Source organism: Ruegeria sp. BF10, assembly GCF_056538725.1.
The window spans coordinates 278,242-333,917 of the sequence record NZ_JBQFTR010000003.1 but is presented as its reverse complement, the minus strand read 5'-3'; the positions used below and the strand labels follow the sequence as shown (position 1 = coordinate 333,917).

Genomic DNA, 55,676 nt, shown 5'->3' with positions numbered 1-55,676 from the left:
ACGCATAGCCCTTGGTCACCGATTTCAGGCGGTCGTAGAAATCAAAAACGACCTCGTTCAGCGGCAGGTCATAGACGACCATGGCGCGGCTGCCCGCATAGGTCAGGTCCAGCTGGATACCGCGGCGGTCCTGGCAGAGTTTCAGCACGTCGCCAAGGAATTCATCCGGCACCAGGATGGTCGCCTTGATGCGCGGTTCCTCGATATGGTCGACCTTCGACGGGTCGGGCATGTCGGCGGGGTTGTGCAGCTCGATCATCTCGCCGTCTTTCATGTAGACGTGATAAATCACCGACGGCGCGGTGGTGATGAGCTCGATATCATATTCACGTTCGATACGGTCGCGGATGACCTCGAGGTGCAGCAGGCCCAGGAAGCCGCAGCGGAAGCCAAAGCCCAGCGCGGCCGAGGTTTCCATTTCGAACGAGAAAGAGGCATCGTTGAGCGCCAGTTTGTCGATCGCATCGCGCAGGTCTTCGAATTCGGCGCTGTCCACCGGGAACAGGCCGCAGAACACCACCGGCTGCGCGGGCTTGAAGCCCGGAAGCGCCTCTTCGGTGCCGTTGCGGTCATTGGTGATGGTGTCACCGACGCGGGTGTCGCGGACCTGTTTGATCGATGCGGTCAGGAACCCGATTTCGCCGGGGCCAAGGCTGTCGACCATCTCCATCTCGGGGCGGAAAACGCCGACGCGGTCGACATGGTGCAGGGTGCCGTTCGACATGAACTTGACCCGCATCCCCTTTTTCAGCGTGCCGTCCATGATGCGGACCAGAACGATGACGCCCAGATAGGCATCGTACCACGAATCCACCAACATCGCCTTGAGAGGCGCGTCCAGCTTGCCCTGCGGGGCGGGCAGTTGCTGCACGATGGCTTCGAGCGTTTCGTGGATGCCCTGCCCCGTCTTGGCGCTGACCTGAATGGCGTCGGTGGCGTCGATGCCGATCACGTCCTCGATCTGTTCGGCCACGCGGTCGCAGTCAGAGGCCGGCAGGTCGATCTTGTTCAGCACCGGCACGATCTCGTGATCGGCGTCGATGGCCTGATACACGTTTGCCAGCGTCTGCGCCTCGACCCCCTGGGTGGAGTCCACGACCAGCAGCGAACCCTCGACCGCGCGCATCGAGCGGCTGACCTCATAGGCAAAGTCCACATGGCCGGGGGTGTCGATCAGGTTCAGCACGTACTGCTCGCCATTGTCGGCGGTATAGTCGATGCGGACCGTGTTGGCCTTGATGGTGATGCCACGCTCGCGCTCGATATCCATGCTGTCGAGCAGCTGTTCCTTCATGTCGCGATCCTTGACCGTTCCGGTCTCTTGGATGAGCCGGTCAGCAAGGGTGGATTTGCCATGGTCGATATGCGCGACGATGGAGAAATTGCGGATATGAGCGAGGTCTGTCATGGGTTGGGATATGTCGGGAGTTTTGTCCCTCGTCAAGCGTTGAAGCGTTGCAAAAAAGGTCCCACCCGCGCCTTTCTGTTCAGTGGCATTTACCGGAATTCAATGAATAGTTAAGATGATCGCATCATCTGGCCGTTTCAAAAACAGAAAGCAGGAAAGACTTGGCCGACTATTCGATCTTTGTTTTGGGTGAAGGTCAATTGTCCGTCTCTGTGGCGCAGGGTCTGGACGGGATCAATCAGGGCACGGGGATACATCTTATTGGTGAGACGATTACCATCAATTCGCGCGCCCCGACCGAAGTTTTCATCACGGATGCGGGATCGGACACCAATTTTTCCGACAATGATGGCAATCAGCGGTTAAACGGCGATCAGACAATCGATGGCACACTTTTCTCCAGCGGCACGCGTGTTGAAGCCGAATATGGCATTACGCTGACAGATGGAACAACCACGTGGCAGGCGGTTGCGTTCAACGTGAACAACTCATCACCGGCATATGGTACCGTCGAGGGCATCGCATTCATCGGGGGACCCGGACAGTTTCCGCCGGCCGGAGTGCCTCTGACGGTGGTCAGTACACAGGAAGGTCCCAACTTCGCGTCAAACGCATATGTCAGCCCCATTTGTTACTGTCGCGGGACACTGATCGAAACCAGATCCGGATACCGGCCCATCGAAATGCTGAAGCCGGGTGATGAGATATGGACCCATGACAATGGCTATTTACCCGTCATCTGGACAGGTGAACAGGCTGTCATCACAGCCGGTCGTTTCAGAATGGTCGAAATTCCCGAGGGAACGCTTTCGAATTTCGCGCCTTTGAAAGTGTCACAGCAACACAGAATGCTGGTCACGCACCCTTTGGCTGAAATCCTTTGCGCAGAGAACGAAGTGTTTGTTCCAGCCGTCAGCCTTGTTGATGCGGGCATTGCAACACTGTGCCAGGAAAACAGTGCAACTTACCATCACCTGCTGCTTGAGACACACAACGCCATCAACGCCAACGGAGCAATTTCCGAGAGCTTGCTGCTGGCACCGTCCACCAGCAGCCAGAACCCGGATGATCTGTTCTTTCGCGGCCTCGTCGATCAGGTTTCATGTGCCGTTGAAACCGCGAGGCTGACGCTGAAGAGAAAAGAGGCAACATTCCTGATCAACAGTATCTTGTCCGTTGATCCGAATTCCACTTTGATTCATACTCCGCCGCAGACCGAGAGGGGCATCAGACCCGTCCGGGCAGGCAAAAACGAGGCTCGAGTATGAAACAGTTTCTCCTTATCGCATTCTGTGCGGCATCGCTGACGGCGGTGGCCCAAGTCGCGGATGCGGCGCAGATCAAGCGGGCGTGTCTGGCGTCGGACCGGTCGGCGGCGACGCGGGATCGGTGCTCTTGCATCCAGCGCGTGGCGGATCAGGCGCTGACCCGCAGCGATCAGAAGACCGTGGCCAAATGGTTCACCGACCCCCATCAGGCGCAGGAGTTGAAGATGTCGCAGACCGCGCGCGACGATGCGCTGTGGGACCGGTATCAGAACTTTGGCCAGATGGCACAGGCGATCTGTAGCTAAGTCCTTCTGAAACCTTGACCTGATCCACGCTGCGCCCCAGAAAGGCGCAGCGAAAGGTGTATCTTATGGTGATGAAAGGGCTGACCCTGCGGGGCCTTGAGGTGTTCGAGGCTTTGGCGCGGACGGGATCGGTGGCACAGGCCGCCGAGATCACCGGGCTCAGCCAGCCGTCCGTTTCCCAGCAATTGCGCAATCTGGAAAAGGCGTTGGGCACCGAACTGGTCGATCACGGGCGGCGACCGATGCGCCTGACGCAGGCCGGGCGCAGCTTTCTGGCGCGGGCCGAGGCGGTTCTGGCCGAGCTGCAAATGGCACAAAGCGAATTGTCGGTCATGGATCTGGGGCATCTGACCACGCTGTCAATCGGGCTGATCGACGACTTCGACAATGATCTGACCCCGCGACTGGCCACGCTGCTGGCCGACAGCCTGACCCGTTCGAATTTCAAACTGATCACCTTGTCGAGCCTCGATCTGTTCGGGGCCCTGGCCGAACAACGCCTGCACATGGCCGTAACCGCCCATAGCGGAGAAGTGCTGGAGGGGGTGGTCGAGTACCCTCTGGTCCGGGATCCGTTCATTCTGGTTGCACCACAGGGGTCGGGCGGAGTGGAAGCGGTACAGAACAGCCTGCCGTATCTGCGCTATGCCCGCGAGCAACTGATCAGCCGGCAGATCGAGGCGCATATGGCGCGCAGCGCGCTAGAGTTCGAGGAACGGTTCGAGATCGGCTCGCACATGGCGCTGATGGCCATGGTTGCACGGGGCCTGGGTTGGGCGATCACGACGCCGCTGGGCTTCATGCGCGCCGCGCGGTTCCATGAAGGGCTGGAGGCCCACCCTGCCCCGTTCGGGGATTTCTCGCGCAGCATATCATTGCTGGCGCGTACGGACTGGTCCGATCAGGTACCGCAGGAGGTGGCGGGCATGACACGGCGTCTGATGCAGAACCAGATCGTGGACCCGGCTTTGGCCAAACTGCCCTGGCTGAGCGGATCGCTGCGGGTGATGGGCGGTTAACTGTCCAGATGGGCGGCAAGCCCCTCGACCGCCGCTTCGATCAGGTCCAGAGCGCCATCGAAATCCCGTGTGTAATATGGGTCAGGCACATGATCCGCGCCGGTTTCAGGGGCGAAATCGGTCAGCAGGCGCACCGGGGTGTCACTGCCGGCGGGGCGCAGATCCTCGATATCCGCGATGTTGTTGGCGTCCATGCCCAGGATCAGGTCAAAGCGGTCAAAATCGGCAGCCGTGAACTGACGGGCGCGCAGGTCGCCCAGGTCAATTCCCCTGACCTTCGCAGCTGCCTGCATCGGGCCATAGGGCGGATTGCCCGCATGCCAGCCCATGGTTCCGGCACTATCGGTTACGTGGTGCGGCGCGCGGGCGCGAAAAACGCCCTCTGCCGCAGGTGAGCGGCAAATATTGCCCAGGCAGACAAAGAGGATACGGTGTGACATGCACCAAGCTGTACCGCGCGGAGGAGAAATGGAAAAGATCGTGATTCTGACCGGGGCCGGAATATCCGCCGAAAGCGGGTTGAGCACCTTTCGCGATGAGGGTGGGTTATGGGCCCAGCACCGGATCGAGGATGTCGCCACGCCGGAAGGATTCGCCCGCGACCCTGCACTGGTTCAGGGGTTTTACAATGCGCGGCGGGTTCAGGCCTCCAAGGTGCAACCCAATGCCGCTCATGAAGCACTGGCCCGGCTGCAACGGGACTGGCCCGGAGACGTCGTGATTGTCACCCAGAACGTGGACAGCCTGCACGAGGCAGGCGGCGCAAAAGGTGTCATCCACATGCACGGAACTTTGGCGGGCGCGTTGTGTTCAGCCTGCGGCCATCGCTGGACCGCCCCGCCCGAAATGGCGGTTGGGGAATCCTGCCCCGCCTGCGCGCGGCCCACTGCCCGGCCCGATGTGGTCTGGTTTGGCGAGATGCCTTATTTCATGGACGAGATTTATGACCACCTGAGAAGCGCGTCACTTTTTGCCGCCATTGGCACGTCGGGTCAGGTTTATCCAGCGGCAGCGTTCGTGCACGAGGCACAAGCGGCGGGCGCACGGACGATCGAGATCAATCTGGAACCGTCGCCGGGCACATCCGGGTTTGACGAACGTTTGGTTGGCAAAGCGACTCAAACAGTTTCCCGATGGGTCGGGCACCTGCTTGCGCCGCACACTTAAGGTACAGACAACACGCGCTTAATTCGGTTAGACTGCCCCCGAAACGACTGGAGGACGAGAAATGGCTGATCAGGACCCCCGGACCGGTGAAATTCTGGATGAAGGCAGCATGGCCGGGCGCGACATGCTGGGGGAGCAGCTTTCCAACCTGTGGTGGACCTTTCTGCTGCGCGGAGTGTTGGCCGGGCTTGTCGGCATTGCCGCACTGTTCTGGCCGTCGGGCAGCATCGCGTTGCTGCTGCGGCTGGTTGGTGTGCTGCTGATCCTCGATGGCGGCCTGACACTTTTGGGCGTTGGGCGGCGCGGGGTGATGGGTGGCGCTGCAATCGGTGCGCTTCTGATTGGGCTGGTCCTGCTGATCTGGCCGGAAGGCACGGTCAAACTGGCCTTTTTCCTGATGGGCGCCTGGGTGCTGATCATCGGGATCGGGTCGCTGGCGGCATCTGGGCAAATGCACGAAAGAGACCCGCAACGCGGCTCCATGCGCGTCTCGGGTTTCGTCGCGCTTGTCGTCGGGCTCGTATTGATGATCTGGCCAGCGGTCGCGCTTGTTGCACTGGGATGGGGTATCGCCTTTTCGGCACTCGCCATTGCCGCGGTCATGTTCTGGCTGGCGTCCCGATTCCGCCAGGCCGGTGACCGTGTTGGCCTGAAAACCATCAACAAATAGCACCAGCGGCAGCCACAAGGACAACAGGCCGGGCAATGCCCGGCCTGACGCATGGATGACGGCCGCAGCGCGGCCCGAAGACAGGCGTTGCCCTAGTTCGAATGTGATCCGTGCCCGCCCATGTCCTGACGCTCCAGATCGACCGGGATTTCGACTTCAACCTCGCCGGCCTTTTCGAAGATCAGCGTCACCGGAACCGTGGCACCCTGCTCGAACGGTGCCGTCAGCCCCATGAACATCACGTGGTCGCCACCGCGTTTCAGCATGTGGGTTTCACCTGCCGGAATGGCAAAGCCTTCCTCGACATGCACCATCTTGGCCACGCCATTTTCGTCGACTTTGTGGGTGTGCAGTTCAACCCGGGCAGCGGCATCCGAAGACGCGCCGACCAGACGGTCGTCCGCATCGCCCAGATTCTGGATCATCATGAACGCGGCTCCTGCCTTGGCGGTCTTTCCCGACGACCGGGCATAGGCGTCATCAACTTTGATGGTGCCTTCGGCAAAAGCGGGCAGGGCCAGGGTCACAGCGGCCAGGGTTGCAAACAGAGTAGTTTTGAGGGACATCGTGCCTCTCCTGTATTGTAGGTTTGAAAAAGGTTGGTTTTCAAACACGTACAGGCGGCGCACGCGCCGGGGAGCCGGGGACCGGCAAGGCGATTTGATTGACCAGATGCCGCAACGGCGAAGGCTGCGCCTGTTTCGGCGCCATAGGCATCGATGGGTGGGCGACGGCAACCGCGCCCATCAGGGACAGCGCATAGTCTGGACAGTAATGCGGTGGTGCGGTGGGCTGTCCGTCTTCGTCCATATAGACAACGACCGGGCCGGTGCCTGTGCACAACACCATCTGACCCACGGCCCTGTCCATGCCGCGGGACACCGCAAGGCCCTGCCCGGTCAGAACCAAAAGCAGGGACAGAACATAAGGCAGGAATCGTGTTATGGCTGGTCTCATCCTGACCCGGGTATAGGTCAGTCGGCAGAGTAGCTTCAAGCGCCAAAGGGTCGCGCTTGAAGCTGGTTTCAGTAATCAATTCCCGGTCGTTTCACCTTGCTTGTATTGAAGCTGGTGTGGGAACGATTCACCCTGCGCTGCATCCGCGTACAAGCCGAAATTGCTTTGCGAAAAACCGCGGCCAGAAACAGGAAAAGGTAGAAACTTTTTAACGTCATAGTGAGGCCCCCGCCTGATGAATAACAGTGACGTTAGGTCAGATTCGTGAGTCCGTATGTGAAGCAATTCACCAATGGCGAAAAATAATTTCGAAATTGAAAACAATGCAAGGCGGCAGCGGGCGTCTCAAAACGAAAAAGCCCTGCACCTCAGAGGTGCAGGGCCTGAAAACCGTAAGCGAAAAGGCTTAGGCCGTGGCTTGCGCCTTGGCAATTTCCTTCTTCACTTTCAGCGCGTTCGCCGACAGTTCTTCGTCCTTGGCTTTGGCCAGGAATGCGTCCAGGCCACCGCGGTGGTCAACCGAACGCAGAGCGGCTGCCGAGATGCGCAGCTTCACGCCGCGGCCCAGGGTCTCGGACTGCAAGGTAACGTCATTCAGGTTCGGCAGGAAACGACGACGAGTTCTGTTTTTGGCATGGCTGACATTGTTGCCAGTCATCGGGCCTTTTCCGGTCAGTTCGCAACGGCGCGACATGGTTTCTTCCTTTGTTTCTGGAGGCCGGGCACAAAGCCCTCGGCCAAATCACAAGGGGCACAACCCGAAGTCGCGCCCGAAAACTGGTTGGATGCGTGTAGTGGGAATCGCAGGAAGGGTCAAGACGGACCGGACGAATTCTTTCATTTTGCGCCCGCCTTTCAAACCTTGCCCCTTTCACCCCGTCAGCTCAGCGTGCCAAGCAGTTCCTCGGCCGCGCGGACCGGGTTCAGACGCCCGGCCGAGACTTCGGCGTTCAGGCGTTCCATCTCGGCCTTGGCCTGCGGCGTGTCGAGCCGGGCCAGAAGGGCATGGCGGACCTCCTGATCGAACCAGTATCGCGCCTGCGCCGCGCGGTTGGCCTCCCAGATACCGTTGTCGCGGCGCCATTGGATCAGGGATTGCATCTCGTCCCAGGCTTGCTCCAGCCCCTGTTCTTCGACCGCTGAAACGGTCATTGCCTTGGGGAAACCTTCGGGATCCTGCGGGCGTTTGCGCAGCAATCGCAGCGCGCCGGCATAATCTGCGCATGTCCGGGTCGCCGTGGCCTTCAGGTCACCATCCGCCTTGTTGATCAGGATGATGTCGGCCATCTCCATGATGCCACGTTTCACACCCTGCAATTCATCCCCGCCCGCCGGGGCCAACAGCAACAGGAACAGGTCCGACAATTCGGACACCACCGTTTCGGACTGCCCGACGCCCACGGTTTCAATCAGCACCACGTCATATCCCGCGGCCTCGCACAGGGCGATGGCCTCGCGGGTCCGCCGGGCAACGCCGCCGAGATGGCTCTGGCTGGGGGAGGGGCGGATAAAGGCGTTCTTCTCGCGGCTCAGGCGTTCCATCCGGGTTTTGTCACCCAGAATCGACCCCCCTGACCGAGCCGAACTTGGATCAACCGCCAGAACCGCGACACGCAGCCCCTGCCCCGTCAGCATCATGCCAAAGCTTTCGATGAAGGTGGACTTGCCCACCCCGGGCGTACCCGACAAACCGATCCGCAGCGCCTGACGCCCCGATCCTGCGAGCTGGGCCAACAGCTCGCTGGCCTGTGCGCGATGATCGGCGCGGTTGCTTTCCACCAGAGTGATCGCACGTGCCAGCGCCCGGCGCTCGCCCTTCAAAATCCTGTCGCTGAGGTTGTCTGTCTGCATTCTTGTCCCGATCCTAGAGGCAGGAATAGTTGCCGCGCTCCGGGGGCGTTTGTCCAGACCGGAGGTCTCTGGAAATGCGATCAAGGCAATAGCTGCGTCAATTCGTGCGCCGCGTGACACTTCCGGTTATGGTCTTGGCACCATGGGTTGCACCAAGGTGCTCGCACCCTGCGAGAACTGGACGCCACCTGCATGATGGCGGATAAGAGCCGGATGACGATACGCCTGCCCATCGACGACGCCATACCCGAACTGCTGGACACTTTACGTGCGCAGGGTCGCGCGGTACTTCAGGCACCACCCGGTGCAGGCAAGACCACGCGGGTTCCTCTGGCAATGCTCGAGGCAGGTCTGTGCGACAGCAGGATCGTGATGCTGGAGCCCCGGCGGCTGGCGGCCCGGGCCGCAGCCGAACGGATGGCCGAGACCTTGGGAGAGCGCACAGGCCAGACCGTGGGTTACCGTGTGCGCGGCGAGGCGAAAGTGTCGAAAGACACCCGGATCGAAGTGGTGACCGAGGGCATCCTGACCCGGATGCTGCAATCCGACCCCGATCTGCCCGGCATCAGTGCGGTGATTTTCGATGAATTCCATGAACGGTCTCTGAACGCCGATCTGGGGCTGGCCTTGTGCCTCGAGGTAACGGGCGCATTGCGGGACGATCTGATCCTGCTGGCCATGTCAGCCACGCTGGATGCAGATCCCGTCGGCGCGTTGATGGCGGCCCCTCTGGTCACATCGGACGGGCGCAGCTTTCCGGTTGAGACGCGCTGGCTGGATCGGCCATTGGGACCGCAAGCGCGGCGGTTGGATGGGTTGGTCGATCTGGTGGTTCAGGCCGAGCGTGACACGCGCAAGTCAGGTGGTGGGATTCTGGTTTTCCTGCCGGGAGAGGGCGAAATCCGACGCGCTGAAAGCCTTTTGAACGGTCTGCTGCCCGACAGTTGCGTTGTGCGCCCGTTGTTCGGAGCCATGCCCTTTGCGGCCCAGCGTGCCGCGATTGCCCCGGTGGAACATGGGCGCAAAGTCGTGCTGGCGACGTCGATTGCCGAAACGTCGCTGACGATCCCCGATATCAAGGTTGTTGTGGACATGGGGCAGGCCCGACGAGCACGGTTCGATCCGGGATCGGGCATGTCACGGCTGGTGACCGAACGGGTGACCCGAGCCGAGGCCACACAGCGTGCGGGCCGGGCCGGACGTGTGGCCGAAGGGGTGTGTTACCGGCTCTGGTCGAAGGGGGAAGACGGTGCGCTGGCGGCCTACCCGCCTGCCGAGATCGAAGCGGCTGACCTGACCGGGCTGGCGCTGGAGCTGTCACTGTGGGGCGCCGACCCGGCCGATCTTGCCTTCCTGACTCCACCTCCCGAAGGGACGATGGCCGAGGCGCGGGCTTTGCTGACGATGCTGGGCGCACTCGACACCAATGGGCGGATCACCGATCATGGGCGCGCCCTGGCGGCGCTGCCCTTGAATCCCCGGCTGGGGCACATGCTTGTGCGGGCCGGTCCGAACGCGGCCCCCTTGGCGGCGTTGATGGCAGAGCGTGACCCCCTTCGCGGTGCTCCGGTGGATATCACCCTGCGGCAAGAGGCGCTGCGCGATCCCCGGGCCTTTCAGCGCAACAGGGTCTGGCAGGTCAACATGGGCGCCGTGGATCGGATCAATGCCGAGACCAGACGGCTGCGGAAACAGGCCAAGGGCGACTCGGCCGATCTGAGCCCCGCCGCCATGGCTGCGCTGGCCTATCCTGACCGCATCGGACAGCGGCGCAAGGGTGACGCGCCGCGCTATGTGCTGTCAGGGGGAAAAGGCGTTGTTCTGGACAGTGCGGATCCACTGGCCAACGCTCCGTTTCTGGTCGTCATCGACACGGATGGCAACCCGCGCGAGGCGAAGGTCCGGATGGCCACGCAGATTTCGGAACGCGATATCCGCGATCTGTTCGCGGATCAGATCAATTTGGTCGAAACTTGCGCCTGGTCGAAACGCGAGCGGCGGGTCGTGTCGCGGCGGCAAGAGCGGTTCGGCGCGATCACGCTGGATGACCGCATCTGGAAGGACGTTCCAGACGACGCCGTGGCGCGCGCGATGCTGGACGGGGTCCGCGAACTGGGCTTGCGGCTGGAGGGTGCCGCCGCGCGCCTGGCCGCCCGTGTCGAACTGGTGCGTGCCGATGGCGTTGATTTGCCCGATTTCTCTGTCGAGGGCCTGATGGCCGAGATGGACGACTGGTTGCTGCCCATGCTGTCAGGGGTCAAAAGCGCCGAAGACTGGAAGAAATTCGACCTTTTGCCCGCCCTGCGCGCGCGGTTGGACTGGGCACAGATGCAGGACCTGGACCGGCGCGCTCCGGGGTCATTTGAAACGCCCCTGGGGCGCAAGGTGCCAATTGATTACAGCGCTGCCGTGCCTGAAATCTCGGTCCGCTTGCAGGAAGTGTTTGGCGTGACCCGACACCCGGCAATCGGCGGCCAGCCTTTGAAGATCACCCTGCTGTCACCGGCGCAGCGCCCGATCCAGATAACGCGCGACCTGCCCGGTTTCTGGGCTGGCTCTTACGCGGATGTACGCAAGGACATGAGGGCGCAATATCCCAAACATCCCTGGCCCGAAGACCCGACCCGGGCTGATCCCACGCTGAGGGCGAAGCGCAGACGGGAATAGAACCGTCAGAAAAACCCGAGCTTTGCCCAAAATCCACGAAACAACCCGGCAAACCCTCAAAAACCGGCCAAAATTGGAAGGTCTATTTGAAACCCACCATTTCCGGTGTTAAGTCATGTCGGCTTTGAAGGCATAGAGTAGACAGACAAAAAACTGATGAATGCATGGCTGCAAAATATCTGGGAAGAGGTCGGACGACCGCTGTTCCTGCGCCCCCGACGGGTGCAGTTTGCGGCGTTGTGCACCCGCGTTCATGACGGGCAGGACCAGGTCCTACTGATCACCAGCCGTGACACCAAACGCTGGATCATCCCGAAAGGCTGGCCCATCGATGGTTTGAGTGGCGCGGAAACAGCCCTTCAGGAGGCCTGGGAAGAGGCCGGGGTACGCGCGGATGCGGTTCACGATGAACCCATCGGTCAATTCACTTACGACAAGATCCTCAAAGACGGATCAGCGCAACCGGTATTGACCAATGTCTACAGGATTTCGGTACGTGCGCTGGCCGATGACTTTCCCGAGGCCGATCAGCGCGAGCGCAGCTGGTTTTCACCGGCTGAAGCGGCCACGCTGGTGCAGGAGCCCGAGCTTCAGGCCTTGTTGCGCAAACTGTAAGGAATTCGCAACATTTTGATGGCACCCAGCTTGCCTGAGCAGCCGGATACCGTTAGTGGCGCACGATCCCTCAATATTTGACCAAGTTCATGTCTGACACGAATCCGAAACCACGCTGGCAAACGTTGGACAGCGACCTGCACCGAATTTCGCGGGTCGAGACCGCCAACATCCATGTCGCGCGCCACCTGCTGGCACCGGGGGTCGCGCTGGCCTTCATGGCGCTGGCCGGGCTGACGGCGGTGGTCCTGTTCGGTCGGGCGGATGGCAGCCATATCGTGGTCGCGGCGGCCGCGTTCGGGGCCTATATGGCGATCAATGTCGGTGCCAATGACGTGGCCAACAACATGGGCCCCGCGGTCGGCGCGAATGTGCTTACCATGGGCGGCGCCATCGTGATTGCCGCCATTGCCGAAAGCGCAGGCGCTTTGCTTGCGGGGGGTGATGTGGTCTCGACCATCTCCAAGGAGATCATCGATCCGGCCTCGGTGCAAAACAACGAGGTGTTCATCTGGGCCATGATGGCGGCGCTGATATCGTCAGCCATGTGGGTCAACCTGGCAACCTGGATCGGTGCCCCTGTGTCCACCACGCATTCAGTCGTGGGTGGGGTCATGGGTGCAGGCATTGCCGCAGCGGGCCTGAGCGCGGTGAGCTGGGGCACAATGAGCGCAATTGCAGCCAGCTGGGTGATTTCGCCGATACTCGGGGGTGCGGTTGCGGCGGCTTTTCTGGCGCTGATCAGGTCGAAGATCCAGCATCAGGACGACAAGATTGCCGCCTCGCGCAAATGGGTGCCCATCCTTTTGGCGGTGATGGCAGGGGCCTTTGCCACGTATATGTCCGTCAAAGGGCTGAAGCGGATCGTGACAATCGACCTCAAGATGGCTTTGCTGATCGGGTTGGGTGTGGGGCTGCTGACCTGGTCCGTGACCGTCCCGTGGGTCAAACGCAAATCAGAAGGAATGGAGAACCGGACCCGGTCGCTGAAAACGCTGTTTGGCCTGCCGCTTGTGATCTCGGCCACGTTCCTGAGTTTCGCCCACGGCGCAAATGACGTGGCCAATGCGGTCGGCCCGTTGGCCGCGATTGTTCACGCGGCTGAATTCGAAGAGTTCGCCGCAACGGTTTCCATCCCGCTTTGGGTGATGATCATCGGAGCGTTCGGGATTTCCTTCGGTCTGTTCCTGTTCGGCCCCAGGCTGATCCGGATGGTGGGCCGCCAGATCACCAAGCTGAACCCGATACGCGCCTTTTGCGTCGCCCTGTCGGCGGCGATCACCGTGATTCTGGCCAGTTGGCTGGGCCTGCCGGTCAGTTCGACCCATATCGCCGTTGGTGCAGTCTTTGGCGTCGGCTTCTACCGCGAGTGGGATGCTGAGCGCCGGCGCAAACAGGGAAAGCTTCAGCGCACAGCGCAACACCTTGCCCCGGAAGAATACCGCCGTCGCAAGCTGGTACGAAGGTCGCATTTCATGACCATCGTGGCCGCATGGATTGTCACCGTGCCCGCCGCCGCAACCATGTCGGCCATCATTTACTGGGTGCTGACCGCATTCGCCTGAGCGATGACGTCAGAGCCTGATCTGTTCCGGCGACAACGGGTGATCGGGTGCATGTTTGATCAGGTCGGACACCTGCGTGCAGATGGGCGTTGGCACTCCGGTTTCGTGACCCATCCGGATGATATGCCCTTGCAGACTGTCAATTTCCGTTTGGCGTTCGGCCATGAGGTCATAGGCCATGGACGTTCGCGCATGCGGGTCGATCGTCAGCATCCGGGCCGCGATCCGGGTGAACAGCGGTGTCGGCAGCCGCAGAATATGCGGGGTCATCCATGCCGGAAGCGGTGTGGTCGAGGCCACGGGATGACCCGCCGCCTTGAGGACAGTCAGCGCCTCGGACATCTGATCCGCCATGAGATTGCGCCAGTCGCGGCTCATCAGTTGATCTACCAGCGCGAGGCCCGACAAGGCATTGAGCGCATTGTTCAGGTTGATCACCAGCTTACCCCATTGCACGGCCTCGATCTGGTCGCTGGACGCAACGGGAAGGTCCGCGCTGCTCAGCTGCGCGGCCAGATCGCCGGCGCCGCTTTGGATGACGATCTCTCCGGACGTGGCCCGGTGATAGGTGGCGGGGCCGTTTGGCACCACGTTGAACGGAACCATTCCGGCGCGTATGTCGCGCCCGGGAAGGGCATTGCGCAACGTCTCGGCGGCCTCGATCCCGTTCTGCCAGGACAGGACAGGCACATCCCGGGGTGCAAAGGCACTTATCTGCTCGGCCATATCCGACGTTGCGCCAGATTTGACCGTTACAATGACGAGTTCGGCCTGTCCCAGGCAGGCCGGATCTTCGCTGAGCACGAGCGATTCCGGCGGGACCGTGTAATCAAGGCCGTCAAAATCCGTGACCCTGAGCCGGCGCTCACGGATCAGGTCCAGCACATGTGCGCGTCCCAACAGGGTCACGGAGTGCCCCGACCGGGCCATCAAGGCTCCGCAGAAGCAGCCAATGCTGCCTGCGCCTGCAAGGACAAGTTTCATGATACCCCCTCCGGTACACCCGAAAAGGATCACCGCAAACGGCCCGTGACACAAGCCCGCTTGCCCCCGACGTCGCACGCTAGCGGGCCAGCCGGGGTTTGGTGCGCTCAAGCTCTTTGGAAATAGGGATAAATTCCTGATCGTCACCCGGAGGCAGTTGAAACGCACCTTTGGCCCAATCGGCGCTTTTCCACTCACGGGTTGCCGTTTCGATCTTTTCCTTCGAAGACGAAACGAAATTCCACCAGATGTAGCGGTCTTCATTCAGGGTCGCTCCGCCCAGCAGCATCAGCCGCGCGCCCAGTGCGCCCGCCGTGACAGACAGCTTGTCCCCGGGCCGGAACACCATCATGCGGCCCTCGTCAAACCTGTCGCCCGCGATTTCGACCGAACCTTGCGTGACATAGACACCGCGGTCTTCGTGGTCGTCAGGCAGAGGGAAGGACGCGCCGGGTTCCAATTGCACATCGAGATAGAAGGTTTCGGACAACATCGTGACCGGGCTGGTCTCACCATAGGCCGACCCCAGGATCAACCGGGCGCTGACGCCCGCATCCTGAAGATGCGGCAGCGCGGCCTGTTTGTGATGTTCGAAATCCGGGGCCATGTCCTCATGCGCTTCGGGCAAGGCGATCCAGGTCTGAATGCCGAACAGGCTGTGTTTCCTGCTTCGGGTCTCGTCGCTGGTGCGTTCTGAATGGGTCACACCACAGCCTGCGACCATCCAGTTGACCTCGCCGGGATAGATCATCTGATGTGTGCCAAGGCTGTCGCGGTGCTCGAACTCGCCCTGATACAGGTAAGTGACCGTGCCCAGACCGATATGCGGGTGGGGGCGCACGTCGATGCCGCCTTCGGTGATGAATTCAGCGGGCCCCATTTGATCGAAAAAGATGAACGGGCCCACCAACTGTCGTTTTATCGAAGGCAGCGCGCGGCGCACCTCGAACCCTCCGAGGTCACGGGCACGCGGGATGATCAACGTGTCTAGCGCCGGATTTTCCGAGATGCAGTCCGGATTGTGTGTCGGGTTCCAACTCATTTCAGCTCTCCCTTCGTTGCAGGTGGCCAGGCCGTCTGCGTTCACTCAGGTAAGAAATAGCCGCGCAAAGCCGCCTATAAAGTGCACGATTGCACAGATGGAGTGCGGCGCCGTTCCGATCTAGCGCGGCCAGAGCCGGGGGAAAAAGGGTCCGTCAATCCGATCCCCCTCGCCATAGCCTGCTGCCTCGAACTGCGCGCGCTCGTCCTTGGCCCAGTCGCCGCGATATCGGATGACACCATCAGGTGCCGTCATGCGAAGGGTGAAGCGCCGCACCGTTTCCGACGGCGTGATCGAGGACAGCCCGCCATGCAGCGTTCGCATGTCGAAGAAAATGCAATCCCCAAGCTCCAGATCCCATTGCAGCAAGTCATACGCGCCGGGGTCGGCATTGACATCAGGTGGCGGGTGATAGGTCTGCCCGGCAACTTCGGTGGGTTGATGGCTGGGATGACCATCGGCAAACCGCACCCGCATGAACAGCTTGTCCCACAGGTGTGAGCCTTTCACGAATGCGATGCCGTTTTCCTTGGTCACGGGTTCCAGCGGCAACCAAAGGACACACATCGTGCCTTCGAAGTCGAAGTAAGACAGATCCTGATGGAAGGGCGGGCGCGAGGTCGAGCCGGCCTCGCGCAGGAACCAGTTGTCCATGACAAGGTTGATGGATGGCGCCCCCAGCAACCCGGCAGCAAGCGGTGCGCAGGGGGAATTGTGAACGAATTCCTTGAATTGCGGGATCTTGTTCCAGGCCCAGTAGTCTTCGAAATAGCCCGGGGCGTTCGGATCCCTGGTGTGACGGGTGAAGTTTTCGGTTGGAGTGTCAAGGTCGGCGTCGATACCTGCGCGCAGCAATGACAACCAGTCAGATGAAAACTTCGACCGCAGAACAACAGCCCCATCGCGTTGGAAGGCGGCAATGTCTTCCTGTGTAACCAGATCTGCTGTCGTCATGGAAGGATCATCCCGATGTGTTTTGGTGGCCCCGAGCATCGCACCGCACAGCACGAGAGGTCAAAGAGATTCGTTTCGACGCACGGAATCAAACACAGAACCGTGAGGGTGCAGGTTTCCAACCGCGCACGGCCTCGGATTTTGAAAGAAACATGCTATGTTTCGGAAGGAAGCCGCAGACTGACAAGATTGGATCGCGTATTGGAGGTTTCTCGATGACAGATGCGTTGCTGTCCCGTCGTTCCCTGATCACCCAAGGTGCTGCCATTGTCGCAACCGGGGCCGCAGGACTTTTGGTGCCTGCCCGCGCAGCCGGGCTTGCGCCGACGCCTTCGATGCGGGGTGGATCAAACAACTATCGCCCCGGCGCGCCAATCGTGGACCGGATCGGTGGCGGCGGGTTCTGGATGACCGGCACCGTACGACGGGCGGGCGACGGCGCACCCCTGCCCGGCCAGCGCATTCAGATCTGGGCCCATACCACGGAAGGCCACGAACGTGACCCGCAAAGCCATGGGGCGACTTTGACGAATGAAAAGGGTGAATTCCGGCTGGAAATGCCGCAGATCGTTCCCGCATTCGGTCAACCGCACGGGCATCTGGCCTATGACAGCGACGCGTTCGAAACCGTGTTCCTGCGGCCTGTGATGTCCAGTTCCAAGGACAAGACGCTGGCTGCGCATTTCGTGTTGCAACCGCTCTGATCCCGGTGATCCCAACCGGTGTCATCTCGGCGACACTGATCGCCGCCCTTGCCGTTCCGCTGATCGCTGCGGCAGGCAGCCCCTACCTTGCATGGCGCGATCCTGCCTATATCCTCGGCGGGTTTGCCGGGATTCTGAGCCTGGATCTGCTGTTGCTGCAACCGCTTCTGGCCGGGAGATACCTTCCGGGATTGTCGGTAATGATGAGCCGCCACCTTCACCGCTGGATCGGCCTGTCCCTGGTGCTGGCGATCGTGGTCCATGTCGCGGGATTGTGGCTTACCAGCCCGCCGGATGTGGTGGATGCATTGTTGTTCGCCTCTCCGACACCGTTCTCGGCCTGGGGCGTCATTGCCATGTGGACAGCTTTCGGGGCGGCCCTGATGGGTGTCTTCCGCCAGCACCTGCGCCTGCGATTTCGTCTTTGGCGGCTGAGCCACACCGTGCTGGCCGGGGTGACGATTGTCGGCAGCGTTGTTCACGCCATGCTGATCGAGGGCACGATGGAGATCATGACCAAAACGGCGCTTTGCACACTGGTCCTGCTGGCGAGCGCAAGCGCACTCGCCAAGCTGAAGGTGTGGGAGATCCGTCGGCGCCCTTAAACGCCCAGGCACCAGCGCATGACCGCCTTCTGCGCGTGCAGGCGGTTTTCGGCCTCATCGAAAATGACCGAGTTCGGTCCGTCCATAACCTCGGAGGTCGCTTCTTCCTCGCGGTGGGCCGGCAGGCAATGCATGAACAGCGCATCCGGTTTGGCATGCGACATGAGTTCAGCGTTGACCTGATAGGGACGCAGCATGTTGTGGCGGCGTTCCTTGGCCGACTGGGAATCATGCATCGAAACCCAGGTGTCTGCGACGACGAGGTCGGCGCCTTCCACCGCTTTGTGCGGATCTCTTTCGATCACGATTTTCGACCCTTTCTGGCGGGCAAACCCTATGAACTCTTCTTCCGGGTCAAGCTGAGCGGGACCGGTGAAGGTCAGATCGAAGCCGAATTGACCGGCGGCGTGCAGGAAGGAGGCGCAGACATTGTTGCCGTCGCCGGTCCAGACCACCTTTTTGCCGGCGATGGGGCCGCGGTGTTCCTCGAATGTCAGAACATCAGCCATGATCTGGCAAGGATGGGTGCGGTCGGTCAGGCCGTTGATCACCGGCACGTCCGAATATTCGGCCATTTCAGTCAGGATGGTTTCATCAAAGGTGCGGATCATGATCATGTCGACATAGCGCGACAGCACGCGGGCGGTGTCGGCGATGGTTTCTCCGTGACCCAACTGCATGTCCTTGCCGGACAGCACCATGGTTTGCCCGCCCATCTGGCGCACGCCCACATCGAAAGACACGCGCGTCCGCGTCGACGGCTTTTCGAAGATCAGCGCGACCATGCGGCCCGCCAGCGGCTGTTCGTCGTCGGGCGCGGCCTTGGGGCGGCCCAACCGGGCCTGTTTCATCGCTCCGGCCTGGTCGATCATGGACCGCAGCGCGGCGGCGTCGGTTTTGTGGATGTCGAGAAAATGATTCATGTCGGTTCGTTTCCTGGCTGTCGGTTGCCGGGGGCGCTGCCCCCGCACCCCCGGAGTATTTGGGAAAAGATGAAGATCAGGCGGTTTGGAGTTGGGTCTCGATCTGCTGGGCGGCCTTGTCGAGACGGATCATGGCCTGAGCGATATCGTCCTCGGTCAGGGTCAGCGGCGGCAGCAGACGGATCACGTTGTCGGCGGCGGGAACGGTGATAACTTCGTTGTCATACCCTGCGTTGACCACGTCGATATTTGTCAGCTTGCATTTCAGGCCCAGCATCAGGCCCGATCCGCGGACCTCTTCGAACACGTCGGGATGATCGGCGACGAGGCCTTCGAGTTTCTGGCGCAAGAGGCCCGCCTTGCGGTTGACGCCTTCGAGAAAGGCCGGGGTTGCGACCTGGTCGATCACCGCGCAGCCCACCGCGCAGCCCAGCGGGTTGCCACCATATGTCGAGCCGTGGGTGCCTGCGGTCATACCGGATGCCGCGTCCTCGGTCGCCAGCACCGCCCCCAGCGGGAAGCCCCCGCCGATGCCCTTGGCGACCATCATGATATCAGGGGTGATCCCTGCCCACTCATGCGCGAACAGCTTGCCGGTGCGGCCAACGCCGCATTGGACTTCATCAAGGATCAGAAGCAGCCCGTTGTCGTCGCAGATCTGACGCAGGGCCTTGAGTTCGGCGTCGGGGACCGGGCGGATGCCGCCCTCGCCTTGGATGGGCTCGATCAGGATCGCGGCGGTCTCATCGGTGATGGCGTTGGTGACGCCATCGAGGTCTCCGAATGCCAGGTGGACAAAGCCGGGCAGCAGCGGGCCGAAGCCCTTGGTCATTTTCTCGGACCCGGCAGCAGCGATACCGGCTGATGACCGGCCGTGGAAGGAACCGTCGAAGGTGATGATCTCAACCCGCTCGGGCTGACCTTTGTCATAGAAATACTTGCGGGCCATTTTCACGGCCAGTTCGCAGGATTCCGTGCCGGAGTTCGTGAAGAAAACCGTATCGGCAAAACTGTGTTCCACCAGCTTGTCAGCCAACGCCTGTTGCTGAGGAATGTTGTACAGGTTCGAAACATGCCACAGCGCATGGGCCTGGTCAGTCAGCGCGGCCACCAAGGCCGGATGGGCGTGGCCCAGCGCATTCACCGCGATCCCTGCGCCGAGGTCCAGAAAACGTCGGCCATCCGCCTCGGTCAGCCAGGCGCCTTCGCCCTTCACGAATGTCAGGGGCGCACGGTTGTAGGTCGGCAGAACGGACGGGATCATGGGATCATCCTTTTCAGGTAGTATGAGCCTCGTGAGTGATACACGAAGGCCCGGTTCGTCAACAATTTTGGTGAGGTCTGTGCCGATTTGCCGGGCACACGAGATCAAACAGGCCGGTTACGCAAAGATGCGTCGGCGTCGGAGCAGTTGGATATGCACATGTTTGATCATGGCCGCCCGTATAGCGATGCTTGCGCAGGTTGGGAAGCCGGTATTTTGAAACGATCCAATTTTGCCCTTGCCAACGCCCGCGCAACCGCGCACCGCTTGGCCATGTTCAAACCCAAACACCATAATCCACCGCTTGCGGCCGCGCTTATCTTTGTCGCCACCGCCTTTATCGCGGCTACGACGCTGCTGGCCAAGGCGCTGGGGACGGATGCGTTGGGCCCGCCCTTGCACGCCATGCAGATCAGTCACGGGCGGTTTCTGTTTGCCCTGCTGGCGATCCTGCTGGCGGTCGCAATTCTGCGGCCCCGGCTGGTGCGGCCCCATTGGGGGCTTCACGTCGGGCGGACCAGTTTCGGCTGGGCGGGGGTGACATTGATGTTCGCCTCGGTTGCCTTCATTCCGATGGCGGATGCGACAGCGATATCCTTTCTGAACCCTGTCTTTGGTATGGTGCTGGCCATTCCGCTGCTGCAAGAGCGGGTCGGTCCGTGGCGCTGGCTGGCGGCGGCTGTTGCCTTGACGGGCGCACTGATCCTGCTGCGTCCGACCCCCGCCAGTTTTCAGCCCGCTGCCCTTCTGGCGCTGGCGGCGGCTGCGCTGATCGGGATGGAGCTGATTTTCATCAAGAAACTTTCCGGGCGCGAGCCACCGATGCAGATCCTGCTGATCAACAACGCGATGGGGCTGGTGATCGCCACGATAGCCGTCAGCTTCGTCTTTCAGATGCCGACCCCGCAGCAATGGGCAGCATTGGTGGGGATCGGCGTTCTGATGGCCTGCGCGCAGGCCTGTTTCGTCAACGGCATGGCGCGGGCGGACGCATCTTTTGTGGCCCCGATCAGCTATGCCACGCTGATCTTTGCCGCCCTTTACGACTTTGCGGTCTTTGATGTGATCCCCGACTGGATCAGTCTGGTCGGGTCCGCAACCATCCTGGCCGGCGGGCTGATCCTGGTCTGGCGAGAAGCCGTGAAACGCCGCGCCTGAGAGCCTGCCCAGCACGACGGGAACGGGTGCGCCTGCATTCCGGCCCTTGCAACCGGCCGCGATGGCCGGGCCTCCTTAAGCCTTGAGGCGATATCCGGTGCGCAGCATCAGCCAGGTGATGGCTCCGATCACGAGTGTCGCAAACGTACAGACCGCCATTCCCAGCCACGGAGAGCTGTCGGACACCCCGATCATGCCATACCGCAAGCCATCGATCAGATAGAACACCGGGTTCAGATGGGTCAGGCGGTTCAGCAAGGGCGGCAATGCCTCGACCGAGTAGAACGTGCCCGACAGGAAGGCCAGCGGCGTGACGATAAAGTTGGTGATCGCGGCCATCTGGTCGAATTTGTTGGCAAAGATACCCGCAAACAGACCCAAGGCGCCCATGAACGCGCCGCCCAGAACGACAAAGGTCAGCGCGATCAACGGGTGCTGAGGCGCGATGGAGAGCAAGACCAGGAACGCAATCGAGATCACCAGTGCAATCATCACGCCGCGGGCAATGCCACCCGCGAGATAGCCCAGCAGAATCTCGAGCGGTGATAGCGGTGGCATCAAGGTATCAACGATGTTGCCTTGCACCTTGGCGATCACCATCGAGGACGAGGTATTGGCAAAGGCGTTCTGGATCACCGTCATCATCATGATCCCCGGTGCCAGAAACATCACGAACGGCACGCCCATGACATCTGGCCGGCTGGGTCCGATGGCGATGGTGAAGATCAACAGGAACAACCCCGCCGTAACCAGAGGTGCAAGAACCGTCTGGGTCCAGACGGCCAGAAAGCGCAGGGTTTCGCGCTGCGCCAGCGTGTACAGGCCCATCCAGTTGACTGCTCCGAAGCGACGCGCGGTCTGATCTGCGGGATTCTGCATGTTTTGCCCTCAAACTGATTCGAAGACAGCTTGTAACTCGGGCAGCAGTGTTTAGAATAGGGGGCTGAGACGAATTCCCAAGGCGGCCCGAATCCGGGGCCGCTTTCCGCTTTTGAAAGGCTAACGATGTCCTGGACAGACGAGCGCGTAGAACTGCTGAAGAAGATGTGGGGCGAAGGCCAGTCGGCCAGCCAGATTGCCAAGGAACTGGGTGGCGTGACCCGCAATGCGGTGATCGGCAAGGTGCACCGCCTGGGCCTGTCCAACCGGACGGCAGGCGCATCCCCGGCCAAGGCGGAACCGAAAGAAAAACCGGCGCCCGCCCCCAAGGCCGAGGCCAAACCCAAACCTGCGCCCAAGACCGAACCGGCGCGACCGGCCCCTGCCTCGCCCGCCGAGGCGAAACCGGTCGTTCCGGCCCGCCGTCAGATCATCCCTGCCGGTCAGCCGCTGCCACCGCAGCCGTCGGCCAATGAGATCAGCCCCGAAGCGCTGGCCAAGGTCAACGAGATCGAGAAAAAGGCCAAGAAGCTGACTCTGATGGAATTGACCGAGAAAACCTGCAAGTGGCCCGTGGGCGACCCCGCGACCGAGGATTTCTGGTTCTGCGGCCTTCCGGTTGAGGCAGGCAAGCCCTATTGCGAGGCGCATGTGGGCGTGGCCTTCCAGCCGATGAGCTCGCGCAGGGATCGTCGGCGTTAGAATTCAGCTATGAACGCTGCTTTCAGCGGCGTGACATTTTCTTCTTTCTTGGCTGCCCACCCGTCGCAAGATGAGTGGGCAGTATTTTTTGAACCAAGAGATTTGGTCATTCAGCCCGCCATGAAATACAAGATCCTGTTCTGCGCCTACAGTGTGCTAATTTTCGCGGCGTACATCGAGCCATTTGACCCATCGATATTCGAGCCGAATGGGCGCGGAAAAACCCTGCCTTTGTTTTTTCAGGCCACATACTTGTACTCATGGCTTGCGCCCGCCATTCCTGCATTCATTGGTGGCTTTGTGCTATTGGGATTGCCTTCAGTCCCACGATCTCTCGCCAGATGTATCGCCGTTTTTTCAATCGTTTCCGGCTTGTTTCTGACGTTATTTGGGATGGTGCCATCGCTTGGTTCTGACACTCAGATTCTGCACGGTGTCACCCTGACGATAGCCGTCGCCGCAAGCTTTCTCATTTGGTCGGGATCGGGTGGGCAACCACAGCCCTCTCGGGCGGCAAAGATTGGTATTTCAATCGGGACAATCGCCGCGCTCTGGTCGTTGTTGACAGTTCCGATAATCCTTGTTCAGGCGCGTTTCATTGCGGATGGCGCGCCCTATTGCATCGCCGAACATTCGAAAAACGCGCCAATCGAGGCAGTACGCGATTTACGGGGTTTCTCATTCTACACGACTGCGACGGGAGACAAATCCACGTCAAAATGGTACTTTCACGGGCTGATGTTAGTAGATCATCCCGATGGGCAACGGGTTTATAACTGGTCTCCAGGAAGATGGCGTTTCGATCCGGTTGAGCGCCCGGATGCAATGATCGAGCCGGTCAGAAATGTCTGCGCCCCAAGCTGACCCCTACTGCGCCGGATGCGATGGTAAATTCGGCATCGCCACCCATCCGGGCAGTTCGTCCGGCGAAACGGAAACATGCAGGCGTTCTGACGGGTCCTGCCCGACCTTGCGGTGCTTTCGCAGCAGGAAAATCTTGCCCCAGCCGCGCCATGTGCCAACCGACGGCGCATGGGGATCAATGGGAAACCGATCGCGCCAGCCGTCGGGCAAGGGCAGACCGTGCAATTCCGCCTTGTCCAGCATCCAGATCAGGGAAATGTTGCTCAGCGGCCGCGCCTCTTCGTAGCCGTTCAATTGGCCACCTATGTCGCCGTGGGTTCCGCGAAACCAGACCTGTTCCACATGACCCTTGAACTCGGGCGTGCAAGTCCACAGAACTGGTTCGAACACTTCGCGCGTCTCATCCAGCGCCATGGCGTGATACCCATGACGGGTGGCCGGGCCCAGCTCATGGTTGTGAAAGGCGTGCTTATCCTCGGCCCAGCGCCACAGCAGCGGCAGACGCAATCCCAGCGCCTTGACCGTGTCCCAGACGCCGATCATCTCGATCTCGACCCCTTCGTGGCAGAAACGTCGGCGGAATTCGCTGGCGGCGATGCCGTCTGGATTGCATTCATAGTGGCGGTACGCTTGCAGTATGTTTCGTTCGGTGGCGTGTTCCGCCTTGAGCAGGCCGATCATGTCGATCACGCCGGCCAGACTGCGCACGCCATAGGCACCGCGCGAATAACCGATGAAAAAGATCTTGTCGCCCGGCTTGTAGCGGGACGCCAAATACCCATAGGCGCGGCGGATCTGGCGGTTGATGCCCCGGCCCATCATCACGTCCAGCGAGGACTTCCAGCTTTCCCACTGCACCCCTGCCTCGTAGAACACCGAAACCTTGCTGCCCATCTCACAGCACAGGCGAAATGTCTGACCGGCATGAGTTTCAAATCCGGGCTCGAGTGTGGACATGGTGCCATCAAGGATGATGACATGGCTGATCGGTTCGCGGTGCCGCGTCTCGGCGGAATGCTCGGACCGCAAAGGCCGCCCGAGCCATCCCAGAACCTTTCTACTCAGCCGCGACAGATTCATGCGTCAGCAATTCCCATACTCTTTGAGGTGTGAAAGGCATGTCCGCCTGCCGCACCCCGTGATCCCAGAGCGCATCCTGAACCGCGTTTGCCACAGCGGCCAGCGCGCCCACGGTGCCAGCCTCGCCACACCCTTTCATCCCCATCGGGTTTGAAGTTGACGGGACCGGCGCCGTGGTAAACTTAATCATGGGTATGTCGGTTGCACGGGGCAAGGCGTAATCCATAAACGAAGCCGTGAGCAGTTGCCCATGTGCATCGTGCACGACATGTTCGGTCAGGGCCTGCCCGATTCCCTGCACCACCCCGCCATGCACCTGCCCTTCGGCCAGCATCGGATTGATAAGATTGCCAAAATCGTCAACCACGGTGTAGCGGTCCACCCAGGTTTCGCCGGTGTAGGAATCGATCACGACTTCGGCAACATGCGCGCCGTTCGGGTAGCTGCGCGCATCCAGGTTGGCGCGGGCCTCATGTTGCAGCAGATCCGTTCGACCATCGGCACGCGCCATCTCGGCGGCTTCGGTCAGGGTCGGCGTCAGGTTGGAGCCCGGCGCGCGGAATGTCTCGTGGTCAAAACTCACATCACTTTCCTCGACCCCCATCTTATCGGCAAGATAGGGCGTGAATGCGGCGATCATTTTGTCAATCGTGACCAGGGTGGCGGTGCTTTGCACAGTGACCGAGCGGGACCCGCCAGTGCCGCCGCCATGGGCAAGCCGGTCGGTATCGCCCTGTATGACGGTGATCTTGTCCATGGGGATCCCCGTCTGATCCGACAGGAACTGGGCGTACACCGTCTCATGCCCCTGCCCGTTCGATTGTGTGCCGACGTAAAGATTCACCGTGCCATCCTCGCAAAACGCGACCTTCGCGTTTTCGGAAGGGTCCCCCAAAATGCTTTCGATATAGTAACAGAGACCCTGCCCCCGGATCAGCCCGCGCTCGGCATCCGCGGCCTTGCGGGCCTCGAACCCGGTAGTCTGGTCAGCCGCACGGGTGAGCACCATGTCGAAATCACCGACATCAAACGTCTCGCCGGTGGAGGAGGTGTAGGGGAAATCGCCGGGACGGATGAAATTCCTGCGCCGCAGCTCCCACGGGTCGACGCCCAGTTCACGCGCGGCGCGATCCATCGCGCGTTCAAGCACGTAAATCGCCTCGGGCCGACCTGCACCGCGATATGCGTCGACCTGCGTCGTGTTCGTATAGAAGCCTTCGACCCGCAGATAAGTGGTCTGGACGTCATAGACACCCATCAACACCTTGCTGAACAGGCTGGTCTGGATCGCCTGACCGAAGTGGCTGTTGTATGCGCCAAGGTTCACCTTGCTGTGGACGCGATAGGCGGTGATCTTGTGATCGGCGTCAAAGGCCAGCTCGGCCAGCGAGGTCAGATCGCGGCCATGATGGTCGGACAGCATCGCCTCGGACCGGTCGGACATCCAGTGTACCGGCCGACCCAGCTTCATCGCCGCCACGGAGACGCAGAAATATTCAGGGTATGGCATCACTTTCATACCGAACCCGCCACCGACATCCGGGGTCGTGACGCGTATGTCTTCCGCATCCAGTTTCAGCTTTTGTGCCAGTTGGGCCTTCATCGCCCAGACGCCCTGACCTCCGTAAGAGAAATGCAGACGCCCGTCAGACCAATCGGCCTGGCAGCCACGCGGTTCAAGCGAACTGATGATGACCCTGTTGTCGACGACGTTCAGCGACACGGTATGAGCGGCGGCCTGAAAGGCAGCCTCGGTCGCGGTTTCGTCGCCCAATCCCCAATCAAAAGCACGGTTCTCGGGCGCTTCCGCGTGCAGGGTCTCGCCCCCTGCATCGACGTCCAGTTTGGCCGGGCGTTCTTCTGTATCCATCCAGATCAACTCGACCGCGTCCTGCGCCTGCGTCAGCGTATCCGCAATGACAACCGCCACCGGCTCGCCCACGAAACGCACGCGATCCTTGGCCAGCATGTGCCGGTCCGGCGCAGCCGCCTTGGACCCATCGCGGTTTTGCAGGACGGCCGCATTCAGCACCGTGTCGATGCCTGATGCGGCCAGGTCCTCCAGCGTCATGACCAGCCGAACGCCGTCGGCATTCCGCGCGGCCTCGACATCCAGAGACGTGATGTCACCATGCGCCACCGGGCTGCGGAAGAATGCGGCAAACAAAGCGTTCCCGGGCACCGCATCATCCATGTAACGCCCCTGCCCGGTCAGGAACCGTTGATCCTCGGTCCGTTTCACCGGCTGGCTTCTGCCGAACTTTTCCATGGGTGGCCCTCCTGCGCGATCTCAGAGGCGAGCCTAGCCCGCGACCCGGCGATGTCCAGCGGGGTTCACTGAAATTCGCTTGCGCGCAAAGGATGTTCGGATAGCCTTGGGCCATGAGCTGGGCGCATGATACCGTTTTTCCCTTCTCTGCCCCGATGACCAGCGGGCAGACGACCACACATGACGTTTATGTCGGCGGTGAAGGCCCACCGATCCTGATCCTTCAGGAACTGCCAGGGATCGGGCCAGAAACGCTGGCGTTGTCCGCAAAGCTCAATGCATCCGGCTTTCGCGTCTACCTGCCTCATTTGTTTGGAACCTATGGCAGGGTTGAAATGGCAAAGAACATGGCCCGGTTGTTCTGCGTACGGCGCGAGTTCAGCATTTTCGCCCGCGGCAGGCAGAGCCCCATTGCAGGATGGATGCGCGCCCTGACCCGTGAAATCAAGCAGCGCGAAAACAGCGCCGGTGTGGGCGTCATCGGCATGTGCCTGACCGGCAGTTTCGCCCTTACCCTCATGGCCGAAGACGCCGTTCTGGGCGGGGTAGCCAGCCAACCTGCGCTGCCGATCCTCGGGGGCCGCGATCTGCACATGAGCGCTGAAGACATCGGCGCGGCCTCTGCGGGTATGGTCGCGAAAGGCCCCGGCCTGGCGATGCGGTACTCCGAAGACAAGCTTGCACCAAAGAAGCTGATGCGGGCGCTTGAACAGGCGTTCGGCGATCTGCTGGAAACGGTCGAATATCCCGGCAAGGATCATTCGCTGTTGACGCTGGATTTCCACGAACCCGCTTATCAACGCGTTGACGCCTATTTCAAAGCACGCTTTGGCGTGGCTTAGGCGCACTAGGCCTTCCCCTTGCCGCGCGCATTCGCTATTGCAGGCGCTGACCCGAATTTGTTGACGCAGGACGCATCCCATGGCGATGGAAAAGACATTCAACGCGGCCGAGGCCGAGGCCCGCATTTATGAGGCCTGGGAACAGGCCGGAGCCTTCAAGGCAGGCGCGAACAAATCGCGCGACGAGAGCTTTTGCATCATGATCCCGCCGCCGAACGTGACCGGTGCGCTGCATGTGGGCCATGCGTTCAACAACACTCTACAGGACATCCTGATCCGCTGGCACCGGATGCGTGGCTTTGACACGTTGTGGCAGCCCGGGCAGGACCACGCCGGCATCGCAACCCAGATGCAGGTCGAGAAGATGCTGGCCGCCACCCAACAACCCAGCCGCAACGAATTGGGCCGCGAAAAGTTTCTGGAGAAAGTCTGGGAATGGAAAGGTGAATACGGCGGCACCATCATCGAGCAGCTGAAGCGCCTCGGCTCTTCCTGTGACTGGTCGCGCAACGCATTTACCATGGCCGGTGCGGCGGGCGATCCGCGCACGGGCCACGAAAACAGCCCCAACTTCCACGACGCGGTGATCAAGGTTTTTGTCGACATGTACGACAAAGGCCTGATCTACCGCGGCAAGCGGCTGGTCAACTGGGACCCGCATTTCGAAACCGCAATCTCGGACCTCGAGGTCGAGAATATCGAAGTCGCCGGCCATATGTGGCACTTCAAATACCCTTTGGCAGGCGGTGAGACATATGAGTATTTGGAAAAAGATGAAGATGGGAATGTGATCTTCCGCGAGGAGCGTGATTATATTTCGATCGCCACGACCCGCCCCGAAACCATGCTGGGCGACGGCGCGGTTGCGGTGCACCCCACGGACGAACGCTATGCGCCGATCGTCGGCAAGCTGTGCGAAATCCCGGTTGGTCCGAAAGAGCATCGCCGCCAGATCCCGATCATCACCGATGACTACCCCGATCCGAATTTCGGCTCGGGCGCGGTGAAGATCACCGGCGCGCATGACTTCAACGACAACATGGTCGCCAAACGCGGCGGTATTCCGATGTATCGCCTGATGGACACCAAGGGCGCGATGCGAGCCGATGGAGCCCCTTACGCAGACGAGGCAGGCAAGGCACAGGAATACGCGCGCGGCCGCGCCTTCACCGAGAACGAAATCGACGCGATCAATCTGGTGCCGGATCATCTGCGCGGCCTCGACCGGTTCGAAGCGCGGGCCAAGGTGGTGGAAGAGATCACGGCTGATGGTCTGGCCGTGATGACCCGCGCGGATGATCCGCGTCTGGGCTCGACCGCTTTGAAGCCGGATCAGGAAGGGGCCGACAAATTGGTGCCGCTGGTCGAGAGCAAACCGATCATGCAGCCCTTCGGCGACCGGTCGAAGGTGGTGATCGAGCCGATGTTCACCGATCAGTGGTTCGTGGATGCCGAAAAGGTCGTCGGCCCCGCGCTGGACGCGGTCAAGGACGGCACGGTCAAGATCATCCCCGAGTCGGGCGAGAAGACCTATTACCACTGGCTGGAAAATATCGAGCCCTGGTGCATCAGCCGCCAGCTGTGGTGGGGACATCAGATTCCTGTTTGGTATGGTCTCGATCTGTCCGCGGAAGACTTCATTGACGACGAGAATGATGGCGACCTTGATCTGGTTGAATTGGGCCGGTTGCTGAACGAAGGCGGCATGCTGCACCGTGGCAATGTCATGGAATGTGCCGCGAGCTTTGAGGCCGTTACCGAAAAGTTCCTTGACGACAATGCGGACATTCCCAGCCCTCTGAGCCACGCGACCGTGATCGAAGTCGCCGACAAGCAGGAGGCGATCCATCGGTTCGCCGAAAGCCTTGCGCAGTACGCCGTTGATCAGGATCCGACCAAGCTGGTCTATCCGGTTTGGCGCGACCCGGATGTGCTGGATACCTGGTTCTCCTCCGGCCTCTGGCCCATCGGCACGCTGGGCTGGCCCGAACAGACCGAGGAGTTGCAGCGCTACTTCCCCACCGATGTCCTGATCACCGGTTTTGACATCCTGTTCTTCTGGGTCGCCCGGATGATGATGATGCAATTGGCCGTGGTCGATCAGGTCCCGTTCCACACCGTCTATCTGCACCAGCTCGTCCGCGACGAGAAGGGCAAGAAGATGTCCAAGACCACCGGCAACGTCATCGATCCGCTGGAAATCGTGGACGAGTTCGGCGCCGACGCGCTGCGCTTTACCAACGCTTCGATGGCGGCCATCGGCGGTGTGTTGAAACTGTCGCGCGAACGTATCACCGGTTATCGCAACTTTGGCACCAAGCTGTGGAACGCCGTCCGCTTTGCCGAAATGAACGAGGTCTTCACCGACGCAGTGCCGCAACTGGACGGGGCTGACCTGAAGCCCAAAGCCGCCGTCAACCGCTGGATCATCGGCGAAACCGCCCGCGTGCGCGAAGAGGTCGATGCGGCGCTGGACAGCTATCGCTTCAACGATGCGGCCAACGGGCTCTATGCTTTCGTCTGGGGCAAGGTCTGTGACTGGTACGTGGAACTGTCCAAGCCACTGCTGCAAGGCGACGACGCCGAGGCCCAGGCCGAGACCCGCGCCACCATGCGCTGGGTTCTGGACCAGTGTATGGTCCTGCTGCACCCGATCATGCCCTTCATCACCGAGGAACTGTGGGGCCTGACGGGTAGCCGCGCCAAAATGCTGGTGCATGCCGACTGGCCAACCTATGCCGCCGCCGATCTGGTCGATGCCGACGCGGATCGCGAGATGAACTGGGTGATCTCGGTGATCGAGAACACCCGCTCGGCCCGCGCCCAGATGCGCGTTCCGGCTGGTCTTTATGTGCCGATGCTGGTGACCGAGATCGACGCCCACGGCCAGACCGCCTGGGACCGAAACGAGGCGCTGATAAAGCGGCTGGCGCGGATCGACAGCCTGACCAAAGCGGATGAACTGCCCAAGGGTACGATCTCGATTGCCGCCCCCGGAGCGTCCTTTGGCCTGCCGCTGGCGGATATCATCGACATCGGCGCGGAAAAGGAACGGTTGGAAAAGGCCAAGGGCAAGCTGGCCAAGGAACTGGGCGGCCTGCGCGGCCGTCTGAACAACCCGAAATTCGTGGCCTCGGCGCCCGCAGAGGTCGTGGAAGAGGCCAAGGCCAACCTCGCCGCCCGCGAAGAGGAAGAAGCGAAACTGAACGAGGCGCTTGCTCGACTGACCGAAATCGCCTGATCTTCATCTTTTTCCAAATACTCAAATCCAGAACCCCGCCGCGACCACAACGGCGGGGTTTTCTTGTGCGCGATGAGACCTTGCCCGACCCTACCCCCGCTTGTTAGCAATCAGCGAACACATAATTCCGAGGCCGTCATGACGCACAAAGCCCCACCGCTCCAGACAGTCTCGACCGGGCTGGTTGTGGCAATCGTCGGCTTCTTCAGCTCTTTCCCGATTGTATTGCAGGGATTGGCGGCGATGGGGGCATCCCCGGCGCAGGCGGCGTCCGGATTGATGATGGCGGCGATCGCCATGGGCCTGACTGCCATCGTGCTGAGCCTGTGGTACCGACAGCCGATCAGCGTGGCCTGGTCCACGCCGGGTGCGGCCCTGCTGGCGGTTTCCGCCACACCCGCATTGGGGTTTGCCGAAGCGACCGGCGCGTTCCTTTGCGCAGGGGCTTTGACTGTGTTGGCCGGGCTCTGGCGACCTTTGGGGCGGTTGGCTGCGGCGATACCGACGACCTTGGCGCAGGCCATGTTGGGGGGCGTGTTGCTGCCGCTCTGTATCGTGCCCTTTCAGGCGGCGGTCGAGATGCCATGGCAAGCCTTGCCTGTGATCCTGACATGGTTCATCGCCGGCCGGATCAACCGCCTGTTTGCCGTTCCGGCTGCGGTTGTTGCTGCGGCCGTCGTCGTGGTTCTGAACGCCGGGGACGCGTCCCTGACACCGACGAAATGGATCGCGGCTCCGGTCTGGACCACGCCCGGCTTCTCTGTGGCTTCGGTCATCGGGATTGCCGTGCCGCTGTTCATCGTCACGATGGCGACCCAGAACATCCCCGGAATCGCGGTGATCCGCAGCTTTGGCTATGCGCCGCAGACAGGCAAGCTGTTCTCGGCCGTAGGCATTTCCAGCATCTTGTCCTCTCCGTTCGGTGCCCCTGCCACCTGCCTTGCGGCGATCACCGCTGCGATGTGTTCCAACGAAGACAGCCATCCAGACCCCGAACAACGCTACTGGTCCGCGGTGATGGGTGGGGTATTCTATTGCCTGTTCGGGGTGTTCGCCGTGGCAATCACCGGGTTCGCAATTCATGCCGATCCACTGTTGATGGGCACGCTGACCGGTGTTGCGCTGATCGGGGTGATGGCCAATGCCACATCCGCCGCGCTGGAAGTTCCGGCCGAACGCGAAGCGGCCATCCTGACCTTTGCCATCACTGCATCAGGGATAACCGCGTTTGGACTCGGCGCGGCTGTCTGGGGTCTGTTGGCGGGTGGCACCGCCTATCTGGTTGCGCAACGCGTCAGATAGCCGGTTTCAACCTCCCTGCGGATCACGTATGATGGTGGCATGTTTGGTGCACTGGGAAAACTGGTCGAACGCCAGATCAAGAAAGCCCAGGCCGAGGGTCAGTTGCAGGGCCTCGAGGGCGAAGGCCAACCGCTGCCTGACCGGTCATCCGAGGCATTGAGCGATCCGGCCACCGCCGCCGGCCATCGGATCATGGCGCAGGCAGGCGTGTTGCCGGAAGAATTCGCCATCAAAAAGCAGCTCGACACAGAGCGACAGAACTATGCGACCCTGACGGACCCCGCCGAGCGTAAGGCCGCCATGGCTCGTATAGCCGATCTGGAGATGCGCTACAACATGGCCCGCGACGCGCGGCGGTCTTTCATGCGGTGATCATTTGAACACGGGCTTGCGGCCCTGCATCTGCGCCATGACAACTTCCATCTGGTCGGGCTTGCCGATCAATTCCACCTGCTCGGCCGATTCCGCCATCAGAACGTCTGCGCGTGACTGAGTTTCGGCGACTTCGATCAATCGCTTGGCGGCACGGATGGCCGAAGGGCTTTGGCCGGCGATATTTTCGGCGATGGCAAGCGCCTCGGTCAACGGGTCATCGGACAGCTGCGTGACAAGGCCCCAATCGGCCGCCTGCGGCGCACCGATCGGGCGGGCCGTATAGGTCAGCAGACGCAATACGTCTGACCGGACCAGACGAGGCAACAGAACCATACCACCCATGTCGGGGATGATGCCCCATTTCATCTCCATCACGGCCAGTTTCGCCTCGGGATGCGCGATACGGATATCCGCGCCCAGCGCGATTTGAAGGCCACCGCCATAGGCCACGCCCTGAATTGCGCAGATCACCGGAACCGGAACGCGACGCCAGATCAGGGCAAGTTCCTGCATTTCGTTGGCGTCTTCATGACTGCGGGTCATCAGCCATTCCGTTGGGTCCATATGGGCCATCTTGGCAAAGCTTGCCATGTCGAGCCCGGCGCAAAAGCTTTTGCCTTCACCAGACAAGACCACGGCACGGGCATCCGATGCGGCGACCTCTTGCCCGGCGGACAGAAGCGCCTTGATCATTGCATCATCCAGCGCATTCATCTTGTCGCCTCGGGTCAGAGTGACATGGGCAACGTGGTCTTGATAGGCAACGGATACGCGTGACATGGGGGACCTCCGGTATTTCAATTGCTGCAAACATGCCCGGACAGAGTGCGGAATACCACTGCGACGTCAGGGCATTTCGCCGACAGGCATTCGTCCGAACCACGGGGAATCGAGGGTCATGACATAGAACTGATCACCCACAATCTTGCCTCCGGTCGTGATGCCCAAGCGGCCTTGCGGGTCCTGTAGCGTGCGCAGGATCGTACCATCGCCGTCGAACTGCACCATCATGCCGCGATGGATTGGCGCGGGGCGTACTGCCGGACCCAACCGCCAGATTACCTTACGCAGGAACGGGTACGGCATCAGTGCCTCGGACGGGACACGCGGGCTGGCGAAGGCCATCCAATAGGTGCCGTCGCCCTGAGCCTCGAGGTTGTCGGGATAGCCGGGCAGGTTTTCCAGCAGGATCTCTTGTTGCCCTGCTTTTGGTCCGGTCAGCCACAGCTTGTGCACGCGCGCGCGACCTGTTTCCGCGATCAGCAGAAAATCCTCGTCAGGTGAAAGCGCGACACCGTTGGTATAGACAAACCCCTCGGCGATCTTCTGGGTGCTGCCATCGGGAGTGCGGCGCGCGACGTAACCTGTATCGGACTGTTCCCAGATGCTGAGGACAGAGGTCGGTTTGGTCCCGCCCATGGTTTCCGGGTCAAAGCGATCAGATGAATTCGAGAAGTAAATCGTGCCATCCTGCGCCACGTCCAACTGGTTGGCGTAGATCACCGGCGCGCCGTTGATGTCACTCACCACCCTGTCCAACGTGCCCGGACCGGTCCAGCGCATTACGCCGCGAAAGCTGTCGGCGATGTAAAGCGCGCCATCCGGTCCGGCCTTGAGGCCCAGCGGACGCCCGCCAAGCTGGTCAACTGTAACCGGATCCGCCCCGTCGATGCGGTAAAGGGTACCTGACAGACTGGTCGTGTAGACCGTTCCATCGGGCATGACGGCGATGTCTTCAGGGCCGATCTCTTCCCCCGGCAGGCGGATCAGTTGCGCTGCGTCCAGTGCTGTATTTTCAACGAAATCCCCAGTGAATCCGGCATCTTCCGGCATCTCGACGGCAACAGGCTCAACCGGGACGGGCCAGAATAGAAGATAGGCGAGGCCCAGGAGAATAACGGCTACGAAAATGCGCATCTGCGCTCCTTTTTCAAATCTCTTTTCCAGCGCGCCCAAACATGGTGCGTGCTTGCTCATTGATCGGGCTTGGGGTTATCTGCGGACATGACCGGACCTCGATACACCCCGCTTGCCCAAACCCTGCCCGCCACCGTGCCCTTTGTGGGCCCCGAAACGCAAGAGCGTCAACGTGGCACGCCATTTGTTGCGCGATTGGGAGCCAACGAGAGCATTTTCGGACCCTCGCCCCGCGCGATCGAGGCCATGGCGCAAGCCGCGTCAGATATCTGGATGTACGGCGACCCCGAAAACCATGACCTGCGCCATGCCTTGGCCGACCATCACGGCGTATCGCCGGAAAATATCGTCGTGGGCGAAGGGATTGATGGGCTTTTGGGCTATCTGGTGCGGCTGATCGTCGGGCCCGGGGATGCCGTTGTCACTTCGGACGGGGCCTATCCGACCTTCAACTATCATGTGGCCGGGTTCGGCGGGGTGATTCACAAGGTGCCGTATTCAGGTGACCACGAGGATCCCTCGGCCCTGTTTGCCAAGGCTGCTGAGGTTGGTGCCAAGCTGGTCTATCTGGCCAATCCGGACAATCCGATGGGCAGCTGGCATTCCGGCGCGGACATCGTGGCCGCCATGGATGCCTTGCCTGATGGGTGCCTGCTGGTTCTGGATGAGGCCTATGTGGAATGTGCGCCCGAGGGGACGGCTGCACCTGTGAGTGCTGGTGATCCGCGCGTGATCCGGATGCGAACCTTTTCGAAGGTCTATGGCATGGCAGGTGCGCGGGTTGGCTATGCCATGGGCACGCCGGATCTGATCGCGGCCTTCAACAAGGTGCGCAACCATTTCGGCATGAACCGCGCTGCGCAGGCCGGGGCTTTGGCGGCTTTGCAGGATGGCGCGTGGCTGGAGCATATCCAAGCACAGATCGCAGAGGCGCGTGAGCGGATCGGCGCGATTGCCCGGGAAAACGGATTGGCGGTCCTGCCTTCGGCCACCAATTTCGTAGCGATTGACTGCGGGCGCGACGGGGTTTTTGCCAAGGCCGTGCTGGACGCCCTGGTGGCGCAGGGGATTTTTGCCCGAATGCCGTTCGCGGCACCGCAGAACAGGTGCATTCGGGTAAGTTGTGGCCCGGCGTCTGATCTGGACGCGTTCGCCGCCGCTTTGCCCAAGGCGCTTGCGGTTGCGCGGTTGGGCTGATTGATCCCTATCCGCCCGGCCGGACAGCAAAGGGGGGCTGTCTGCCCCCCATCGCGCCACGGCGCGATTCCCCCCGAGGATATTGTTGGCCAGATGAAGAGGCGGATCGGGCGGAGACGCCCGTAGAATGTCAGGCGGCCAGCACGGCGGCGGCGGCTTCGAGGGCCCCCTTGCCACGCGATATGTCAAGTGAAGCCATGCCCGTTTCCACACCGCCCAGAATCGCCATGACCATCTGCCCGTTGATATGCCCCATGTGGCCGAGACGGAAACAGCTGTCATAGTCCTCCATCCCAAGGCCGATGCCCAGTGTCAGACCCAACCGGGTTTCGGTGAACCCACGCAGGCCCGTGCCGCGACCTTCCGTCAACCGCAAAGCAGTGACGGCGTGGCTGCGAAAGGCACGGTCGGCGACGTTCAGGTGCAACATGCCGCCTTCGGCCCAGGTCTCACAGGCCGCCCAGATGGCATTGGCCAGGCGCTCATGGCGGGCCCAGACCTGTTCGATCCCCTCTGCATGGATCAGATCAAGCGCGGCGCGCAGGCCGTAGAGGTGGTGCGTGGGTGCGGTGCCGTTGAAATACTGATAGAACAGGTCCGGGTTAGCGCGCGGCTGCCAGTCCCAATACTGCGAAACGCGCGGCATGGTGGCCCGTTTGGCTTGTGCTTTCTGGTTGAAGAAAACAAAGCCGATGCCCGCCGGGGTCATCAGGCCTTTTTGGCAAGCGGCAACTGTGACATCCACGCCCCAGCCATCCATCTCGAACCTGTCACAGCCCAGCGAAGCAATGCAGTCTGCCATCAACAGCGCCGGGTGCTGCAAGTCGTCCAGAAGCCTGCGCAGCGCCGGGATGTCGTTCCGGATCGAACTGGATGTATCCACGTGCACCGCCAGAACCGCCTTGATCTGGTGACTTTGATCCGCACGCACCGCATCTGCGATCCGGTCGAAATCCCAGGCTGAAGAGGTGCCGAAATCGATCAACTGTACCTTTGCCCCGATCCCTTCGGCCATTTCGGCCCAGCCATGGGTGAACCTGCCCGAGGCCGGGGCCAGAACGGTTTCGCCGGGGGCGATCACGTTGGACAGCGCCGCCTCCCACGTGCCGTGGCCATTGGCGATATAGATGGCGACGTTGTGCTTTGTGCCGGCAACCCGGCACAGATCGCGCGTCAGGCCGGGCATCATATCAATGAGTTCGCCATCATAGATGTTGGGCGACGGGCGGTGCATGGCTTGCAAAACCGCGTCCGGCATGACCGAAGGGCCCGGAATGGCCAAATATGCCCGCCCCTGGGAAAGGGAAACTGTCTGTGTCATGGGGTCAACCTGTATGAATTGACACCCACATTACCGAGGGGTCGCGCAGCGTCAATCCGCCAGCTTCGATGCCTCGCGCGCAAGTGTTTCGATCCCGGCCCAGTCGCCGGTTTCGACCATTTGCTTCGGCGCAACCCAACTGCCACCGGCGCAGATCACGTTGGGCAATGACAGGTAATCGCGGGCATTGGAGGGGGACACACCACCCGTAGGACAGAAGCTGATCTGTGGCAGCGGCGCGCCGATCGCCTTCAGCGCAGGTGCACCACCTGAGGCTTCGGCCGGGAAGAATTTCAGCATATCATAGCCCTTTTCCAGCAACGCCATCGCTTCACTTGCCGTGGCGGCTCCGGGCAGCAGCGGCAGGCCTTCGGCTTCGCACGCCGCGATCAGGGCATCCGTGGCGCCGGGGGAAACGCCGAACAGCGCGCCGGCCTGTTTGGCAGCCCGGACATCATCGGGCGTGACCAGCGTGCCTGCACCGACCACGCCGCCGGGCACTTCGGACATGGCCTTGATTGCATCCAGCGCCGCCGGGGTGCGCAAGGTCACTTCAAGCGCGGGCAAGCCGCCGGCGACCAGCGCCTCGGCCAGAGGGCGGGCCTGTGCGGCGTCATCGACGACCAGCACGGGAACAATGGGCGCCAGGGCACAGATTTCGCGGGTGCGTTGAGTTTTGGACATCTCTTATGCTCCGAATATGCTGGCGCCAGTGTCGGCGGACCCGACATTCTGCCGGAACGCAGCGAAAAGATCGCGCCCTACACCGTGTTGGTTGGCGGAAAGGTCGGCGGTGGCGGGGGACCGGTCCAAAACCCCATTGGTCAGGATTTCCAGTTCGCCGTTGACCGCATCGACACGCAGGATGTCACCGTCTTGCAGGCAGGCGATGGGCCCGCCGTCCAGCGCCTCGGGGCAGACATGGATGGCGGCGGGTACTTTGCCGGATGCACCCGACATGCGGCCATCTGTGACCAGTGCCACTTTCTGTCCACGGCCCTGCAAAATCGACAGGATAGGTGTCAGCGAATGCAGTTCAGGCATCCCATTGGCCTTTGGCCCCTGAAAGCGGACCACGACGATGACGTCATCAGTGAACTCTCCGGCCTTGAATGCGGCTTTGACCTCATCCTGACCGTGAAACACGCGCACGGGGGCTTCGACGACCTGATGTTCTGGCGCGACGGCTGATACTTTCATGACCCCGGTGCCCAGATTTCCTGTCAGGCGCGAGAGGCCACCTGTGGGTTGGAACGGGTCTTTGGCCGGGCGCAGGATCTTTTCGTTCAGGCTGTGACCCGCGCCGTCCTGCCAGATCAGCTCACCATCAATCAGCTTGGGTTCCTTGGTATAGTTGTGTAGCCCCTGCCCCGCGACGGTCAGCGTGTCAGGGTGCAGCAGGCCATCTTCAAGCAGCGTACCGATCGTGTACCCTAGGCCGCCGGCCGCATGGTAATGGTTCACATCCGCCAGACCGTTGGGATAAACCCGCGCGACCAGCGGCACGACTGCGGATATTTCTGAAAAATCCTGCCAGTCCAGCACGATGCCACCGGCGCGCGCCATGGCGATCAGGTGGATCAGAAGATTGGTTGACCCACCGGTCGCCATAAGGCCCACGATGCCGTTGACGAAGGCGCGTTCATCCAGAACCTGATAAACTGGTGTATAGCTGTTGCCCAACGCACTGAGCGACAGGGCACGCCGCGCGCCTTCCTCGGTCAGGGCATCGCGCAACGGGGTATTCGGATTGACGAAGCTGGAGCCCGGCAGGTGCAGGCCCATGAACTCCATCAGCATCTGGTTGGTATTGGCGGTGCCGTAGAAGGTACAGGTGCCGGGGCCGTGATAGGCTGCCATTTCGGCCGCCATCAGTTCTTCGCGGCCCACCTCTCCGGCGGCGAATTTCTGTCGGACCTTGGCTTTTTCGTCGTTCGGCAAGCCGCTGGTCATCGGTCCTGCGGGCAGGAACACGGCTGGCAGATGGCCAAAGGCCTGCGCGCCGATGATCAGACCGGGGACAATCTTGTCACAAACCCCGAGGAACACGGCCGCGTCGTACGTGTTATGGCTGAGCGCCACACCGGTCGCCAGTGCGATCACATCGCGTGAGAACAGCGACAGCTCCATCCCTGCTTCGCCCTGGGTGACACCATCGCACATGGCTGGCACACCGCCTGCCACCTGTGCCGTTCCTCCGGCGGCGCGGATCGCGTCGCGGATCAGGGCGGGATACCGTTCGAACGGCTGATGGGCCGAAAGCATGTCGTTATAAGCGGTGACGATGCCCAGATTGCCGGCGGTACCGGTGGCCATCGATTGCTGATCTTCGCCTGCGCCCGCATAGGCATGGGCCTGACCGCTACAGGACAGATGCGCACGGGCAGGACCTTTGGATCTGGCCTGTTCCATCCGTTCAAGATGTGGGCCGCGCAGATCGGCGCTGCGGTCGATGATCCGTCTGGTGACATCGGAAATGACTGAGTGAACCATGATTACCCTCCGATCTGACGCCAGCGACGCCCATCGCGATGCATCAGCATCAATGCTTCTTCGGGGCCTGAACTGCCCTGATCATACCGGGATGGGCGGTCTCCGCGCTGCTCCCAGCCCTGAATGATGGGATCGACCCAGGCCCAGGCGGCCTCGGCCTCGTCCCCGCGCATGAACAATGTCTGATCGCCACGGATGACATCCATGATCAGCCGCTCATAAGCGTCGGGGGCTTGCGCTTCGTCCCCAAGCGCATCGGCGAAGCTCATGTCAAGCGCAACGTCCGACAGCCGGAAGCCTCCCGGCCCCGGGTCCTTTATCGTGGTGCGCAAGGTGATGCCTTCATCAGGTTGCAACCGGATCACCAATACGTTTCCGTGCAGCGGGCCGACATTGGGGAAAATCGTATGCGGTGGGTCACGAAAGAACACCGCAATTTCGGATTCGCGGGCCCGCAGGCGCTTGCCAGTGCGCAGATAGAACGGCACACCTGCCCAGCGCCAGTTGCCGATATGAACCTTGAGCGCAATGAAGCTTTCGGTACGGCTGGCGGGGTTGCCGACATGATCGACATAACCGCCCTCGCCCTTTTCGGCCCGGTACTGGCCGCGCGCGATGTCGGATTGGGCGACGGGCTCCAGCGCTTCGATCACTTTGACCTTTTCATCTCGCACCGCGTTGGGCGAGAATTTCGACGGCGGCTCCATCGCGGTCAGACACAGCAACTGCACCAGATGGTTCTGGACCATGTCCCGCATCGCGCCGGACTGATCGTAATAGGCCCCGCGCCCTTCGACGCTTACGGTCTCGGCCACCGTGATCTGCACGTGATCGATATGGGTCGAATTCCAGAGCGGTTCGAACAGCGAGTTTGCAAAGCGCAGCGCCATCAGGTTCTGCACGGTCTCTTTGCCCAGATAATGGTCGATCCGGTAAATCTGATGTTCTTCGAAACAGGCACGTAAGCCCTCGTTCAGCGCCTTCGCCGAGGCCAGGTCGTGCCCAAATGGTTTTTCGACGACGATGCGGCTGTCCGGTGTCGCAAGACCGGCGTCATGCAGCCGCTGCGCGATACCCGAAAACAGGCTTGGACCAACGGACAAGTAAAAGGCCCGCACGACGTCATCGCGCATCAGCTCTTTCAGGTCAGACCACCCGGCCTCACCCAGAGCGTCCACGGGCACGTATTCGACATGGGCAAGGAACCGATCCAATGTCTCTTGGGAAAAGCCGGGCGCGAACTGTTGCATCGATTTGCGAACCTGATCGCGAAACCCGTCATTGTCGATATCCGAGCGTGCCGTGCCGATGATCCGCGCGTCGTCGGGCATTTGCCCGACCTCGAAGCGATGGTACAGGCCCGGCAGGATTTTGCGCTGCGCCAGATCGCCGGTCGCACCGAAAAGCACCAGATCAAATGGCTCTACCGGAATTACGCGTGAAACCATCACAGGCTCCTTCTAAGGTTGCCGATATCAGCTTAGCACGGCGTGAAAACCCGCAAAACCTGATATGTTATCGCTAACATTGCAAGTCTATTAGAAAGCCGCTCATGAAAAATCAAGCACAGTTTGAAGAAACCGTGCCGTTTTGCGCATCAGGTCTGATGGCGCAGCCAGTCCATGACCGCGGGGCGCACCGATTGTTCTCCGCGGTGGCGCGCGTCAGCGATGATTTTGCGAACCTCCGTCAGATTGGACCGCAACAGAAGGCTTTTGACCGGGCCAATCGAGGCGGGACGCATCGACAGCGTCCGAATCCCCATCGCCGCTAGGCACAACGCCTCGACCGGGCGGCCCGCATCTTCACCACAGAAGCTGAGCGGGGTGTCCGAGATATCGCAGCGTTCGACGATGCGCTCCATCAGGCTCAGGAAGCTGACATTCAGTGTGTCATAACGACGGCGGACCAGTTCGTTTTCACGGTCAGCGGCAAAGAAGAACTGCTTGAGATCGTTCCCACCGATTGAAATGAAGTCCACCTCGTCAAAGAATTTCTGCGGCGCAAAGGCCAGCGACGGGGTTTCCAGCATCGCGCCCACTTCAAGCGTTTCGGGCAGGACATGGCCCAATCGCTTTTCCCGCTCGATGGTTTTGTTCACTTCCCAGCGGGCGTCGCGATATTCCTCGGCCTGTGCGACAAAGGGGAACATGATGGTCAGCGGTCGGCCATTGGCGGCGCGCAGCAGGGCCTGCAACTGCATTCGCATGACGCCGCGCTTGTCCAGACCGACACGAATGGCGCGCCAGCCCAGCGCCGGGTTTGGTTCCGCCACGTGCTTCATATAGGGCAGAACCTTGTCCGACCCGATATCGAGTGTGCGGAATACCACCCTTTTGTCCCCCGCCGCGTCCAGAACGCGCTTATACTGGCTGACCAGTTCCGACCGTTTCGGCATCTGGTTGCGGATCAGGAATTGCAGTTCTGTGCGGAACAGGCCAACGCCTTCGGCGCCCGAGGTGCCAAGCGAAGGCAGGTCGGCCATCAGACCGGCATTCATCACCAGATTTATCCGCGATCCGTCCCGCGTCACGCAGGGAGTTTCGCGGATCGACGCATAACGTTCCTGCGCCTTGGCCTGCATCGCGATCTTGTCGCGGAAGGCACTGACCACGCTGTCTTCCGGGCGCAGATGCACAACACCCTGATCACCATCGACCAAAATGTGATCTCCGTTCAGGGCCTCAGTGGTGATCCGGCCCACATGCACGACCAAAGGAATAGCCAGCGCCCTTGCAACTATGGTGGCATGGCTGCCGACTGAACCTTCTTCAAGCACGATCCCCTTCAGCGCCCGTCCGTATTCCAGCAGGTCGCCGGGGCCGATATTGCGCGCGATCAGGATCGGATCGGGTGGCAGATCGGCACTGTCCGTCTTGCCTTGCCCGGTCAGGATGCGCAGCAGGCGATTGCTGAGATCGTCCAGATCCGCAAGACGTTCACGCAAGTAAGGATCTGTGACCTGCCCCATGCGCGCTCGGGCCTGGGATTGTTCCTTCTCCACCGCGGCTTCGGCGCTGAGCCCCAGGGCTATGTCTTCCTCCATCCGCCGCATCCAGCCTTTGGAATTGGCGAACATACGGTATGCTTCCAGAACCTTCAGCTGTTCCTTGTCGCCGCCCTGCGAAATTTCGAGCATCTTGTCGACACCAACGCGCAGTTCTTCCACCGCTTCGACCAGACGTTCGCGTTCCCGGTGCGGGTCTTCGGCAATTGGATTGGTCACAACCACGCGGGGTTCGTGCAGCCAGACATGCCCTTCGGCGGATCCTTCCTGTGCCGGACCGCCGCGCAGCAGAACCGATTGCTGGTGCAGGGGTGACAGGGCCGCACCCTCGCCGACAAAGGCGCCAAGCTCGGCCATTTCGGCCAGCACCATGGCGACCACTTCCAGCGCATAGACCTCATCGGCGGAAAACTCGCGCGCCTCGCGGGACTGGACGACCAGAACGCCCAGCTTTTCCCCAAGGCGTTGAACCGGCACACCCAGGAAAGAGGAATACCGTTCCTCGCCGGTTTCCGGCATGTAGCGGAAGCCCTTGGCCGACGGCGCGTCGGCGGTGTTGACGACCTTGCCGAACTTGGCAACCCGCCCCACAAGACCTTCGCCCATGCGCATCCGGGTTTTATGGACCGCTTCCGGAGACAGCCCCTCGGTCGCGCAAAGTTCCAGCGTGTCTTCATCGCGAAACAGGTAGATGGAACACACCTCGGCCCTGATACTGTCAGCGATCAGGTGCGTGATCCGGTCAAGACGTTCCTGACCGGCGGCTTCGCTCGCCATTTCTTCGCGCAACCGCCGCAGCAGCTTGCGGGATTCTGTTTCCGTGCCGTCTGACATGGCCCAACCGATTTAGTGTGTCAGGCGATACCTTTGGCCGATAAGCTCAGGCCGCCTTGTCCAGTTCAAAGGCATCATGCAGTGCCTGAACAGCAAGTTCCATGTATTTCCGATCCACAAGGACGGAAATTTTGATCTCGGAGGTTGTAATGACCTTGATGTTGATCCCCTCATCCGAGAGCACCTTGAACATCTTGGCCGCCACGCCCGATTGCGAGCGCATCCCGATTCCCACAACCGAAACCTTGCAGACATCGGTGTCTGCAACCAGTTCGGCATAGTTCAGCTCGCCCTTTTCCTTGATCGCCAGCAGCGCTTTTTCGGCGCGAGCCACCTGATCCGTGGGGCACGAGAACGTCATGTCCGTGCGACCCTCGTCCGAGATGTTCTGGACGATCATGTCGACATTCACGCCCTCTTCGCTGAGCGCCGAGAAGATGGTCGTGGCGATACCCGGTCGGTCGGCCACGGAAACAACGGTCATCTTGGCTTCGTCGCGGGAATAGGCCACACCGGCCACAACATTGGATTCCATGATATCCTCCTCGTCGCAGACCAGCGTGCCGGCCTCATCGGATTGTTCTTCAAAGCTTGACAGAACGCGCAGTTTGACTTTGTACCGCATCGCAAGTTCGACCGAGCGTGTTTGCAGCACCTTGGCACCAAGCGACGCCAGTTCAAGCATTTCCTCGAACGAAATGCGGTCCAGCTTGCGGGCCTTTTCGCAGATGCGCGGATCGGTGGTATAGACGCCATCAACGTCCGTATAGATGTCGCAGCGTTCGGCGTCGAAGGCTGCCGCAAAGGCAACGGCCGTTGTATCCGACCCACCCCGGCCCAATGTCGTGATCCGGCCTTCCGGGCTGATGCCCTGAAACCCGGCAACCACGGCCACGCGCATGCCTTCGCTGAATTTCTGGTTCAGGTTCTCGGTCGGAATTTCCTCGATCCGCGCCTGACTGTGCGCGCTGGTGGTCAGCAGCGGCACCTGCCAGCCCTGCCAGCTGCGCGCGGGGATGTCCATTTCCTGCAAGGTCAGGGCCATCAGGCCAGCGGTCACGTTCTCGCCCGAGGACACGACGGCATCGTATTCGCGCGCATCGAACAGTGGCGATGTCTCGTTCACCCAGCCCACAAGCTCGTTGGTTTTGCCCGACATGGCCGAGACGATGACGATCACGTCATAGCCCTTGGCGACTTCAACGCCGATCCGTTTGGCGGCGCGGCGGATGCGGTCCAGATTGGCGACCGATGTGCCGCCGAATTTCATTACGAGTACTGGCATGGGGGCAAAAGTCTCCGCGCCTTGGATTAGAAGTTCCGTGCCTCATAAGCGAGGGGCACCGCAAGGGCAAGGGCGCAAAGCGGTCGCCCCTGCGGCGCAGGGCCGCTTTACATTGCACTGGCGCGATGTCAGCCTAAGGACATCAACCAGATCAAGAGGTTCTTCATGTTTCGCCTAGCCCTTGCCTTTGCAGTAATGTCATCGCCGGCACTGGCCCAGGTCGCGAGTGTCGCAGGGACGGACGGCAAGAACGCGCTGGGCACAATTCCCTGCGCGGCAAATGCCGGTGATCCGGTACAAAGCTGCCACGCCGAACTGCGCCGCCATGATGACGGAAACATAACGGTCGCGGTGGCCCTGGGTGGCGGGCAAGTGCGCAATATCTATTTCAAGGATGGCGTGCCGGACTCCAGCAACTCGACCTCGAAAATCTCACATGAAACGCGCGGCGATATGATGGTGGTCTACATTGAGCCCGGTGAGGTCTTTGAAATCCCCAAAGCCGCATTGACCTCTCAATAGGCGTGCGGTTGCCCGTCATAGGTTTCAAAACAGCCCGTTGTGCTTAGCGACAGGGCGTCAAATCGTTCGATCAGGCCGGACACGGCCTGATCCACATCGATATCGGCCGCTGCACCGCCCATATCCGTCTGAACCCAGCCCGGATGATAGATGCCGACGGCAATCCCGTCATCTTTGAGATCCATCGCCAGATTCCGCCCAAGGTTCAGAGCCGCCGCCTTGGACGCGCGGTAGATATAACTGCCACCCGGCGCAAGTGTATGCGACGCCATTTTCGACGAAAGGATCGCGATCTTGCCACCCGCCGCGCGTAGGTTGGGCAACAGTGTCTGTATCGTCAGAAAGACCCCCGTGACATTTACCGCAAAGCTGTGTGCCCACATGTCGGCCGGGTAGCCATCGATCGAATGCCCCTTGTCCAAATACACGCCAGCGTTGCAGACCAGCAGGTCGATGGGCTGGTCTTTCAACTGTTCTGCCATGGCTGATTGCTGCACGGGATCGGACACATCCAGACGCACCTGCATGCTGCCGTCGCGCGCCGTCCCGGTGACCTTGTCCCCCCGGTTGACGTAACGCTGTGCCAGGGCCTGCCCTATGCCGCGATTGGCGCCGGTGATCATGACGTGCATGATCAATTGGTCTTTCTGCTTGGAACAAACGGCAGCGGAGCCACCGGCACGCCATCTTCGATCAGGGATTTCGCCTCATCCAGCTTGGCTTCTCCGTAAATCGCACGTTCCGGAGCCTCGCCCAAATGAATCTTGCGCGCCTCGCTGGCGAAATCTTTCCCTACATAATCCGAGTTTTCTTCGACGTGGCGGCGCATTTCGGCCAAAACCTTCTCGATTTCAGGCGATGGGGTGGCCACGTCGATCTTTTCTTCAGGGGTGGAACGGATTTCACTTTTCTTACGTGCATTCCGCGCCGGGCGGACGCGTGGCGTCATGACCGCTTTCTCGACCTGCGTGCACCCGCAAACCGCGCAGGTGACCATACCCACAGAGGCCAGCTTGTCATAGGCTGCGGCGGATTGGAACCAGCTGTCGAAACTGTGGCCTTCGCTGCATTTCAACGCGTATTGAATCATGTTCAGTCCAAAAAAACGATTGGCGAATAGATACCGATCAAGATGACAATATCAAGCCTATCAGATGCTACTTTAATGTGAGTACGGCTTAAAGTCGCGCAACAATTCAGCAAGCTCATCAGAATCGACCTTTAGCGCCGCTTTTTTCGGCGAAAACCACTTGCGCCGACGCTCGGTCTTTTCCGGGTAGTCTGGCGACACAGCGCTTACATGCACTGGAAAAACATCCACCAGACACAAGGATGGGGGCCGGTTCGAATGGTGCTTGAGATGCAGGAACTGCCCCAGTCGCGCCCCGTTGATCCGTCCAGATACGCCCGCCTCTTCCCAAGCCTCTTGCAAAGCGGTTTCCTGCGGGCTCAGACCGGGGATGAGCCATCCTTTGGGTATGATCCATCGCCGTGACTTGCGTGTCGTGACCAACAAAATCTTGGGACGGCCGCGCTTGATCCGGAAACACAAAGCCGAGGATTGCCGCAAAACTGGCTGCCTTGCAGCTTTTGGAAGGTCATGAAGCAACAATCCTGCATTCATCGAGCGACGCTCCCTTTCGGTCAAACGTCAGCCATCCAAACTCGCAAGCCCACCCGATCTAGAGGCCGACGCCTGCAACCATACCACATGATGTATCACGCGCCAAGTCACTCGCGTCGATCAGGATATCGCCTACATTCGGGCAGAAAGCCGCCGCGCCAGATCGTCATGGGGAATATCAGCGTCAATTGCCAGTCGGCGCAAACCGAAATGCACGCGCGCGATCTGTTGGTAATAGCGCGTGTAGACATAATTCGTGCCACCCCCGGCCAATGCCCCCAGCACAGGAACGGACTGGGCTGCAAGCTTTTGCCCCAGTACAATCGAAAAGCGCGGCGCAACGGCGGCAATCAGGCGTTGCATGGCCGGTCCGGTCAGCGTCAGCCGGACCGAGAAAAAACCCAGATCTGCCCCATCATCATGCGACAATGGTCCTGCCGCCGACAAAACGCGAACGCAATCGAACTTTACGTTTTCGGCAGAGGGATCAAACCCCTCGCGCGCGGCGGCCCCCTGAATGGCGCGTAGCAGCATCGCGGTTGTCGCGGGCAGCTCCATCAGGGCTGTCGAAACGCCGCCCAGCCCCCCGGCCGCACCCATGGCAGTCGTCACCGCGGTGTTGACCCAGGGCTGCTGATCAGGAACCGCGAGCCGCGAGCCCTCGGCCGCATGCATCGCCAGCCATAACGCCTGTTCGGTTGCGCCTGTCAGGCCATTCCGAACGGGTTCGGGCAATTGCTCCAGCAATGACTCGGCTGACCCCCCAAGTTTGTTGAGAAGTTTCACGCCAGCCCCTCCGGCGGATCGGTAGTGGTCCGCCAAACGATCCAGTTCGGCCTCGGTATCCACGTTTTCAACAAGAACAACGTTCTGCATTCACGCCCTCCTGCCTACCAACATCGGCGCTGCGCAGCATGGTTTCAATAGGTCAGCGGCCCCAACGCGTTACCGCACCCTGAACCCCGGACCAGGCGCCGGGCACCAGTTCCAGCCCCAAAACCCGGTCAGGGTTGGTGGGCGGAGGCATCTCGACCGCGTGCAATCGTGTGAAACCGAACCGGCTGTAATAGGGCTCATCCCCCACCAGCATGACCCTTTGCCAACCGCGTGTGCGCCCCGCCTCGACTCCTGCATGTATCAAATATCCGCCCAGGCCTTCACCTTGGTGGGTGGGGTGCACGGCAACCGGCCCCAACAGCAGAGCATCGTGATCACCGACATGAACCGGCCAGAACCGGATCGCACCGGCCAGAATCCCCTGACCGTCGCGCGCGACCATAGACAAGCCCGCAACCGGCGGCACGTCATCACGCAAGCGGTAGGACGACAAGGCCTCGCGACCCGGCGCAAAACACAGGTCATATAGGGCTTCGACCTCCCACCAGTCGTCCGGCTCTTCCGGCCTGATCCCGAATTGCTGCACCCTGCCCTCTTTTACTTGCTGGCAATCGCCCTAGCACTTCGCTACGCCTTGGGCAAACGCTTGGAGTTCAGATGTTCTATCGCCCCGAAGACGGCCACGGATTGCCGCACAACCCGTTCAACGCCATCATCACGCCACGCCCGATTGGCTGGATTTCGACACGGGATGCGGATGGGATCAACAATCTGGCGCCCTATTCCTTCTTCAACGGCGTCGCCTATACGCCACCGCAGGTCATGTTTGCCTCGACCGGCACCAAACAGGATCAGAGCGTCGGCAAGGACAGCATCGCCAATATCGCGGCCACGGGCGTGTTTTGCGTGAATGTCGTGGCCCATGCGCATCGGGACGCGATGAATGCAAGTTCCGCGGGATTGCCGAAAGAGGTTGATGAGTTTTCACATGCCGGGCTTTCGCCCATCGAATGCGAAACCATCCCCTGCGCACGGATTGAAGGGGTCCCGGCTGCGCTGGAATGCAAACTGACCCAGATCGCCACGCTTCCCGGTGAAGCCAATCGGGTGGTGTTTGGCGAAGTGACAGGTGTACACCTGCACGACGATCATATTCGGGATGGCATGTTCGACGTGACCTCGTTCCAACCTTTGGCGCGACTCGGGTATCGCGATTACTCTGTCGTTTCCGAGTTGTTCAGCCTTTCTAGACCGGATGACTGATGCCCCTGCCTGACGCTTCGCGCCGATATCCTGTCACTCTGCCTGACGGCACGGAACACAAAGGAACGGCCTTTCTGTCACGAGTGATCGACCACCCCAGAATTCAGGTGGGAGATTACACTTACGCATCAGATTTTGACGAACCCGAGGATTGGGCCAATCGGCTGGCCCCTTATCTGTTCGAGTTTTCGCGCGAAAAGCTGATTTTGGGGAAGTTTTGCCAAATTGCCCACGGCGTCCGCTTTGTGACAGCCTCGGCAAATCATGCGATGGATGGGATAACCTGCTTTCCCTTTCCAGTTTTCGATCCGGAACAGATGTTGGAATACCAGCCGGACTTTCGGGACACCGTGATAGGCAATGATGTCTGGATCGGCTATGGCGCGTTGATCCTGCCCGGAGCCAATATCGGTGACGGAGCGATAATCGGTGCGGGTTCAGTCGTGCGTGGAACCATCCCGCCTTATGCGATCGTCTCGGGCAATCCTGCCGAGGTACGGCGATACCGGTTTGACGCCGACACAATCGAGCGGCTGCTTTCTTTGAAGTGGTGGGACTGGCCAGTCGAACTGATCGCCGAAGCCGAAAGCGCTCTGCTGACGGGAGATATCGATAAGCTGGAGCGCTTGGGCCCTTGAAAAAGGTGGCCCGATTGGCCGCCTTTCGAAGTCAGTGCCCGCCCAGAATACCGGTGCGGACAGAGTAATCTACCGCCAGCTCGTAATCCGGATCATCATCACTGTCGACCATGAGGTGTCCCGCTTTGTTCAGCAGTTTGTGACAGTCGCGGCTCAGGTGACGCAGCATGACCCGTTTGCCTGCCGCCTCGTATTTTGCGGCGATGTTTTCGATGGCTTGCAGGGCGGACTGGTCCACCACGCGGCTTTCGGCGAAATCGATGATAACGGTTTCGGGATCGTTCGGGACGTCGAAAAGTTCGATAAATCCGTCAGAGGATCCAAAGAACAGCGGCCCCTGAATTTCATAGACCTTCGCGCCTTTCTCAGTCTCGGATTCACGCGTAACCGCATGAATGCGCTTGGCATTGTTCCAGGCATAGGCCAGCGCCGAGACGATGACGCCTACCACGACGGCAACGGCCAAGTCCTCCATCACCGTTACGACGGTGACCAGAACGATGACGAAGGCATCGGTCATTGGCACTTTGCGCAGAATCTTGAACGAGTTCCACGCAAAGGTGCCGATCACAACCATGAACATCACGCCAACCAGCGCGGCCAGCGGGATTTGCTCGATCAGGGGTGACGCGAACAGGATGAAGACCAGCAGGAAAAGCGCTGCCGCGATACCGGCAATACGTGTACGCCCGCCGGATTTCACGTTGATCATCGACTGGCCAATCATCGCGCAACCGCCCATGCCACCGAAAAATCCGGTCACGATATTCGACGCGCCCTGTGCGATGCATTCCTGAGAGGCCCCGCCGCGCTTGCCTGTGATCTCACCCACAAGGTTCAGGGTCAGCAGGGATTCGATCAGGCCAATGGCGGCCAGAATGACCGCGTAAGGCAGAATGATCTCAAAGGTTTCCCAGTTCAAAGGAACCATTGGAACATGGAACGCTGGCAGGCCACCTTCGATCGATGCCAGATCGCCGACGCGCGGCACATCAAGGCCAAAACCGATCACGATTGCCGCGACCACCAGAATACCGGCCAGAGGCGCTGGGATGATGCGCGTGATACGCGGCATGATCCAGATCACTGCCATGGTCAGCCCGACAAGAACCAGCATGGTGTAAAGCTGCATCCCGGACAACCATTCGCCGCCGCTCAGTCCATGACCGGTGTTTTCCATGGTTCCGGGCACTTTGAACTGTCCCATCTGGGCCAGAAAGATCACGATGGCCAGACCGTTCACAAAGCCCAGCATGACCGGATGCGGCACCAGACGAATGAAACGCCCCCAGTGCATGGCCCCGGCAATGACCTGAAGGATTCCCATAAGAACAACGGTCGCGAACAGGTATTCGACCCCGTGTTCGGCCACCAGTGCCACCATGACAACCGCAAGCGCGCCGGTCGCGCCCGAGATCATGCCCGGTCGCCCACCGATCAATGCCGTGATCAGACCCACCAAAAACGCCGCGTAGAGACCGACCAACGGGTGCACGCCCGCCACAAAGGCAAAGGCCACCGCCTCGGGCACCAGTGCAAGGGCAACCGTCAGACCGGACAGCAGCTCAATCCGCAGGCGTGAGAAGGTCAGTCCCTCATCTGGCACCCAGCGCAGATCGGGAATGGCGAGGCGATTGGCAAAGCTTGCCAGCAAGGCTCGGGGCATCAGACAGTCCTATAGGATTATATGTTCGCGCGAAGGCGTTGTTGTAGCTGGCGCGCCGGCATTGAGCTACTGCATTATGTGGGATGCAGCCATGCGCAATGCGCATACCTGGCGCTCACGGCAAGGTGATTTGAGGAGCCACTATGAAGCCACCACATGTGAGGCCATGCGTTGGATCCTCTTCTTACTGTTCTTACTGTTCCCGGCCCTTCCCGTCCTAGCACAGGATTTGGATGGCAATGACACGGCCGGCAACTGGCGGGTAACGCATCACGAAATTTTCGGCATCTGGAATTCGATCTGTGACGAGCGCGAAGAAAGCGGCGCGTTACGGCAGCGGTGCTACATCCGACGGGCAGAGGTGTTTTCCCTTCGGCCAAAATTCGCGGCACAGTTCGTTTTCATTACGCCGGAACCGGAAGGTTTCAAAATTGAATTCGGGATCGAGCCGGGTACTTTATTCACCCCATCCGGATTTCGCATCGAAAAGGGCGAAGAAACCACATGGCGCACCCGGCGCCCCGGATGCCTGACCGGGCTTGGCTGTACCTTCGAAGGCCAACGCGCCAAGGCGCTATTGGACGCCATGCTGACCGGCGATGCGTTCCGCTTCGTGTTCCGAGACCGGCACGGGCAGTCACAGGATCTGACCTGGTCTCTGGGCATGTTCGGCGCGGCCTGGGCCGATTTCACCGGGCAATCACAACAGCGCAACCTGTTGACGATGCGGGAATAGGCCTCTTGTCAAATCCGGGCTGAACCCGCACAAATTCAACATCAGGTATTCAGGCGGAGCAGGACAGTGACCCAAACCAGGATAGCCGTCATCGGCGGATCAGGCATCTATGACATCGATGGGCTGGAGAACCCGGAGTGGGTAGAGGTTGAGACCCCATGGGGAACACCGTCAGACCAGATCCTGACCGGGTCGCTGGACGGTATCGAAATGGCCTTTCTGCCGCGTCATGGGCGCGGTCATGTGCATTCACCCACCGATGTACCTTATCGCGCCAATATCGATGCGCTGAAACGGTTGGGCGTGACGGACGTGATCTCGGTGTCGGCCTGCGGATCGTTCCGCGAGCATATGGCACCGGGTGACTTCGTGATTGTCGATCAGTTCATCGATCGCACTTTTGCACGGGACAAAAGCTTTTTCGGATCGGGCTGCGTTGCCCATGTCAGCGTCGCCCACCCCACCTGCCCACGCCTGTCGGACGCATGCGAGACGGCGGGCAAGGCCGCTGGCATCACCATCCACCGGGGCGGCACCTATCTGGCGATGGAGGGACCTCAGTTTTCCAGTCTTGCGGAATCCAGGATGTATCGCGAGCAATGGGGCTGTGACGTGATCGGCATGACCAACATGCCCGAAGCGAAACTCGCCCGCGAGGCCGAGCTGTGTTACGCGTCGATCGCGATGGTCACCGACTATGACAGCTGGCACCCGGACCATGGCGAGGTGGACGTGTCCACGATCATCGCCACCCTGACCGGCAATGCCGAAAAAGGTCGCGCACTGGTCAAGGGCCTTCCATCCCTTCTGGGCGCAGAGCGGGCACCTTGCCCGCATGGCTGCGACCGGGCGCTGGAATACGCGATCCTGACCGCACCGGAAAAGCGCGACCCGGCGCTTCTGGCCAAGTTGGACGCGGTGGCCGGGCGTGTGATGTAAACGCCCGGTTTTTCTACAGATGGCTGAGGATCGCTCCGAAGTCCGGTGTGGCTCCGAGCACTGGTACGGTTTGTCGTTCTGGCCGCGTGTCCGGGTGGCAAGTTCAACAGCTTTTTCTTTCGGAATATCCTGAAGAAAGCCCTGTCTGCATATTCTTCGGTTATGCGTGCAGTACTGTTCGCCTTTTTTTTGAGTCCTGAAACGGGAAATTTGACTCGGGAGCTGTCGACTTGAGCCCAATTCGTAGTATGGCTGAAAACTCGTGTGACTTGAGTTGGAAAAGGAACCGCATCATGCCACTTGAAGTCTGGCTGGCCTTTGTGGCTGCTTCCACGGCATTGCTGCTGATCCCCGGCCCGACGGTGTTGCTGGTGCTCAGCTATGCCCTGTCCAAGGGGCGCAGTGTCGCCGTCGCCTCGGCCACGGGGGTTGCAGTGGGCGATCTTGTGGCCATGACCGCATCCTTGTTGGGGCTTGGCGCGCTTGTTCTGGCTTCGGCCACGTTGTTTTCCGTTCTCAAATGGGTGGGCGCGGCCTATCTGATCTGGCTTGGGATCAAACTGTTGCGCAGCGCACCAGCCGGCGGATTGAGCACGGTCGACACCGGGCGGGATGTCACCGCGCGCAGCGTATTCGGTCACGCAGCCGCCGTCACTGCCCTGAACCCGAAATCCATCGCCTTCTTCATTGCCTTTGTGCCGCAGTTCATACGCCCTGCTGAACCGCTTGGACCTCAGTTCGTCATCCTGATTGCCACATTCGTCGGGCTGGCCTGGGTGAATGCGTTGGCCTACGCCCTTTTGGCAGACAGGTTGCGGCGGCTGATCGGGCGCGCCAGCGTCATTACGGCAATGACACGGTTTGGCGGCTTGACCTTGATCGGCATGGGTATGGCCACGGCGGTCCTGCGCCGACCGGCCTGACACCGCATCAGTCTTCGGCGTGTTCTTTCATGAATCCGCGGATGAACCTGCGGATTTCACGCGCAGCAGACGTGTCCAGCTCTTTGCAAAGCTCGACAAACGAGTCTCGCTCATCCCTGTCGAGGCGCAAGACCAACTGACTGTTTTTCTTGGTCGACCCTTTGCCTTCATTCCCGGCCACGTGCATTTTTTCCCAACGAAGTTATGCTCTATCTGGCGATGCTGTGTATATCCATAACATAGATTTTGTCGTTATCGGGCACTTAACGGCAAGGATAGGAACTGACAATGAACCGTGCAACCTTCTGGCAGTTCTTGAGCCAGATCCATTCAATTGAAGCCGACGACGCCTGAGAACCGGACATGTCGAATTGCAAACCAGACAGCTTGCTCATCGCGCTCCTGGAAATCCGAGCGCCGGGGCTGTTTGGAACAGGTGGCAGCAAGCAATCAAACGGGTCGGGCAATTGTCTTGGCCGGCGCAAAGGTTGCCCCGGTTTTTGTCCTGCTCAACGCTGCAACCTCGCACCCGTGCTGATCCGGCCGCGGAATTGTTCCTTGCATGGCCAACCCTCTTGGGCCAAACACAATATTGCTGTTTGACGCTAAAAGGTTGGCCCATGTCCAGAAACAAATCTGTCAAAGATTATATCCGAACCATTGTCGATTTCCCCCATGAAGGGATCATGTTTCGGGATGTGACAACCCTGTTTGCCGACCCCCGCGGGTTTCGAATGGCAATTGACCAGATGCTGCACCCCTATGCCGGTGAGCAGATCGACAAAGTAGTCGGGCTTGAAGCACGCGGCTTTATTCTGGGCGGCGCGATTGCACATCAGTTGAGCGTCGGTTTTGTCCCGATCCGCAAAAAAGGCAAACTGCCCGGCACAACAATCAGTCAGGACTACAAGTTGGAATACGGAGAGGCGATCGTCGAGATCCATGACGATGCCATCCAACCCGGCGAAAAGATTCTGGTGGTCGACGATCTGCTGGCTACGGGCGGAACTGCCGCGGCGGGTATCAAGCTGATCGAGCGGCTTGGGGGCGAAATCGTCTCGTGCGCCTTCATCATTGACCTGCCCGATCTTGGTGGCCGTAAAGTGTTGGAAGAGATGGGCATGGACGTGCATGTCCTGTGCGAATTCGAGGGGCTCTGACCAGGAGTTTTTCACAAAAACGTGATTGGAAACCGAAAACCGGGCAGGCTTAGCGCGGTTTTCGCGCCGATCAAGCCGCAAAACGGATCGACTCAAGTGATCTTGTGGTCAGGCTGCCCCGTATATTGGGTGATGCTGCTTGAAGCATTTCAACCCAGGGAGTTAAGCTCATGTTCCGCAAATTCGCCGCCGCCGGTGTCGCCTCGATCCTGTTCAGCACTGCTGCAATCGCCGATGGTCACGGCAAGGACATTGTCGACACGGCTGTCGCCGCTGGCAGCTTTGAAACACTCGTCGCGGCGGTTCAGGCCGCCGAACTGGTGGACACACTCAAGGGCGAAGGTCCTTTCACCGTTTTTGCCCCCACTGATGACGCATTCGCGGCTTTGCCCGAAGGTACGGTCGAAGACTTGCTGAAGCCCGAAAACAAGGATCAACTGGTTGCCATTCTGACCTACCATGTCGTGCCGGGCAAAGTGATGTCAGGTGATCTGAGCGACGACATGACCGCTGCAACCGTTCAAGGCGGTGATATCACGATCGACCTGGATTCAGGTGTGATGGTGAATGACGCCAACGTTGTTCAGGCCGACATCGAAACCAAGAACGGCGTGATCCATGTGATCGACAAGGT

Annotated in this window: 55 protein-coding genes (2 of these 55 only partly in view); 26 read left to right on the top strand and 29 right to left on the bottom strand. The window is 60.5% G+C overall.

Translation table 11 applies throughout. The features are described from left to right. Positions 1–1,408, bottom strand: partial view of a translation elongation factor 4 gene (gene lepA / locus ACR0DJ_RS14645; RefSeq protein WP_425079743.1) — the 5' portion only. Its footprint begins 392 nt before the window's first position; the window shows 1,408 of its 1,800 coding nt (coding positions 1–1,408); the start codon lies at positions 1,406–1,408; its stop codon lies beyond the left edge, outside the window. Between the two features lie 161 nt (positions 1,409–1,569). Here lepA and ACR0DJ_RS14640 point away from each other — a divergent pair, with 161 nt between their 5' ends. The 3 genes from ACR0DJ_RS14640 (at position 1,570) to ACR0DJ_RS14630 (ending at position 4,000) form a co-directional block, all read left to right on the top strand. After that, positions 1,570–2,676, top strand: a complete 1,107-nt coding sequence (locus tag ACR0DJ_RS14640) for a Hint domain-containing protein (protein WP_425079744.1) — start codon at positions 1,570–1,572, stop codon at positions 2,674–2,676. Further along, positions 2,673–2,981 (top strand): hypothetical protein, encoded by a 309-nt coding sequence (locus ACR0DJ_RS14635; protein ID WP_170345056.1) that lies wholly within the window; start codon positions 2,673–2,675, stop codon positions 2,979–2,981. The genes ACR0DJ_RS14640 and ACR0DJ_RS14635 overlap by 4 nt, the downstream gene beginning before the upstream one ends. Positions 2,982–3,046: 65 nt before the next feature. Then, the gene (locus ACR0DJ_RS14630) at positions 3,047–4,000 is read left to right on the top strand and encodes a LysR family transcriptional regulator (protein ID WP_480685415.1); all 954 of its coding nucleotides are present in this window, start codon (positions 3,047–3,049) and stop codon (positions 3,998–4,000) included. Here the strand turns inward: ACR0DJ_RS14630 and ACR0DJ_RS14625 are convergent. After that, positions 3,997–4,440: a low molecular weight protein-tyrosine-phosphatase gene (locus ACR0DJ_RS14625; RefSeq protein WP_480685414.1), complete on the bottom strand. Its 444-nt coding sequence runs from the start codon at positions 4,438–4,440 to the stop codon at positions 3,997–3,999. The two genes, ACR0DJ_RS14630 and ACR0DJ_RS14625, sit on opposite strands and share 4 nt — an antisense overlap. Positions 4,441–4,468: 28 nt before the next feature. Between ACR0DJ_RS14625 and ACR0DJ_RS14620 the strand changes: the two genes are divergently transcribed. Together ACR0DJ_RS14620 and ACR0DJ_RS14615 are read left to right on the top strand one after the other, a co-directional pair. Continuing rightward, positions 4,469–5,167, top strand: a complete 699-nt coding sequence (locus tag ACR0DJ_RS14620; RefSeq protein ID WP_480685474.1) for an NAD-dependent deacylase — start codon at positions 4,469–4,471, stop codon at positions 5,165–5,167. A 61-nt stretch (positions 5,168–5,228) separates the two neighbouring features. Then, positions 5,229–5,837 (top strand): HdeD family acid-resistance protein, encoded by a 609-nt coding sequence (locus ACR0DJ_RS14615; protein WP_170345053.1) that lies wholly within the window; start codon positions 5,229–5,231, stop codon positions 5,835–5,837. Positions 5,838–5,929: 92 nt separating this feature from the next. Here the strand turns inward: ACR0DJ_RS14615 and ACR0DJ_RS14610 are convergent, their stop codons facing one another. The 4 genes from ACR0DJ_RS14610 to meaB form a co-directional block, all read right to left on the bottom strand. Beyond that, positions 5,930–6,403: a copper chaperone PCu(A)C gene (locus tag ACR0DJ_RS14610; RefSeq protein WP_170345052.1), complete on the bottom strand. Its 474-nt coding sequence runs from the start codon at positions 6,401–6,403 to the stop codon at positions 5,930–5,932. A 40-nt stretch (positions 6,404–6,443) separates the two neighbouring features. Beyond that, a complete protein-coding gene (locus ACR0DJ_RS14605) occupies positions 6,444–6,794 on the bottom strand; it encodes a glycosyltransferase family protein (protein WP_480685412.1) in 351 nt (116 codons plus the stop codon). 406 nt (positions 6,795–7,200) lie between these two features. Next, positions 7,201–7,488 carry a 50S ribosomal protein L28 gene (gene rpmB / locus ACR0DJ_RS14600; protein WP_050603240.1) on the bottom strand — a complete coding sequence of 96 codons (288 nt, stop codon included), beginning with the start codon at positions 7,486–7,488 and terminating at the stop codon, positions 7,201–7,203. 185 nt (positions 7,489–7,673) lie between these two features. Then, the gene (gene meaB / locus ACR0DJ_RS14595; protein ID WP_425079750.1) at positions 7,674–8,645 is read right to left on the bottom strand and encodes a methylmalonyl Co-A mutase-associated GTPase MeaB; all 972 of its coding nucleotides are present in this window, start codon (positions 8,643–8,645) and stop codon (positions 7,674–7,676) included. 213 nt (positions 8,646–8,858) lie between these two features. Between meaB and hrpB the strand changes: the two genes are divergently transcribed. The 3 genes from hrpB to ACR0DJ_RS14580 all read left to right on the top strand — a co-directional run bounded on the left by hrpB (position 8,859) and on the right by ACR0DJ_RS14580 (position 13,492). Next, entirely contained in the window at positions 8,859–11,312 is a 2,454-nt protein-coding gene (gene hrpB / locus ACR0DJ_RS14590; RefSeq protein WP_480685411.1) for an ATP-dependent helicase HrpB, read from the top strand. 156 nt (positions 11,313–11,468) lie between these two features. Continuing rightward, entirely contained in the window at positions 11,469–11,927 is a 459-nt protein-coding gene (locus ACR0DJ_RS14585; protein ID WP_257600259.1) for an NUDIX hydrolase, read from the top strand. Between the two features lie 89 nt (positions 11,928–12,016). Continuing rightward, a complete protein-coding gene (locus ACR0DJ_RS14580) occupies positions 12,017–13,492 on the top strand; it encodes an inorganic phosphate transporter (RefSeq protein ID WP_480685409.1) in 1,476 nt (491 codons plus the stop codon). Between the two features lie 9 nt (positions 13,493–13,501). Here ACR0DJ_RS14580 and ACR0DJ_RS14575 read toward each other — a convergent pair whose 3' ends face one another. From ACR0DJ_RS14575 to ACR0DJ_RS14565, 3 genes are all read right to left on the bottom strand, one after another. Then, a complete protein-coding gene (locus ACR0DJ_RS14575) occupies positions 13,502–14,476 on the bottom strand; it encodes a 2-dehydropantoate 2-reductase (RefSeq protein ID WP_480685407.1) in 975 nt (324 codons plus the stop codon). Positions 14,477–14,555: 79 nt separating this feature from the next. After that, positions 14,556–15,518, bottom strand: coding sequence for a pirin family protein (locus ACR0DJ_RS14570; protein ID WP_480685406.1), 963 nt, complete (start codon positions 15,516–15,518; stop codon positions 14,556–14,558). Between the two features lie 120 nt (positions 15,519–15,638). Then, positions 15,639–16,472 (bottom strand): phytanoyl-CoA dioxygenase family protein, encoded by an 834-nt coding sequence (locus ACR0DJ_RS14565; protein WP_480685404.1) that lies wholly within the window; start codon positions 16,470–16,472, stop codon positions 15,639–15,641. A 215-nt stretch (positions 16,473–16,687) separates the two neighbouring features. On the opposite strand from ACR0DJ_RS14565, the gene ACR0DJ_RS14560 reads away from it, so the two are divergent. After that, complete coding sequence (locus ACR0DJ_RS14560) at positions 16,688–17,176, top strand: twin-arginine translocation pathway signal (protein ID WP_480685403.1); 489 nt, start codon at positions 16,688–16,690, stop codon at positions 17,174–17,176. A gap of 5 nt (positions 17,177–17,181) precedes the next feature. Then, positions 17,182–17,781 (top strand): ferric reductase-like transmembrane domain-containing protein, encoded by a 600-nt coding sequence (locus tag ACR0DJ_RS14555; protein ID WP_480685401.1) that lies wholly within the window; start codon positions 17,182–17,184, stop codon positions 17,779–17,781. On the opposite strand, the gene argF is transcribed toward ACR0DJ_RS14555, so the two are convergent. Next, entirely contained in the window at positions 17,778–18,704 is a 927-nt protein-coding gene (gene argF, locus ACR0DJ_RS14550) for an ornithine carbamoyltransferase (RefSeq protein WP_257600254.1), read from the bottom strand. The genes ACR0DJ_RS14555 and argF overlap by 4 nt on opposite strands. A 76-nt stretch (positions 18,705–18,780) precedes the next feature. Further along, the gene (locus ACR0DJ_RS14545) at positions 18,781–19,968 is read right to left on the bottom strand and encodes an acetylornithine transaminase (protein ID WP_480685399.1); all 1,188 of its coding nucleotides are present in this window, start codon (positions 19,966–19,968) and stop codon (positions 18,781–18,783) included. A 273-nt stretch (positions 19,969–20,241) separates the two neighbouring features. On the opposite strand from ACR0DJ_RS14545, the gene ACR0DJ_RS14540 reads away from it, so the two are divergent. Continuing rightward, entirely contained in the window at positions 20,242–21,126 is an 885-nt protein-coding gene (locus ACR0DJ_RS14540) for a DMT family transporter (RefSeq protein WP_480685473.1), read from the top strand. Positions 21,127–21,201: 75 nt separating this feature from the next. Here the strand turns inward: ACR0DJ_RS14540 and ACR0DJ_RS14535 are convergent, their stop codons facing one another. Then, the gene (locus ACR0DJ_RS14535) at positions 21,202–22,005 is read right to left on the bottom strand and encodes an ABC transporter permease (protein ID WP_170345040.1); all 804 of its coding nucleotides are present in this window, start codon (positions 22,003–22,005) and stop codon (positions 21,202–21,204) included. 126 nt (positions 22,006–22,131) lie between these two features. On the opposite strand from ACR0DJ_RS14535, the gene ACR0DJ_RS14530 reads away from it, so the two are divergent. Both ACR0DJ_RS14530 and ACR0DJ_RS14525 read left to right on the top strand, forming a co-directional pair. Next, positions 22,132–22,707 carry a GcrA family cell cycle regulator gene (locus ACR0DJ_RS14530; RefSeq protein WP_480685398.1) on the top strand — a complete coding sequence of 192 codons (576 nt, stop codon included), beginning with the start codon at positions 22,132–22,134 and terminating at the stop codon, positions 22,705–22,707. Positions 22,708–22,716: 9 nt separating this feature from the next. Beyond that, the gene (locus ACR0DJ_RS14525) at positions 22,717–23,571 is read left to right on the top strand and encodes a hypothetical protein (RefSeq protein ID WP_480685396.1); all 855 of its coding nucleotides are present in this window, start codon (positions 22,717–22,719) and stop codon (positions 23,569–23,571) included. A gap of 3 nt (positions 23,572–23,574) precedes the next feature. Here the strand turns inward: ACR0DJ_RS14525 and ACR0DJ_RS14520 are convergent, their stop codons facing one another. Together ACR0DJ_RS14520 and ACR0DJ_RS14515 are read right to left on the bottom strand one after the other, a co-directional pair. Then, positions 23,575–24,651 carry a DUF2235 domain-containing protein gene (locus ACR0DJ_RS14520; RefSeq protein WP_170345037.1) on the bottom strand — a complete coding sequence of 359 codons (1,077 nt, stop codon included), beginning with the start codon at positions 24,649–24,651 and terminating at the stop codon, positions 23,575–23,577. After that, positions 24,629–26,920, bottom strand: a complete 2,292-nt coding sequence (locus ACR0DJ_RS14515; protein ID WP_480685395.1) for a xanthine dehydrogenase family protein molybdopterin-binding subunit — start codon at positions 26,918–26,920, stop codon at positions 24,629–24,631. The genes ACR0DJ_RS14520 and ACR0DJ_RS14515 overlap by 23 nt, the downstream gene beginning before the upstream one ends. Positions 26,921–27,033: 113 nt before the next feature. Here ACR0DJ_RS14515 and ACR0DJ_RS14510 point away from each other — a divergent pair, with 113 nt between their 5' ends. The 4 genes from ACR0DJ_RS14510 (at position 27,034) to ACR0DJ_RS14495 (ending at position 32,677) form a co-directional block, all read left to right on the top strand. After that, positions 27,034–27,762: a dienelactone hydrolase family protein gene (locus ACR0DJ_RS14510; RefSeq protein WP_480685394.1), complete on the top strand. Its 729-nt coding sequence runs from the start codon at positions 27,034–27,036 to the stop codon at positions 27,760–27,762. A 79-nt stretch (positions 27,763–27,841) separates the two neighbouring features. Next, positions 27,842–31,003, top strand: coding sequence for a valine--tRNA ligase (locus ACR0DJ_RS14505; protein ID WP_480685393.1), 3,162 nt, complete (start codon positions 27,842–27,844; stop codon positions 31,001–31,003). Positions 31,004–31,141: 138 nt separating this feature from the next. Continuing rightward, positions 31,142–32,305: a benzoate/H(+) symporter BenE family transporter gene (locus ACR0DJ_RS14500; RefSeq protein WP_480685392.1), complete on the top strand. Its 1,164-nt coding sequence runs from the start codon at positions 31,142–31,144 to the stop codon at positions 32,303–32,305. 39 nt (positions 32,306–32,344) lie between these two features. Then, a complete protein-coding gene (locus ACR0DJ_RS14495) occupies positions 32,345–32,677 on the top strand; it encodes a DnaJ family domain-containing protein (RefSeq protein WP_257600246.1) in 333 nt (110 codons plus the stop codon). Here ACR0DJ_RS14495 and ACR0DJ_RS14490 read toward each other — a convergent pair whose 3' ends face one another. Together ACR0DJ_RS14490 and ACR0DJ_RS14485 are read right to left on the bottom strand one after the other, a co-directional pair. Next, positions 32,678–33,460: a crotonase/enoyl-CoA hydratase family protein gene (locus tag ACR0DJ_RS14490; protein WP_257600245.1), complete on the bottom strand. Its 783-nt coding sequence runs from the start codon at positions 33,458–33,460 to the stop codon at positions 32,678–32,680. A 66-nt stretch (positions 33,461–33,526) separates the two neighbouring features. Beyond that, complete coding sequence (locus tag ACR0DJ_RS14485) at positions 33,527–34,597, bottom strand: SMP-30/gluconolactonase/LRE family protein (RefSeq protein ID WP_480685391.1); 1,071 nt, start codon at positions 34,595–34,597, stop codon at positions 33,527–33,529. 87 nt (positions 34,598–34,684) lie between these two features. Between ACR0DJ_RS14485 and ACR0DJ_RS14480 the strand changes: the two genes are divergently transcribed. Then, complete coding sequence (locus ACR0DJ_RS14480) at positions 34,685–35,794, top strand: pyridoxal phosphate-dependent aminotransferase (RefSeq protein WP_425079767.1); 1,110 nt, start codon at positions 34,685–34,687, stop codon at positions 35,792–35,794. Positions 35,795–35,924: 130 nt separating this feature from the next. Here the strand turns inward: ACR0DJ_RS14480 and ACR0DJ_RS14475 are convergent, their stop codons facing one another. The 6 genes from ACR0DJ_RS14475 to ACR0DJ_RS14450 all read right to left on the bottom strand — a co-directional run bounded on the left by ACR0DJ_RS14475 (position 35,925) and on the right by ACR0DJ_RS14450 (position 44,734). Continuing rightward, positions 35,925–37,115: a pyridoxal-phosphate-dependent aminotransferase family protein gene (locus ACR0DJ_RS14475; protein ID WP_480685390.1), complete on the bottom strand. Its 1,191-nt coding sequence runs from the start codon at positions 37,113–37,115 to the stop codon at positions 35,925–35,927. A gap of 51 nt (positions 37,116–37,166) precedes the next feature. Beyond that, on the bottom strand, positions 37,167–37,799 hold the full coding sequence (locus ACR0DJ_RS14470; protein ID WP_425079769.1) for a bifunctional 4-hydroxy-2-oxoglutarate aldolase/2-dehydro-3-deoxy-phosphogluconate aldolase: 633 nt from the start codon (positions 37,797–37,799) through the stop codon (positions 37,167–37,169). Positions 37,800–37,802: 3 nt separating this feature from the next. Then, entirely contained in the window at positions 37,803–39,608 is a 1,806-nt protein-coding gene (gene edd, locus ACR0DJ_RS14465; RefSeq protein WP_480685388.1) for a phosphogluconate dehydratase, read from the bottom strand. Positions 39,609–39,610: 2 nt separating this feature from the next. Next, positions 39,611–41,056, bottom strand: coding sequence for a glucose-6-phosphate dehydrogenase (gene zwf / locus ACR0DJ_RS14460; protein WP_170345026.1), 1,446 nt, complete (start codon positions 41,054–41,056; stop codon positions 39,611–39,613). Positions 41,057–41,205: 149 nt separating this feature from the next. Further along, positions 41,206–43,449, bottom strand: coding sequence for a phosphoenolpyruvate--protein phosphotransferase (gene ptsP, locus ACR0DJ_RS14455; RefSeq protein WP_170345025.1), 2,244 nt, complete (start codon positions 43,447–43,449; stop codon positions 41,206–41,208). 46 nt (positions 43,450–43,495) lie between these two features. Then, entirely contained in the window at positions 43,496–44,734 is a 1,239-nt protein-coding gene (locus ACR0DJ_RS14450; protein WP_152457283.1) for an aspartate kinase, read from the bottom strand. A gap of 165 nt (positions 44,735–44,899) precedes the next feature. Here ACR0DJ_RS14450 and ACR0DJ_RS14445 point away from each other — a divergent pair, with 165 nt between their 5' ends. Beyond that, positions 44,900–45,256 carry a hypothetical protein gene (locus tag ACR0DJ_RS14445; protein ID WP_170345024.1) on the top strand — a complete coding sequence of 119 codons (357 nt, stop codon included), beginning with the start codon at positions 44,900–44,902 and terminating at the stop codon, positions 45,254–45,256. Here the strand turns inward: ACR0DJ_RS14445 and ACR0DJ_RS14440 are convergent. From ACR0DJ_RS14440 to ACR0DJ_RS14420, 5 genes are all read right to left on the bottom strand, one after another. Continuing rightward, a complete protein-coding gene (locus ACR0DJ_RS14440) occupies positions 45,250–45,888 on the bottom strand; it encodes an SDR family oxidoreductase (RefSeq protein WP_170345023.1) in 639 nt (212 codons plus the stop codon). The genes ACR0DJ_RS14445 and ACR0DJ_RS14440 overlap by 7 nt on opposite strands. Positions 45,889–45,890: 2 nt before the next feature. After that, positions 45,891–46,346, bottom strand: a complete 456-nt coding sequence (locus ACR0DJ_RS14435; protein ID WP_257600239.1) for a DUF1178 family protein — start codon at positions 46,344–46,346, stop codon at positions 45,891–45,893. A 72-nt stretch (positions 46,347–46,418) separates the two neighbouring features. After that, complete coding sequence (locus ACR0DJ_RS14430; protein WP_425079771.1) at positions 46,419–46,880, bottom strand: NUDIX hydrolase; 462 nt, start codon at positions 46,878–46,880, stop codon at positions 46,419–46,421. Between the two features lie 132 nt (positions 46,881–47,012). Further along, the gene (locus tag ACR0DJ_RS14425) at positions 47,013–47,756 is read right to left on the bottom strand and encodes an EcsC family protein (protein WP_480685384.1); all 744 of its coding nucleotides are present in this window, start codon (positions 47,754–47,756) and stop codon (positions 47,013–47,015) included. 52 nt (positions 47,757–47,808) lie between these two features. Then, positions 47,809–48,303 (bottom strand): GNAT family N-acetyltransferase, encoded by a 495-nt coding sequence (locus ACR0DJ_RS14420; RefSeq protein WP_257600237.1) that lies wholly within the window; start codon positions 48,301–48,303, stop codon positions 47,809–47,811. A gap of 71 nt (positions 48,304–48,374) precedes the next feature. On the opposite strand from ACR0DJ_RS14420, the gene ACR0DJ_RS14415 reads away from it, so the two are divergent. Continuing rightward, on the top strand, positions 48,375–48,980 hold the full coding sequence (locus tag ACR0DJ_RS14415) for a flavin reductase family protein (RefSeq protein ID WP_480685382.1): 606 nt from the start codon (positions 48,375–48,377) through the stop codon (positions 48,978–48,980). Continuing rightward, the gene (locus ACR0DJ_RS14410) at positions 48,980–49,618 is read left to right on the top strand and encodes a CatB-related O-acetyltransferase (protein ID WP_480685380.1); all 639 of its coding nucleotides are present in this window, start codon (positions 48,980–48,982) and stop codon (positions 49,616–49,618) included. The genes ACR0DJ_RS14415 and ACR0DJ_RS14410 overlap by 1 nt, the downstream gene beginning before the upstream one ends. Positions 49,619–49,649: 31 nt before the next feature. Here ACR0DJ_RS14410 and ACR0DJ_RS14405 read toward each other — a convergent pair whose 3' ends face one another. Next, positions 49,650–51,284 (bottom strand): SulP family inorganic anion transporter, encoded by a 1,635-nt coding sequence (locus ACR0DJ_RS14405; protein WP_480685378.1) that lies wholly within the window; start codon positions 51,282–51,284, stop codon positions 49,650–49,652. 166 nt (positions 51,285–51,450) lie between these two features. Here ACR0DJ_RS14405 and ACR0DJ_RS14400 point away from each other — a divergent pair, with 166 nt between their 5' ends. From ACR0DJ_RS14400 to ACR0DJ_RS14390, 3 genes are all read left to right on the top strand, one after another. Further along, positions 51,451–52,020: an invasion associated locus B family protein gene (locus tag ACR0DJ_RS14400; RefSeq protein ID WP_480685377.1), complete on the top strand. Its 570-nt coding sequence runs from the start codon at positions 51,451–51,453 to the stop codon at positions 52,018–52,020. 66 nt (positions 52,021–52,086) lie between these two features. Continuing rightward, positions 52,087–52,959: an S-methyl-5'-thioadenosine phosphorylase gene (locus tag ACR0DJ_RS14395; RefSeq protein WP_170345014.1), complete on the top strand. Its 873-nt coding sequence runs from the start codon at positions 52,087–52,089 to the stop codon at positions 52,957–52,959. Positions 52,960–53,252: 293 nt separating this feature from the next. Then, positions 53,253–53,882 carry a LysE family translocator gene (locus ACR0DJ_RS14390; RefSeq protein WP_170345013.1) on the top strand — a complete coding sequence of 210 codons (630 nt, stop codon included), beginning with the start codon at positions 53,253–53,255 and terminating at the stop codon, positions 53,880–53,882. Between the two features lie 7 nt (positions 53,883–53,889). Here the strand turns inward: ACR0DJ_RS14390 and ACR0DJ_RS14385 are convergent, their stop codons facing one another. Continuing rightward, positions 53,890–54,063, bottom strand: a complete 174-nt coding sequence (locus ACR0DJ_RS14385) for a hypothetical protein (RefSeq protein WP_170345012.1) — start codon at positions 54,061–54,063, stop codon at positions 53,890–53,892. 439 nt (positions 54,064–54,502) lie between these two features. On the opposite strand from ACR0DJ_RS14385, the gene ACR0DJ_RS14380 reads away from it, so the two are divergent. Together ACR0DJ_RS14380 and ACR0DJ_RS14375 are read left to right on the top strand one after the other, a co-directional pair. After that, positions 54,503–55,042 (top strand): adenine phosphoribosyltransferase, encoded by a 540-nt coding sequence (locus tag ACR0DJ_RS14380; RefSeq protein ID WP_170345011.1) that lies wholly within the window; start codon positions 54,503–54,505, stop codon positions 55,040–55,042. A 170-nt stretch (positions 55,043–55,212) separates the two neighbouring features. Next, a protein-coding gene (locus ACR0DJ_RS14375; protein WP_170345010.1) for a fasciclin domain-containing protein crosses the window boundary here: on the top strand, positions 55,213–55,676 show its 5' portion. It continues 19 nt past the right edge of the window; only the first 464 of its 483 coding nucleotides appear in the window; it begins with the start codon at positions 55,213–55,215; its stop codon lies off the right edge, out of view.

Excerpts from the sequence above, each read along its gene's own strand:
- ACR0DJ_RS14635 (WP_170345056.1), top strand. The coding sequence starts at position 2,673 with ATGAAACAGTTTCTCCTTATCGCATTCTGTGCGGCATCGCTGACGGCG.
- ACR0DJ_RS14630 (WP_480685415.1), top strand. The coding sequence starts at position 3,047 with ATGGTGATGAAAGGGCTGACCCTGCGGGGCCTTGAGGTGTTCGAGGCT.
- ACR0DJ_RS14625 (WP_480685414.1), bottom strand. The coding sequence starts at position 4,440 with ATGTCACACCGTATCCTCTTTGTCTGCCTGGGCAATATTTGCCGCTCA.
- ACR0DJ_RS14620 (WP_480685474.1), top strand. The coding sequence starts at position 4,469 with ATGGAAAAGATCGTGATTCTGACCGGGGCCGGAATATCCGCCGAAAGC.
- ACR0DJ_RS14615 (WP_170345053.1), top strand. The coding sequence starts at position 5,229 with ATGGCTGATCAGGACCCCCGGACCGGTGAAATTCTGGATGAAGGCAGC.
- ACR0DJ_RS14610 (WP_170345052.1), bottom strand. The coding sequence starts at position 6,403 with ATGTCCCTCAAAACTACTCTGTTTGCAACCCTGGCCGCTGTGACCCTG.
- ACR0DJ_RS14605 (WP_480685412.1), bottom strand. The coding sequence starts at position 6,794 with ATGAGACCAGCCATAACACGATTCCTGCCTTATGTTCTGTCCCTGCTT.
- rpmB (WP_050603240.1), bottom strand. The coding sequence starts at position 7,488 with ATGTCGCGCCGTTGCGAACTGACCGGAAAAGGCCCGATGACTGGCAAC.
- meaB (WP_425079750.1), bottom strand. The coding sequence starts at position 8,645 with ATGCAGACAGACAACCTCAGCGACAGGATTTTGAAGGGCGAGCGCCGG.
- hrpB (WP_480685411.1), top strand. The coding sequence starts at position 8,859 with ATGACGATACGCCTGCCCATCGACGACGCCATACCCGAACTGCTGGAC.
- ACR0DJ_RS14585 (WP_257600259.1), top strand. The coding sequence starts at position 11,469 with ATGAATGCATGGCTGCAAAATATCTGGGAAGAGGTCGGACGACCGCTG.
- ACR0DJ_RS14580 (WP_480685409.1), top strand. The coding sequence starts at position 12,017 with ATGTCTGACACGAATCCGAAACCACGCTGGCAAACGTTGGACAGCGAC.
- ACR0DJ_RS14575 (WP_480685407.1), bottom strand. The coding sequence starts at position 14,476 with ATGAAACTTGTCCTTGCAGGCGCAGGCAGCATTGGCTGCTTCTGCGGA.
- ACR0DJ_RS14570 (WP_480685406.1), bottom strand. The coding sequence starts at position 15,518 with ATGAGTTGGAACCCGACACACAATCCGGACTGCATCTCGGAAAATCCG.
- ACR0DJ_RS14565 (WP_480685404.1), bottom strand. The coding sequence starts at position 16,472 with ATGACGACAGCAGATCTGGTTACACAGGAAGACATTGCCGCCTTCCAA.
- ACR0DJ_RS14560 (WP_480685403.1), top strand. The coding sequence starts at position 16,688 with ATGACAGATGCGTTGCTGTCCCGTCGTTCCCTGATCACCCAAGGTGCT.
- argF (WP_257600254.1), bottom strand. The coding sequence starts at position 18,704 with ATGAATCATTTTCTCGACATCCACAAAACCGACGCCGCCGCGCTGCGG.
- ACR0DJ_RS14545 (WP_480685399.1), bottom strand. The coding sequence starts at position 19,968 with ATGATCCCGTCCGTTCTGCCGACCTACAACCGTGCGCCCCTGACATTC.
- ACR0DJ_RS14540 (WP_480685473.1), top strand. The coding sequence starts at position 20,242 with ATGTTCAAACCCAAACACCATAATCCACCGCTTGCGGCCGCGCTTATC.
- ACR0DJ_RS14535 (WP_170345040.1), bottom strand. The coding sequence starts at position 22,005 with ATGCAGAATCCCGCAGATCAGACCGCGCGTCGCTTCGGAGCAGTCAAC.
- ACR0DJ_RS14530 (WP_480685398.1), top strand. The coding sequence starts at position 22,132 with ATGTCCTGGACAGACGAGCGCGTAGAACTGCTGAAGAAGATGTGGGGC.
- ACR0DJ_RS14525 (WP_480685396.1), top strand. The coding sequence starts at position 22,717 with ATGAACGCTGCTTTCAGCGGCGTGACATTTTCTTCTTTCTTGGCTGCC.
- ACR0DJ_RS14520 (WP_170345037.1), bottom strand. The coding sequence starts at position 24,651 with ATGAATCTGTCGCGGCTGAGTAGAAAGGTTCTGGGATGGCTCGGGCGG.
- ACR0DJ_RS14515 (WP_480685395.1), bottom strand. The coding sequence starts at position 26,920 with ATGGAAAAGTTCGGCAGAAGCCAGCCGGTGAAACGGACCGAGGATCAA.
- ACR0DJ_RS14510 (WP_480685394.1), top strand. The coding sequence starts at position 27,034 with ATGAGCTGGGCGCATGATACCGTTTTTCCCTTCTCTGCCCCGATGACC.
- ACR0DJ_RS14505 (WP_480685393.1), top strand. The coding sequence starts at position 27,842 with ATGGCGATGGAAAAGACATTCAACGCGGCCGAGGCCGAGGCCCGCATT.
- ACR0DJ_RS14500 (WP_480685392.1), top strand. The coding sequence starts at position 31,142 with ATGACGCACAAAGCCCCACCGCTCCAGACAGTCTCGACCGGGCTGGTT.
- ACR0DJ_RS14495 (WP_257600246.1), top strand. The coding sequence starts at position 32,345 with ATGTTTGGTGCACTGGGAAAACTGGTCGAACGCCAGATCAAGAAAGCC.
- ACR0DJ_RS14490 (WP_257600245.1), bottom strand. The coding sequence starts at position 33,460 with ATGTCACGCGTATCCGTTGCCTATCAAGACCACGTTGCCCATGTCACT.
- ACR0DJ_RS14485 (WP_480685391.1), bottom strand. The coding sequence starts at position 34,597 with ATGCGCATTTTCGTAGCCGTTATTCTCCTGGGCCTCGCCTATCTTCTA.
- ACR0DJ_RS14480 (WP_425079767.1), top strand. The coding sequence starts at position 34,685 with ATGACCGGACCTCGATACACCCCGCTTGCCCAAACCCTGCCCGCCACC.
- ACR0DJ_RS14475 (WP_480685390.1), bottom strand. The coding sequence starts at position 37,115 with ATGACACAGACAGTTTCCCTTTCCCAGGGGCGGGCATATTTGGCCATT.
- ACR0DJ_RS14470 (WP_425079769.1), bottom strand. The coding sequence starts at position 37,799 with ATGTCCAAAACTCAACGCACCCGCGAAATCTGTGCCCTGGCGCCCATT.
- edd (WP_480685388.1), bottom strand. The coding sequence starts at position 39,608 with ATGGTTCACTCAGTCATTTCCGATGTCACCAGACGGATCATCGACCGC.
- zwf (WP_170345026.1), bottom strand. The coding sequence starts at position 41,056 with ATGGTTTCACGCGTAATTCCGGTAGAGCCATTTGATCTGGTGCTTTTC.
- ptsP (WP_170345025.1), bottom strand. The coding sequence starts at position 43,449 with ATGTCAGACGGCACGGAAACAGAATCCCGCAAGCTGCTGCGGCGGTTG.
- ACR0DJ_RS14450 (WP_152457283.1), bottom strand. The coding sequence starts at position 44,734 with ATGCCAGTACTCGTAATGAAATTCGGCGGCACATCGGTCGCCAATCTG.
- ACR0DJ_RS14445 (WP_170345024.1), top strand. The coding sequence starts at position 44,900 with ATGTTTCGCCTAGCCCTTGCCTTTGCAGTAATGTCATCGCCGGCACTG.
- ACR0DJ_RS14440 (WP_170345023.1), bottom strand. The coding sequence starts at position 45,888 with ATGCACGTCATGATCACCGGCGCCAATCGCGGCATAGGGCAGGCCCTG.
- ACR0DJ_RS14435 (WP_257600239.1), bottom strand. The coding sequence starts at position 46,346 with ATGATTCAATACGCGTTGAAATGCAGCGAAGGCCACAGTTTCGACAGC.
- ACR0DJ_RS14430 (WP_425079771.1), bottom strand. The coding sequence starts at position 46,880 with ATGAATGCAGGATTGTTGCTTCATGACCTTCCAAAAGCTGCAAGGCAG.
- ACR0DJ_RS14425 (WP_480685384.1), bottom strand. The coding sequence starts at position 47,756 with ATGCAGAACGTTGTTCTTGTTGAAAACGTGGATACCGAGGCCGAACTG.
- ACR0DJ_RS14415 (WP_480685382.1), top strand. The coding sequence starts at position 48,375 with ATGTTCTATCGCCCCGAAGACGGCCACGGATTGCCGCACAACCCGTTC.
- ACR0DJ_RS14410 (WP_480685380.1), top strand. The coding sequence starts at position 48,980 with ATGCCCCTGCCTGACGCTTCGCGCCGATATCCTGTCACTCTGCCTGAC.
- ACR0DJ_RS14405 (WP_480685378.1), bottom strand. The coding sequence starts at position 51,284 with ATGCCCCGAGCCTTGCTGGCAAGCTTTGCCAATCGCCTCGCCATTCCC.
- ACR0DJ_RS14400 (WP_480685377.1), top strand. The coding sequence starts at position 51,451 with ATGCGTTGGATCCTCTTCTTACTGTTCTTACTGTTCCCGGCCCTTCCC.
- ACR0DJ_RS14390 (WP_170345013.1), top strand. The coding sequence starts at position 53,253 with ATGCCACTTGAAGTCTGGCTGGCCTTTGTGGCTGCTTCCACGGCATTG.
- ACR0DJ_RS14380 (WP_170345011.1), top strand. The coding sequence starts at position 54,503 with ATGTCCAGAAACAAATCTGTCAAAGATTATATCCGAACCATTGTCGAT.